This window comes from Reichenbachiella sp. MALMAid0571 (assembly GCF_040151475.1).
In the GTDB taxonomy this organism is placed as follows: Bacteria; Bacteroidota; Bacteroidia; order Cytophagales; family Cyclobacteriaceae; genus CAXBNB01.
Genome location: NZ_JBDKWG010000087.1, coordinates 1 through 41,993, shown reverse-complemented (window position 1 = coordinate 41,993; position 41,993 = coordinate 1). Strand labels below are relative to the sequence as shown.

Here is a 41,993-nt window from a genome sequence, read left to right as displayed (position 1 = left end):
TCAAAGACCTACTTAAATCTACAGGTCAACCAAATCCACAGACCGAAAAACCCATAAGACTATCTGCCAAATACCAACTACGGTTCGTTCAACACTACATTCATGCTTGGCCTATCGGCCGCACGAATGCTTAGTTATTGTGCCTTGTTCATCATGTTTTCTTGTACAGAAAAAGATGAAATCCAGATTTTCCTCTGCATCGGACAGTCTAATATGGCTGGAAGAGCTGATGTTGAGCCTATAGACACGACCAGCCTCCAAAATGTGTATGTTTTCAACAACGAAGGTGAATGGGAAAATGCAAAGAACCCTATGAACCAATATTCCACCATTCGGAAAAACATGTCCATGCAAAGGTTGAGTCCATCATGGTCTTTTTCTCAGATGCTCGCAAAGGAGTATCCGAATAAAAAAATCGGTTTGGTAGTGAATGCCAAAGGAGGGAGCTCAATAAATGAATGGAAAAAGGGCAGTAACTTTTACAACGAATCACTGATAAGAGCCTTGCAGGCTCAGAAGACTGGTTCACTCAAAGCGATCATTTGGCATCAGGGAGAATCTGATCAGGGGCAATGGGAGGACTATGCGGATAAATTTGATAGCCTGGTTTATTATTTTAGAAAAGACTTAGACGAACCCGATCTTAAGGTAATAGTAGGAGAGATCGGCAAATGGAGAGAATCCGCTGTACAGATCAATGAGGTACTCCGATCACTACCACAACGGTTAACCAATGTCCAGACAGTTTCCGCAGAAGGACTCACCCACAAGGGGGATAATGCCCACTTTGATTCCAGGTCACAACGACTCCTGGGAGAAAGATATGCTGAAAAGTATATTGAAATGAGTCGGGAGTAAAAGCAAGAATTTGGTATTCCTCTACAATGACGTAGGTTGAGCCAAAAAGGCTAAACGCATGACAATTTCACTTGAGGTAATGAAGGAATGAAAATAATAATTCATTAGATTTGAGAAACTTAGAGGATATATATGCACATGCTCAAATGACGTTATGAACCACCAGCCAGAAATAAATGAAAATCTTTATATCTCACTCTTCTAGAAACAAAAACTATGGGGATTTAATTGTTCAGCTTCTCAGGGATCTTGGAATCAAGGAAGATGAAATAATATTTACAAGTAATGTAGTTTATGGCATTCCCGTCGGAGAGAATATATTTAATTGGCTAAAATCTCAAATTGAAGAAAAACCATTCGTTATCTATTTGCTTTCTGCGCAATACTATGACAGCATAGCTTGCTTGAATGAAATGGGTGCAGCTTGGGTAATAGAAAGTGCACACGCTGCAATCTTTACGCCCAATTTCAATTTGGCTAGCAAAAAGTTTCAAAGCGGAGTTCTTGACCCAAGAGAAATAGGATTTTATGTTAACGATGAAGAAAGAATATTCTCTTTTATTCAATTGCTATCTAAGAATTTTGATATTTCAAAAAATCCAATGTCAATTTCTCAGAATGTGAAAAAATTCATTTCTGAAATTGGAAAAATCGACCCACAATCCAAAATAAAAGAAGTCCCTAGACAGGTTGAAGAATTAAATGAATTAGAAGCCATATCTGAACCTATTGAAGTTCAGGTCAAGACTGAGAAGAGAAACAATAATGCTGTAAAAGTTGAAAAGGGAGATTTATATTCAAAGTTCATAGACTTGGCACTTAACAGGATGAAGGAAGATGAACTTCTTCTAATTCATTATATGGTAGATACCAGTAAAACCAAATTAATGACGGGTTGGCAAGAAGAACATGAAATTTCTTACATTAGGGAATGGGAGAAGATTAATGACATTGCCAATAGCCTATCAAAGAATTACACAGCAACTCTCAGGAGATTCGAATTAAGAGGATTATTGGAAATATCCGCCGTTACAGGTTCAGGAAATACTAAAGAGTTCCAATTAAAGGATGAAATCGCTTCGAATATATTGGATTTTCCAGATGAACTCCTTTCCAAAACAGAGGAAGTTGTTAGCAAGAATTTTTTTGAACACAAGGAAGAAGATGCAGCAAATGATGATTTTCCATTCTAAAGTTAGGTTATTTGTAACAAAAGAACTTATGAACAAAACCCTGTTTTTTCCCCCACTGGTCTTTATGTCTCGTTGAGACCTTTTTTTACAAACAATGACTGAGTCTTAGTGAGACACTAAGACTAGAAGGATTCAGTGGTAGATTTCGCTAAATAGCAGCCGAAACGCTATCTTCACCAAAACGCAGAATTCATTATGCGGCGTATGGTGAAGGTATTTCATTATTTCACTTACTTTTGGCGACTAATGTTAAGAAAACATCATGATGATAGTGCAAAGGACATTGTTTCGGACTTTAGAGCCGGGCATGTTGCGGCTTTTGAGAGTATTTTTCACAAGCTATATGCCAGATTGTGTTCGTTTTCACTTTCGTACACAAGAGACAATGCAGCAACCGAGGAAATTGTGGGGGATTCTTTTCTTATTGTCTGGAACAAACGGGAACAGTTTAAGGACATCAATGGTCTTAAGTCCTACCTTTATACCACTGTCAAAAATGCCTCTCTGGATTACCTGAAGAAAAGCGGAGAAGCAATTCCCATCGACATAAACACCCCGGATTCTACCAAGAACATGGAGTTTCGCATGATTGAAGAAGAAACACACAGCATGTTGTACAGTGCGCTTGATTCACTTCCTGCTAAGTGCAGGCGTGTATTTGAATTGTCTTGCCTAGATGGTGTCAAATACCAGGATATTGCCGATGAGATGCAGATCAGCCTGAATACAGTCAAATCACAAAGAGCAAGAGCCATACAATTACTCAAAGATCATTTTAAAGGCCAGTCCTTTTATACACTTTTTTTGAGTACATTATAATTTTGTGCACAATGGGCAAGTATTCCCTTCATGTGCTCGCCTTTATATACTAAGGCTATAGAATTAGGAAAACGCATTTAAAAGCAAGCCCAATCCAGTTGCGGTTCTTTTATGGACATAGTCAACTCTAAGGGACCCCAGAACAACTTGCCTGACGGCAGTCAGGAATCTGGGGATAGTCAGAATTTTTAAATGCGTATGCCCTGCCTGAAACATCGATTTTGGATTATAAAAAAAAAGAAAAAAACTTTTCCACCCGATTTCATGCTTTTGCAGTTATAGAGGTGAGCCAACAAAAGAAGGCCTGCTATATTGAATAATAACTTTTTTTAAAACCATCACAATGGAATACTATATTTCAAAATTGATTTACAAATCCCTGTCGGGAGAACTCACTAAAAACGAGCAGGAAGAATTTGATAGTTGGATGTCCGAAAAAGAGAATAAGAAATTTTATCAGGAAATAATCAATTCAAATTCTATTGACCAGAAAGTGAAGTTGTATGACAGTTTTGATAGTCAAAAGGCATACAGTAAGCTTGATTTGGGTAATCCGGTGGATAGAAGTAAAACCATAAAGGTGGATTTTACTAAAATCATGAGATACGCCGCAGTGGCTATTATTGCAATAGGTTTGGGTTATACTTCTTACAAATTGACGCAACAGCCTCAAGAAGAGGTGGTCGAAATGGCTACATTGGAAAAAAGCAATCCCAACGGGCGAAAGTCCACCTTCGAATTACCTGATGGCACCAGAGTCAATCTAAATTCTGCCAGCAAGTTGAGGTATATTGATGATACTGAAAAAAACAGAAGGATAGTTCAATTGGAAGGAGAAGCTTTTTTTGATGTGGCTAAAGATGCATCGAAACCATTTATTGTACAATCCGGATCAATATCGACCAAAGCCATTGGTACTTCTTTCAATGTAAAGTCTTATCCCAACGAAAAGGAGTATAAAGTCATATTACTTACCGGAAAGGTAGAAGTGAGTAAAAAAGGGGTTTCTGATGGTGGAGACAGAGTTTATTTAAGCCCGGGTTTTGGGGTTTCATACAGCACAGAAACTCGCAATTTAGTCAAATACAATTATGATGAGGAAATGGAACTGGCCTGGAAAAACAGCATCCTATATTTTGATGAGTCCAACATTGATGAAGTGATAAAACTTCTGGAAAGATGGTACGGAGTGGAGATTATCATAGAAAACAAAGCCAAAGTAAAACAATGGAAATACAGTTCAAAGTTTGAAAATGAATCTTTGGAAAATGTATTGAAAGGGATTTCTTATATACAGGAGTTTACTTTCAAGATAGATAACAAAAATGTGACCTTAATATTCTAAAATCAAAAATATGATCTATCAGAATAGTACGTAACAAAAAGAAACAGCCGACAACAAGGTTGCCGGCCGAAAATTCTTTTGGGTGTTAGAGCATCGGGAAAATGACAAACCACCCAAAAAGTTAAAACATGTTTAACTATTAATTATACAAAAGTATGAAATTAAAAGTACTACAAATCATTATTATGCTTACTAAATACTTTGCATATGGAATCTTTGTACAGGTTCTGCTTATGAATTTACTCCTGGCGGAGAATTCAAGTGCGCAAAAAGCAGTAAGTGCCAAAGAGGTAAACATTACTATTTGGCAGGAAAACATATCTGTCAAAGAATTGTTTAAAGTTGTTGAAGAGTTGACCGATTTCACTGTGTCTTATGACAATATCGAACTTGGAAACAAGCTTAAGAAGTCCATTACAGTGTCTTCTGGTGATATGAAGGTTAGCGACTTGTTATTGCAGGTTTCTAAGCAAGCTGACCTTAAATTCAAGCAGGTGAATAAAGTGATTCACGCAAAAAACCTGGGTAAACTATTCAGAAATGAAGCTCCACTTGTGGTAGAGTTTGTTGAAGAAGACGTTAGCATTTCCGGAAAAATTACCGATGAAAATGGAGAAGGGTTGCCGGGCGCAAGTGTGGTAGTAAAGGGAACTACCAATGGTACCACTACAGATTTGGACGGCAATTATAAAATGAACATTCCTGAAGACGGAGTATTGGTAGTTTCTTACGTGGGATATGTGAGTCAGGAAATTATTCCAGGCACAAGAAATATAGTCGATTTGCAATTGGAGCTTGACGCAGCTCAATTGGAAGAGATCGTAGTGGTAGGCTATGGTCAGGTGAAAAGGAGTGACCTGACGGGTTCAGTTGCACAGGTAGAGCTTGAAGAATTAAAGGATATTCCAGCCAATTCTATTGAAGGCCTGCTACAGGGAAGAGTGGCAGGTTTGCAAATTATCAATAACTCCCAAGATCCTAATTCTTCAGCCATAGTGCGGATACGGGGTTCAAGTTCCTTGCGTGGATCCCAATCTCCACTTATTGTTGTTGATGGGTTTCCTTTAGGAGGAGCAAGCAATTTGAATCAAATTAACCCTGCTGATATCGAATCTATAGATGTGCTAAAAGATGCTTCAGCATCGGCTATATATGGTTCAAGGGGTGCCAATGGAGTTATTATCGTTACTACAAAAAAGGCAAAGACGGGTAAAACCAATGTAAGTGTTAGACAGCAATCCACCTTTTCTCAGTTCACTTCAGAAATGAATCTTTGGCGAAATCCGGTTCTAATGGCTCAACTAAGCAATGAGTCAGACATAAATGGTGGTTTTACGCCAAAATATGTTGGTGCTAATTTTTCAGGTCGTTATTATCCTTCCATACAAGAAATATCAGACGGAACCTGGCCTCATAATGTAAGGTGGGACGACATAGTATTTAGGGATTTACCAATTTCCAATAGTACTACTGTGGGAATTTCAAGTTCGAATGAAAGAACAGGTTTTAACCTGAGTGCCAACTATTTTACGGACAAAGGCATGAACATTCAGGACGATTATAAAAAACTGAATTATAATTTGAATGTCAGCCACAAGGTTTATGACAACCTCAAGGTTACATTTTCCAACATATTAACCAGGGGAGTAAGAAATAATAATACAGGTTTGGCATTTTGGAGGTCTCCTCTTATCCCGGTTTACGACGAAGAAGGCAACTACTACAGGACTCATACTGCTGACTATGATCATCCACTGGGAGTTACAGACAACAGGCTGAATGATAAGAAAGAACTGAACGTATTGTCTTTATTGGATGTGGAATGGAAAATCATCCCTTCCTTAACCATAAACTCACGCTTGAACTATCGGATAGCTAGTTCTGTGCAGGATGAATACCTGCCTAAACTATACTCTCAAAAAGGAGAGGAAAATAGTGGGCAGGCTTACATAAGAAACTGGCAGGCAGAGACATTGGTGTCAGAGACTTTTGCTACATACAACAAGTTGTTTAATGATAAACACGAAGTGGGCGTTACTGCTGGTTATTCTTACCAGAATGACAATTCAAGATGGTCTGATCTTGGAGCGGTTGGTTTTGTAAATGAGATTCTTAAAAACGAAAACCTGGCTACAGGTGACCCTGAGTTAAATATTGTTGGGAATGGATTGCAAACATCAAAGCTGGTATCTGGAATTTTCCGAATTAACTATAGCTATGATAACAAGTACCTGCTGACATTTACTTCCAGAACAGATGGTTCTTCCAAGTTTGGAGAAAACAACAAATGGGCATTTTTTCCCTCTGTTGCAGCCAGTTGGAAACTACACGAAGAAGAATTCATAAAGGGAGCAGATGTTTTTGATCAATTGAAAGTGAGAGCCAGTTATGGTATTTCAGGAAATCAGGGAATCAATCCTTATGAGACTTTGAGCAAGTTTGGAATTAGCAAATATTACAATGATGGTGCATGGGTGACAAGCATAGGCCCTGGAATTGAGGTAGGTCGAACTGGTCAGGACGGAATAGAAGTAGTTTGGGGTGGAATACCAACTCCTGATTTGAGATGGGAGACAACTTCTCAGGTAAATGTGGGGCTTGATATGGCATTTTTGAATAATCGAATGAATGTAACTTTTGATTATTATAGTAAAAATACAGACGACCTTCTTAGGCAAAGAAATTTACCGAATTCCTCTGGTTATAATAGAATGTTAATCAATGATGGATCAATTGCAAATAAAGGATTTGAATTGACACTTGGAGGGGATTTGGTAAGATCTCAGGATTTAAATGTCAACGCTACCTTGATTTACTCTCGAAACAGAAATGAGGTGACTAGTCTGGGAGATGCTACACAATCAGGACTAATTGAAGATCCAAATACAGGAGTATTGTTCGAATTTTATGGCAACAATATAGAGCAATTCAGAGCTTTTCCAAACATACTGGCCATTGGCCAACCTGTTAATGTATTCTATGGTTACAAGACGGATGGCATAGTTCAGACTCTGGAAGAAGGGATAGAAGCTGGTTTGGAAGGTGATTTTGCCAGGCCTGGAGAGTTTAAATATGTAGATATAGATGGGGATGGAGAGATATCAGATAATGATCGAACCATTATTGGAGATCCTAACCCTGATTTTCTGGCCAGTTTAAATTTAAGTGCAAGTTACAAGAACTTTGATATCAGCATATTTCTGAATGGTGTATTTGGAAATGATGTACTAAATACCAAAGCCTTTGATCAACCAAGTAACACGCCTCTAAGATGGACTTTGGACAATCCTACCAATGAATATCCCAGCTTGAGAAGTGGCCGTCAAAACAGGTTTTCTGATTGGTGGATTGAGGATGGTTCATTCATTCGCATCCAAAACCTCAACTTGGGTTATACATTGAATTTACCAAGTGAAATAACAGCACGATTGTTTATGAATGCATCCAACCTGTTCACATTTAGTGATTTTGAAGGATATGATCCTGAAGTAGGAGTAGATGGAAGGTATTATGGAGGCTACCCTCGGTTGAGAAGGGTTACACTCGGGTTTAATTTGACATTCTAAATAAGAAGATGATGAAGAAACAATATAATATATTAATGCTTTTGGGTCTTTTATTTGCCGGCTCATGTGAACTAAATGAAGAACCTTATGGGTTTTATTCTGAGGGAAATTTTTTAACTACCCCGGAAGAAGCTGAAGCTGCCATTACTTATGCTTATGATGCGCTTACTTTTTTAGAGTATTCCAGAACAGTTTTTTATCTTGGAGATTTACCCTCAGAAACGCTGCAACCAAAAGAAGATCAGGGTGGAGGAGCTCAGGAATTGAATTTTTGGAAAACAGAGACTTTTTCTAACAATGCCAATTTGAATAACTTTTTTAAGTATGCTTACATAGCCATCAACAGAGCCAATCTATTGATTGAAAAAGTACCACAAGCGAGCTTTGACGAGGATGATCAAAACAAATATCTGGGAGAAGCTTATTTTCTAAGGGCATGGAATTATTTCAATTTGGTTAGAAACTTCGGATTGGTACCGTTGCAAAAAGGGTTAGTGTCTTCTATAGAGGAAACAAGCTCTCCCCGTGCAAGCAATCTTGACGAAGTATATGACCTTATACTGGGAGATGTTAGAAAAGCAGCCGAGCTACTTACCATCAATCAGGCTACAGGCAGAGCTGACAAAGTAGCAGCTCAGGCACTTGCTGCCAAAGCATATCTTTATATAGCTTCAGCCAAAGAGCACAATGTGCTGTTGTACGATGCAGTATCCAGAGATGTTACTACTATGTATGATAGTGCTGAATATTATTCAGGATTGGTCATTAATGGTCAATCTACTTATGGATTGGAGCCAAATTTATTGGACATCTATGACGTGGATAAGGCTAAGGGGTCTGAGCATATTTTCATTATGTCTATGGACAGAACGGGCCTTATTGAAGGGGATTATTCTAAAATATCAAAGTTGTTCATTCCTTATGTAAATGGTGGAACTATTTACCTGGATGAATCAGCGGATGCTTCTTCGAGATCTCATGACGGATGGAATAGTATGATTACAGTAAACGATTTTTACGATACCTATGAAACTGGAGATAAAAGAGCAGAACAATTATTTGTTTCCAGTATCTATGACGAGAATCAAAACCTGATTGCAGAATTTCCTGATTATCCTATGACTTCACATTTCTGTCGAAAATACATAGATCCCAATTTTATAGGAGATAAGACAAGTACTAAGCCATTTTTAATTCGCTATTCAGAAGTTGCATTGATATATGCAGAAGCTGCCGGCCCTACAGCGCAAGGATATGCACAAATAAATGCCATTCGTGATAGAGCTGGATTGGAAGATTTAGAAGCTGGTTTGTCGGTAGAGGATTTTAGAATGAAAGTTTTCGAAGAGCGTGCTTTTGAATTGGCTTACGAAGGAAATAGAATGTATGATTTACGAAGGTTTAAAATGGTAAAAGCCATTGTACCGAATGCTGCAAACATATCAGATGAGGATGCTGCTTATTACCCACTTCCTCAAATTGAAGTGGATTTGAACCAGAATTTGTAAAACAACCCATTTTAGAAAATTTATTATGAAAAAGATAATATATATACTAGCAATCACATTAATACAAGTTGGTTGTGTAACCGATCCGCTGAAAGAAATCAATGAAGGCAAATGGAACCATGAAAAGACAGTTCTTGACATTGGATTTGAGTTTCAGATAGGTCAAGGCGATATTGTGGTTTTAGATGATAAAACCGGAGCAATAGAATTAAAAGTGGCGGTTGGTCTTGTTCCTGATCTCAGCAAGACTGAAATGAAGTCATTACAGCTTCCATTTGGTGCTAAGTCATCAATATCTGTAGGAGAGACACTAGATTTTGACAATGCTACTAATTCTGCGAGCATTATGGTGACTTCCGCAACTGGACAATCCAGGGAATATACAATTACCATGATTCCATTTATTGAAACCCTTGAAGGGTCTTATGAAATAGATGATTTGGTAGTTTATGGTGGTACTGGGCCTGAGTATGGTGGTGCATCTGTTATTCCAATGATGAACAAATCTTGGTTATGGTCTGACTCAGATGGTCCGGGCAAAGAGTTGGATAATTCATTGACATTCACATTTGAAGGGCTAACCGAAGAAGGTAACACTTTTGGTACAGTTACCAACGATGCAGGTGATGATGGTAAATATGCCGATTTTATTTATACCAGAGATCCAGTTACGGATGTCAATAATTTCTATAGAGCCATCCCTAAAGGAGAATCAAAATGGCTTAGAGACTATCAGCAAGGGAAAATCATTTTCACTTTTTCAGACGGATCTACGCATTTAGCAGAATTGATCGGTGCTGGGACAGAGGATATGGGCAATGGTAAATCTAAGACTACCGAAAACCAAGCTTTGGTATTCAACCTCAGCGGTCAGGACGATTGGAATAAGATCTATTCTGACTATGATAAATTTGTAAAACGTCCAAGGAGGTATTGGATTGACATTACAAAGCAATAGTATTTATAAATCGGGGATAGCCTTTTTGGTTGTCCCTGATTTACTTTTTCAATTTCTACTAGACAATAAGGTGTTCCCTTTGTCTAGGTACAACAAAATTTTACTCAAGCTCAATGAAAATAATAGTATTTGTTTTGGCTGTTCTATGCTGCATGTTTAGTGCTTGTTCTACATCTGAACCCAATATCATAACCGATCCTCCTGAAGAAAAGGAAGAAATTACACTTGAGATAGTGGATAAAAATGCTACGCACGAGACTAAAGCTCTTTTATCTAATTTATGGGATATACAATCACAATCAGGCTTAATGTTTGGTCACCATGATGATTTAATTTATGGTAGGGATTGGAAATCCATTCAGGACAGGTCAGATACCAAGGAAGTGTGTGGAGATTATCCTGCTGTGTTTAGTTTAGATTTTGCTCAAATTATGGGTGCTCGTTCTGTTAATGTAGAGTTTAATGCAGATCGGAGACGTACAATTTTGGAAGCAAGAGAAAGGGGTGAAGTTATTACAGCTTGTGTTCATTTGGATAACCCATTGACTGGAGGTGATGCCTGGGACAATTCAGATAATACTGTAGTACAGCAAATATTGATAGAGGGTTCTGATACCAACATTAAATTTAAATCATGGCTGGATAATTTAGCAACTTTCTTGAGTGACTTAAAAGATTCTGAAGGCGCATTGATTCCAATTATTTTCAGGCCATTTCATGAGCATACACAAACATGGTCCTGGTGGGGGCAGAGCATGACTACCGCAGACGAATTTATTGGTTTATGGAAATTCACTATTCATTATTTAAGAGATGAAAAGGGAGTTCATAATTTGATTTATGCGATTTCACCACAGCTGGATTTCGCTTCAAACAAGGAAAAAATATTGTTTCGATGGCCGGGGGATGACTATGTGGATTTTATAGGAATGGATAGCTACCATGGCAGAAACACTGACGCACTTAATGCGAATGCCAAAATTTTGGAGGAACTTTCTATTGAAAAAAAGAAACCTTGTGGCATAACCGAAACAGGAATCGAAGGAGTGAGAAATAGTGATGGATCCAATTACGCCAACTACTGGACTAAGGAAATCTTAACGCCACTTATTGGAAAAGAGATAAGTATGGTAGTCTTATGGAGAAATAAGTATGATCCTACACATGAGGGGCATCACTTCTATGGTCCTTGGAAGGGACACAATTCGGCTCAAGACTTTGTGACTTTTTACAAGAGTTCCTTTACACGTTTTAGTTCAGACTTACCCGATATGTACGAAATGGCTGAAGGCATTACAATTCAGTAGAATACTTTCAAATATCTTTTTTACTTTTTGGGGCTCTGCTCACAGGATAACTATATACATTTTTAAATACACTAACAGATGAATTACATATACAAAACAGATAAAACCACCAGGTATAATTTCCCTACGCACATCAATGACTTGGTGATGGACAGGTCAGAAGCCAGTTTTTCAGAGGTATTTGTGGTGATAGTAGAGCCGGAAAAAGCACCGCCTATTCACAAGCACGATGATACCGAGCAGATTTTCCACATGCTGGAAGGAGTAGGTACGCTTAGGATAGGTCAAAATGGAGAAGAGTCCTATAAGGTAACTCCTGGAGATGTGGTGAGAATACCCGTATCTACCTGGCATTCTATAAAGGCTGACAATGGAGAGCCATTAAAATACCTTGCCATTGATTGTTTTGGCAACAGCCGAAATGAGGATGAACCTACTTGGGAATCTCATGTAAAGGTTGTTTGTAAGCTTCAAAATTGGGATTTCGATGCTGTAAAGCAGTAGTATTTATGGAGTTAAAGGAATAGGTATCGGTTGATTCATATACCATTCTGGCAGCAGACACAAAAGCACTATGGATTAGTTAAAAGATGTAAGAATATGTGGAAAAAAATGAAATGGATACTATGCTTATTTACAGTCGTATTGATAGTAAATAATCAGTCAATTGCTCAGGTAGAAATGCCTGAAACTATAGTATATGGGACGGTATATAATATTTTTCATGACAGATTTGATACCAACGAAGCTTTTTACAAAGCGGTGGACAAAGACATGAAAAACATCAAAGATGCAAACTTTAATTTGGTGATGCCCTTCCCATTTGGGCAGTGGGATACTAGCATCAAACAGCAGAGCTGGGAAAGGACAGACTATTTGGTGGATCAATTGGAAAAGAATCAATTGATGCTCATGCCAATCATGCTAAAATCTACCCATAGGGCTTTTTTGCCCACTTGGAAATGGTTGGAAATGGAAGATGCTGTTAGGGAATTTCCAGAAGTAAGTCGTGTAAGTGAAGATGTGAAATACATGCATCCTCAGGTGCTTGAGTCCATTGAAAATTACTTTGAAAGTATCGCAAACAGGTATGGAAACCGCACTTCATTGGTTGGTTATAATCTTTGGAATGAAGCGCATTACAACTCCATTGATGAAATAACAATTCCTAAATTTCAAGTTTGGTTGAAAGAAAAGTACGGTTCGTTGCAGGAGCTCAACAGAGTGTGGGCAGAAGACTACAGCGAATGGGTGCAAATCACACCGCTGATGAGCCGCAACTGGGAGTCATCAATGGCTGCAATAGATTGGGATTTGTTTCGATTTGCCAACAATGGTGACATTGCGAAATGGGCTTATCAAACCATTCGAAAATACGATAAGACCAATTTTGTAACCATCAATACAGTAGGAACAGTGGTTAATAACCCAGAATACAGTCAATGGACTGTAGATGGTCGTCAAATAGCACCATACACCGATATTTTCGGGATATCCTTTTACCCTGATAAAGATATGAACCGAAACAAGGTGGCCATGCCCTATTGGAAATACAGCTGCATGTATGATGTGACCAGATGCGATGCAGGAGATAAGCCGTATTATTTGGTGGAGGCTCAAACCAATCATCAAAATGGTATGGGATTGTTTCAGTATATGAGCTACGCAGACATTCATTTACTTTCATGGATGGCTTTTGCCGACGATTGTAAGGGGATAGTCTTTTGGAAGTGGAAGCCATTCTATAGGGGGCAACAAGCCTTCGGAAGAGGATTGACATTGGCCAATGGAGATTTAGCCCCAAGAGGACAAGCCGCTAAAGACGTAGGTGCTGTATTAAAAAAACATGGGAAATTGATTTTTGATGCTAAGATAAAGCAAGCAGAGGCAGGCATTTTCTATGATATTGTAGCCTTGCAAAAATCAATGGAAGGCATCAACAGGCCTACAGGTAAAGGTACTACGGGGTTTTTCGTACATGACAGCTTCGAAGGAACCTACAAAGCGCTTTTTGATCACAATATTTCTACTGACATCATACGTACCGATATGCCTCTGAACCTGGAAGAATTAAAGAAGTATAAAATTCTTTTCCTTCCATATCAACTGGTAATTCGACAAGAAATCGCAGAAATACTGAAGCAATATGTATCTCAAGGCGGCTATGTAGTAGCAGATGCCAGATCTGCGATAATGGATCAGTTCGACTTTGGATTCGAAACCAATCCCGGATATGGTCTTGATGAAGTCTTTGCTGTCAGACGCCAGGATCAATATGGCAAAGATGGAACTTTCGAATTCTCTATCTCCGATCCACAAGCCATATCCAATAATATGGAGAAGGGCTACAAAGCCAAAGGCCTGTATTTTAAAGAACAGCTTGAAATACTGGATGGTGGTAGGGTAGTATCCCGTTTTGAGGATGGTCAACCAGCCATAGTGGTCAATTCATTTGGGAAAGGAACGGCTGTTCTATGTGCAACCCCACTTGGTGGTAGTTATTTTCAAGGCATAGAAAGTACAGGTGCGATCATAGCTGGATTGGCAGAAAAAGCAGGAGTAACACCTACGGCTGAAATGTCGAAAGATGATTCAGGAGTGATGGTCAAGCTACATGAAAAGGCCAATGGTGAAAAACTTGTGTACCTCAATAATATTTCAGAACAGGATTATGAAGGTAAGGTAAGCGTAGCTACCGGAAAAGGTAAAGTGTTGGAGGTAATGGAAATTACTTCAGAGCAAAAGGTGAGTTTTTCGAAAGAGAAAAACAACCTGATTGTTGACTTGGAAATTCCGGCAAGGCAGGCGAAGGTTTTGTGGGTGAAATAGGAGTGAAAAACTGATGACTTTTTGAGTACAATAAAAATGAATAAAATCAAATCGTTTATTGCGACTATTCTACCTGGTTTGTTTTTGATCGGGCTGAATATAGGAACAGGAAGTGTAACTGCCATGGCAAAGGCTGGAGCCAATTACGGTCTCAGTCTTACCTGGACAATAGCTATATCCTGCTATATCACTTATTTTCTCATAAATGTATTTGGAAAATATACTCTTGTGACCGGTGAGACAGCTCTATATGCTTTTAGAAAGCACATCCATCAGGTAGTTGGTTTGTTCTTTATAGTTGCCCTAGGCATCAATGTGTGTGGAAGCGTAGTGGGAGTTATGGGCATTATAGCGGATGTATGCTGCGAATGGTCCAAAAATTATATAGATGGGGGGATTTCAGGTGTCTGGTTTGCGGTGTTCTTTATCGGTTTTGTTTACCTGCTTTTCTGGGTGGGTAAAACCAAATCATTCGAGAAAATATTAGCTGCAATAGTGGCATTGCTTTCTTTGTGCTTCCTACTCAATTTTTTCATCCTTATGCCACCTTTAGGTGAATTGTTCATTGGATTGGTTCCGTCTATACCAGATACTTTAAATGGCACTAATGACACTCCATATTTGGTCATAGCTTCTATGGTTGGTACTACTGTTTTCTCAGGACTGTTTATCGTGCGTACTATTTTGGTGAAAGAATCAGGTTGGTCGATCAAGGATCTGAAAATACAAAAGCGAGATGCTGTAATAGCCTCTATTATGATGTTTGTCATTAGCATATCAATTATGACTTCAGCTTCTGGTACTTTGTTTAAAGCGGGTATTACTTTGAACAGTGCTTCTCAAATGCTTACCTTGTTAGAGCCACTGGCAGGTACTTTTGCCACTACTATTTTCGCTGTGGGTATTATAGCTGCAGGCATATCTTCACAATTTCCCAATGTGATATTACTCCCAATGCTACAGAGTGATTACAACCAAGCAACTTTAAATTTTAAAAGTAAACAAGTGCGATTGATAGTGTTGGTGATATCTTCATTGGGGCTGGTTGTGCCACTGACACATGCACCACCAATTTTGTTGATGATAGCATCCCAGGCATTTGGTGCTTTGCTTTTGCCTTTTACAGTAGGCTGTATGCTCTATCTGGGTAATAAAAAGGATTTGATGAAAACTCATTTGTTTGGAATGACTACCAATATTACGATGGTCTTGATCCTTCTCTTTGCCATTTTTATGTCATTCAATGGGCTGAAAGGTGTTTTTCCATTGATATCCGTACATTTTTAGATTTTTTTAAAGTAATAAAATACAAAACGAATGAAACTATACACAACAATTGTTTTTTTATACAGCATCTTGTTTCTGGGATTTACAAGCTGCACTACCGATTCTAAAAATTATGAACAACTTACAGGTACTGTGCAGCAATACGAAAAAGCTGAATTTAGAATCACACTCAACGAGCCTTTTACGAATCCTTATGATTCTCGGGAGATTGCGCTTGATATGCTACTGAAAAGCCCTACTGGAGATTCTGTACTATTGCCTTGTTTTTTTCTGAAAGGTGATAACAAAACGTCAGTTTGGATGGCCAGATTTGCCCCTAGACAAACTGGAAAATACAATTATACCTTTCGTTTAACAAGGCCGGGAGTAGTAAAACAATTTACCGATGATACATTCATAGCAACTTCTTCGAATGAAGATGGTTTTTTACATATTCATGATTTTTGGACATTAAAATTTGATTCAGGAAAGCCTTTTAGGGGAATAGGAGAAAATGTAGGATGGGAGTCCAGGTCGTATGAAGATGCTAAGTATGATTACGATTACCTTTTGCCAACTTTATCAAATAATGGAGCAAATTTCTTTCGCTCATGGATGGCACCCAACAATTTCCCTTTGGAATGGAAAAAGGTATCTAAAACTGATCGCTATAAAGATACGGATGAATATTTTAATATGGGAGGAGTAAATCGCCTCGATGAGGTGGTCGAATTGGCGGATTCCCTTGGGTTGTATATGATGTTAGCTTTCGATTCTCATAATACTCTGATGGAAGACAGACAATGGGGGATTCATAATTATAACAAAGCAAACGGAGGGCCTGCTGCTAATCCAACAGAGTTTTTTACGCTGAAAGAATCCAAAGATAAGTACAAAAATAGGTTAAGGTATCTGGTGGCTCGTTGGGGATATAGCACAAGTATTGGTGCCTGGGAGTTTTTTAATGAAATTGACAATGCTGCATTTACCAAAAAAGATAGTGTTCGAATCTCTCACCAAGCAATTACTAGCTGGCACAAAGAGATGGCAACTTATCTCAAAAGTATAGATCCATACGATCACATTGTTACCACGAGTGTTTCTCATCGGGAAATTGAAGGGCTTTACGCACTGGATGAAATGGATTTGAATCAAATGCATATATATAAACGTACCACGCAGATTCCTAAAGAGATTTTGATGTATAATAAAAGGTACAGCAAACCATTCAGTTGGGGTGAGTTTGGGTATGAATGGGATTGGAATATTGATTTTTCTACAATAACAGAAGAAAAAGATTACGATTATAAGAGAGGATTATGGTATGGGCTATTTAATCCAACGCCTATTCTCCCAATGACATGGTGGTGGGAGTTTTTTGATGAAAGAAATATGACACCCTATTTCAACAGTGTAAGCCAAATCAACGATATGATGTTGAGGGCAGGTAACGGGAAATTCGGGAAAATTCCTGTTCAATCAGAAGGGTTGGAAGCATTTTCCGTAAAATGTGGCGAACAGTATTTTGTTTGCGTTTTAAACAATGGATATGACACTCAAAAATCTGATTTAGTTATGGAAGTGCATGATGGTAAATACAAAATGGAATTGTATGATCCTGATAACAGATCAATTAGAACAATTGGGATTGCTGCTGGTGGTAGTACAGGATTGCAATTGCCTGAATTATCAATGAAAGGCATGGATGAGATGCTGTATATTTTAACTCCGACTACTAATTGATTGCCCGGAAAACCTTATAAATATTTGCTGGAAACAATTAATGGTACTAAAACAGCGAAAACATGTACATAATAGGTATATGCCTGAATTGATTTGATTTACCAGTTGGTGTTAAGGACAAAAAAAGTAAATTAGCTTATTCACTATATCAAACACTTTAGTATTGGAAAAGACTACAAGAAGGAATTTCGTTAAAAAAACAGCAATGGCTGGCATGCTTCCATTTGTTTTTCCTTATGAAAGCACATGGAATGGAGTACCAAAAAAGAATGATTTAGATATCAATATTTTTTCCAAACATCTTCAGTTTCTGGAGTTTGAAGCTGTGGGAGCAAAAGCAGCAGAAATAGGTTTTTCGGGAGTGGATTTAACAGTTCGTCCCAAAGGACATGTATTACCTGAAACAGTAGAAAAGGTGCTCCCTAAAGCTATAGAAGACATAAAACGTGGAGGTTCTTTATGCAAAATGATGACCACTGCTGTTGGAAATTCGCAAGATACTTTAGACAAGTCTGTGTTAAAAACTGCCTCTGAACAGGGAATAAAATATTATCGTTCCAATTGGTTCAGGTATGAAGAGAATCAGCCGATGCAGGACACCTTGGATCAATACAAAGATCAGATAGCGGCTTTGAGTTTGCTCAACAAGCAATTAGGATTGGTTGGGTGCTATCAGAACCACTCAGGATTGTTGATTGGTGCATCTGTATGGGAACTCATGAAATTGATAGAATCTGCAGATAATAATTACTTTGGTTTGCAATATGATATACGCCATGCTACGGTAGAAGGTGGATTGTCATGGAAAAATGGCCTTAGGTTGGTGCATAATAATATTAAGACTATAGTACTTAAAGATTTTCGATGGGAAATAGTAAATGGAAAGTGGAAGACCGTAGATACACCTATTGGGGAAGGAATGGTTGATTTTAAAACATATTTTGGATTACTTAAAAAATATGAAATCAATGTGCCGGTTTCCCTTCATTTTGAATACCCGTTGGGTGGGGCGGAACATGGTAAATCTACTATAACAGTCAATGAAAGTGTTGTCTTTGATGCCATGAGAAGAGACCTGAAGAAAGTTAGAGAACTATGGGATGAAGCCTAGGATTCTAATCGAACCTCATGTGTTTAACAGAATCTCCGGAGTTGTACAACTCCAATAGTGAGTCGATACCTATATCCAGGTGTTTTTGGACATAACCGGAAGTTACTTTTTTGTCACTTGTATCGGTTTTTACACCTTGTGGGATCATAGGATTGTCAGATACCAGCAGAAGGGCACCTCTTGGAATTTCATTCACAAACCCGACAGTGAAGAGTGTGGCGGTTTCCATATCCACACCGATTGCTCTGATTTTTCTCAGGTATTTTTTGAAATTTTTATCATGTTCCCATACCCGTCTGTTGGTGGTCATGATGGTTCCTGTCCAGTAGTCCATCTCATGTTTTTTGATCATGGAAGAAACCGCACGTTGGAGGCGGAAGGAGGGAAGAGCAGGGATTTCAATGGGCAGGTAATCGTTGCTGGTTCCTTCTCCCCGGATAGCAGCAATAGGCAGTATAAGGTCGCCGAGTTGAGTTTTTTTCTTAATACCTCCACATTTGCCCAGAAACAAGACTGCCTTAGGATGAATGGCTGACAATAGATCCATAATGGTAGCAGCTACAGCACTGCCCATTCCGAAATTGATAATGGTGATGTTATTGGCAGTAGCGGAAGTCATGGGTTTGTCCAATCCTTTGATTTCTACATTGAATTTTTCCGCAAACATTTCCACATAGTTGGCAAAATTTGTCAATAGTATGTAGTCTGCAAATCCCTCTAAAGGAACACCGGTATATCTTGGAAGCCAGTTTTCTACAATTTCTTTTTTTGTTTTCATAAGATGGATCAGTTGTGATAGCTTTAGCAGCTAATGTACGGAAATTAATTTTATTCGGTTTGTAAATTGCGCTAATTTGCATCCGATGAAACAGCTCAATTTACCCCGGTTTGAATTTAGGTTAAGCGAGGATAAAACTGCCATATTTGATACTATTCGAAAGAAATACATAGTACTGTTACCAGAAGAATGGGTAAGGCAACATTTCATCCATTACATGGTATCTCATTTGGGTTACCCTGCATCATTGATCAAAGTTGAGTTTGGAATCAAATACAATAAACTCCCCAAAAGACCTGACATTCTTTCGTTTGATAGAAAAGGGGATCCACTGTTGCTGATCGAATGCAAGTCCTATGATGTAAGTATTTCCAAAACGGTTTTTAATCAGGTTTCAGTGTACAATAAAGTACTCAAAGCTCCTTATGTGGTAGTGACCAACGGACTTCAGCACTTTTGCTGGCATCAAAATCCTGAAACGGGTGAGGTGACATTTCTTGATTCCGTTCCGGAGTTTCAAGTGTTGATTAATAAATAAAAGACGCTTTCTTTTCAAATTTGACAAGTGCTTTTATTTGTGAAATAAATAACATCTGTTTCATAAATTCATAGAAAGTTAATAAGCAATCAGATTTTATTATATATTTGGTTCACCAGCAATGTATTGGAAAGAATGAAACTAATCTATCTATTGAGTTATTTAGGGTTATTCTGCATATCGTATTTTTCGTACGGACAGAAAAACTTAAATAACAATGGTTTTAACCTGACTTCCTTATGTTCAGGAGAGTCTTGTAAGTATATTTCGTATTCCACTCCCATGCATTATCCTAATGCCAATCAGATAGACTGGTTGATGGAAAACTTCGAATTGGTTGTGAAGGAAAACGGATTTTTTTTAGCTTCCGGCGATTTGCATGTGACCGGAGTAGATATGGCTGCAAAAATCCAGTTGGAATTTTTGTTCGTAGATGAGTCAAACAATAACATATTTCGATTCGAAACTGACAAATTTGAATTCTTTAACGAACCCGACTATTCTGAGCCTATTAGTTTTACCTCCCAAATTCCGGAAGAGTTGGTGTCTGCCATCAGTAACGTGGATGTAGAAATAAGATATTCAGAAAAAATCCCATATTATCAGGTAAATTCGAATTGCTTTTTGCCTTGCAAGGAATTGAAATTGAAGGATGCTGTCAAGGCTTTTAAAAAAGCTAAATAAATGAGCATTTAAACTCATTGTTTTATCTATTGATCGCTGGCTATTTTTAAGCTAGTTTTAACGCTGAATAGCCTTATATAAGTTTTATATGCAAAGAAAGTTATTAGTTTGTGCCATTTTGATCTTGCTTGGAGCATGTAGAGAAAGAATATTTTATTCGGTCGATGAGGGCGTGTCCAAAGAATTGGCTGGCAGTAGAAAACAGAATATTTCATTCTTGTCTTATGATCTCAGTTTTTCTATCCCGATACAAAGGGATATGCCTGTTACTGGTAGTTCTATAATAGGAGTGAAGCTCAAGTCAATAGAATCCCCATTGGTATTGGATTTTAACCCTCAACTTGAAAATGCAGTAAAAGCCTTAAAAGTAAATGGAGAAACGGAGCAATATGAGATTGAAAATGGCCATATAATTATTGCTCCTTCTGCTTTGATAACCGGCTACAACGAAATAGAGATTGATTTTGTCTCTGGCGATCAATCTTTGAATAGAAGTGAAGATTTTTTGTACACACTATTTGTGCCGGATAGAGCATCTACGGCTTTTCCATGTTTTGACCAACCAGATTTGAAAGCCAAATATAAATTACAGTTGGATATTCCAAATAAATGGCTGGCAATGTCAAATGCTCCTGTAGTATCCGAAAAAATAAAAGACAATGTGAAATCAATAATTTTTGAGGAGTCAGATATTATTAGTACATACTTATTCTCATTTGTGGCAGGGAAGTTTGAATCAATTACAAAAAACTTTGATGACATTACTATGACCATGTTTCACAGAGAAACAGATCAATTGAAAGTAGCAAAGAATAAAGAGGATATCTTCAAACTCCACTATCAGTCATTAAAGTGGCTTGAGAAGTACACAAGTGTAGCTTATCCGTTTAAGAAATTCGATTTTGTGCTTATTCCCGGTTTTCAATATGGTGGTATGGAGCATGTAGGTGCCATTCAATACAGAGATTCCAAATTGCTATTGGACGAGTCTGCCACATTGAATGACAAAATATCCAGGTCAATGCTCATAGCTCATGAAACCGCACATACCTGGTTTGGTAACCTGGTGACAATGGAATGGTTTGACGATGTGTGGATGAAGGAAGTTTTTGCCAACTTTATGGCTTCAAAGATTACTGAGCCTAATTTTCCTGACATCAATCATGAGCTTAATTTTTTATTCAATCATTATCCACCGGCTTATACTATAGACAGGACAGAAGGTGCAAATGCTATTCGTCAGAACCTGGACAACCTGAAAAATGCCGGAACCATGTACGGAGATATCATTTACCATAAAGCTCCGATAGTCATGAGACAACTGGAGGAACTGATGGGTGAGTTTGCATTCCGGGATGCTTTAAGAGAATACCTTGAAAATTTCAAGGAAAAAAATGCCACCTGGAACGATTTGGTAGAAATCATGGATGTGAAAACAGAAGTTGATTTGAAAAAATGGAGTCAGGTGTGGATCAATGAAGCTGGAATGCCTTTTATAGACATAGAATTTATTGATCAGAATGGATTGGGACAATTTGAGATTATTCAATATGACCTGTTTGGTAAGAACAGGGTTTGGCCTCAGAAATTCAATATATCATTTTCATATACTGATGGAGACATTAGATATCCGGTTTATTCAGAAAATTCACATTTCACGATTAAGAAAAACGAAGGAACTGAGATGCCCCAGTTTGTTCAGATGAATACCAACGCCTTTGGGTATGGAATTTTTGCCTACGGTTTAGACTATTTCAAAGATGAATTTCAGTTCAATATGGCACGAATAGATATTCCATCCATGTTAAATGACCTTGATCGTGGGGCTGCCTACCTGGTTTTACATGAATACCTGCTTCATGAGGGCATGAATCCATTGAAATACTTTCGTTTTTTGGAGGAGTATATATATGTCGAAGATAATGAGTTGATACTCACATACCTTTTGGATAATTTGGAGATGGTATATTGGAAGTTTCTCACTGTTGAGCAGACAAAAGAATTGGCCGCTGAAGTAGAGTCTTTGCTTACACAAAAATTGAGTCGGGTGTCAGATCCTAAAGTGAAGCATTTGGTGTTCAAGAAGTATATAAGCATGGCACATACCGAAGGAGGGGTTCGTAACCTTATGAATTTCTGGAACAAAACAAGTGCACCTGAGGACATGGAATTAAGTGAGAATGAGTTTATTTCTTTGGCTTATAATATTCAATTGAAATCAAATCAGATAACAGGAGTAATAGAAGATCAGATTAAAAGGATGAGCAATCCGGACAGGCAGGCTGAAGTACGTTTTGTAAGCCAGTCTTTATCCCTGGATCCGGAAAGACGAAAAGCCTTTTTTCTTTCTTTGCTTGAGCCTGAAAACAGAGAGCATGAGGCTTGGGTGAATCAGGCTCTGTATTTCCTTAATCATCCTCTCCGAGCAGACACTTCCATTGATTACCTTGAGCTGGCATTGGAAGAGGTGAAGGAAATTCAAAAAACCGGGGATATCTTCTTTCCTAAAAGGTGGCTTGACAACACATTGTGGGGGCACAACTCTGGAAAAGCAGTTGAAATCATAAATCGGTTTCTTGAAAACAATGAAGATTTAGATGAAAAATTGAAGCAGAAGGTGCTTCAGTCTGTGGATATGGTTTTTAGAGCCGAGACTGATATTTCTCAATATGCTCAAAGTAATTAATTGAACCTGTTGAACATTTCGATGTATAATATGATCTGTAAAAGTAAACCAGACTTATTCTTATAGTTCCCAAATAATATTTCAAATCTGAATATTGACTGAAAACGAAAAACTTGAGAAGTATGCCCGTACCGGGGATTTGGAATTACTTGGACAAGTATATGCTGACTATATGCATTTGGTTTTTGGTGTCTGCCTCAAGTACTTTAAAAACAAAGAGGATGCACAAGATGGTGTGATTCAGGTTTTTGAAAAACTCGTGGTAGATTTAAAAAAGCATTCGGTCACTAATTTTAAAAGTTGGCTGTATGTAACATCCAGGAATTTTTGTCTGATGGAATTACGGAAAAAGAATAAAATTCAAAATACTTCATTGGAAAATATGGAATATACACTTCCGGTGCATCATGAACAAGAAGAACCGGTTGATGAGGAAGGTTTGGATGAATGCATTGAGAAGTTACCGGAGAATCAAAGAAAGTGTATTCGGTTGTTTTACCTGAAAGAACTTTGCTACAAAGAGATAACAGAAATATTAGACACTAATTTGAATCAGGTGAAAAGTGCGATCCAAAATGGCAAACGAAATTTAAAATTATGCTTGGAAAGAAAGCGTGAACATATTCAATAACGATATCGACCATTTATCCATTGAGGAAATTAGGGCTTATCTTGACAATCAAATGTCAAATAAGGAAATGCATGATTTTGAGCGTCACCTGCTTGATTGTGAATTGTGCAATGATGCTTTTGAGGGATATCAGGCTTCCGGTATTTCTTTTGAAAATGAAACCAGAGAGCATTTACGATCTATTGTAACCAGTCATTCAAAAACTAAAAAATATCCTAATATGGCAATAGCAGCATCCGTCGTGATTTTGCTATGTGCTTCTATTGTATTTCTTTTTTCTTATTTCGAAAAAGATAGTACGAAAGTTTCTATGGCAGAAAAAGAGAAGGAAGAGTCAATAACAGCTCCACTGGAATTAGAAGATTCCGTTGAGTCGATAAAAAATGAGGTAATAGAAGAAGAACCTGAAAAAACTCAAAAGAAACATAAAGTGAGTAAAGTTCTTCCCCGAACCGAACCAAAAATAGTAATACCTCAAAAAGTGACGAAAGAGGAACTATCTGATGAAACTGCACTCCTTGATAATAGCGACTCCTTCCTTGAAGAAACCGTGAATGAAGAGATTGTGTCAGATGATAAAAAAAACGTAGTATCTTTTTCAGATAGTCAACCGGAGAAACTTACAGGTGAGACTGAAAGATTTGAAATCACCTCTGCCAAAAGTCGCATCAAAAAGGAGACTTTTGCACAGCGTTCTCTTGCTGCTCCATTGTCAATGAAGAAAAGTGAAAGTAGTTTGTTAGCTCAAAATGCCCTACCCGTTGTGGGAATTGATTCCTATAAGTTATATTTAAAGGATAGTTTGAGGTATCCGGAATCAGCAAAAAGGAATCAATTAACAGGTCAGGTTGTGTTGAGGTTTGAGGTAAAAGAGGAAGGTGAAATAAATGATTTGACAGTGGAAAAAGGGCTTTCAACAGAATGTGATTTAGAGGCAAAAAGGCTGGTGTTGGAAGGTTCAAAATGGGTATTGATCGATAAAAATTTACCTGCTGAAAAAAATGTTGTAAACTTGACTGTAGAGTTTACTTTGAAATAAAAGAGTAATAAACTTAAACTTAACCATAGAACAATATATAGATGTCGAAGTATTTTAGCCGTAGAAACTTGGATTTTTTCCTTTATGAAGTGTTTGACATTATGTCTTTATCAAAATTTGATTACTTCAAAAAACATAAAAAAGATACTTATAATTTGATCGTTGATTCGGCTGTTCAATTGGCTGATAAAGAGCTACGCCCCTTTTTCGTTGAAATGGATCGCAAAGAGCCTAAATATGAAGGGGGGCATGTGAAAGTACACCCTCAAATTCGCAAGTTGATGAAAGAATTTGGAGAGGGTGGATGGATTTCTGCCGATGGGTCTGAAGAATTTGGAGGGCAAGAGTTGCCCCTGACACTTACTTCATGTGCTCAATTCGTATTTGGCGCAGCTAATTATTCAGCCAGCGTTTTTCCGTTTTTGTCGGCTGGTGCGGCCAGATTGATAGAAAAATTTGGGACAGATAAGCTGAAGGATGAATATATACCTAAATTGTATAACGGAGAATGGCAGGGAACAATGGCAATGACCGAAGCGCATGCAGGAAGCTCACTTGCAGACATTACATCTTCGGCTGAGGCCATAGACGAAGAGGGAACGGTATTTAGCATTAAAGGTCAAAAAATATTCATTTCTGCAGGTGATCACGATGGGGTGGACAATGTAGTACACCTGATGCTTGCCCGGATTAAAGGTGCACCAGAAGGGACAAAAGGCATATCACTTTTTGTAGTGCCACAAAAGAGGTATGATGAAAAGGAAAAAGAAGTGAATAACGATGTTGTGACCTCTGGTTTGTTTCATAAAATGGGATACAAAGGAGCTCCAATTGTGCAACTTGATTTTGGTGGAAGCAATGGTTGTATTGGTTTTTTGGTAGGAGAGCCAAACAAAGGACTGAGTTATATGTTTCAAATGATGAATGAAGCCAGAATAGCCGTAGGTTTAAGTGCCGCTTCTATTGCTTCTGCTGCTTATTATGCATCGTTGGAATATGCCAATGAAAGGCCTCAAGGGCGTCCTGTTGGAAATAAAGACATATCACTGCCTCAATCTATGATAATTGAGCATGCGGATGTAAAACGCATGTTGCTTTTTCAAAAAGCAATTGTAGAAGGCTCCCAGTCTCTGCTGTTGCAATGTGCATACTATGCTGATATGGCTAAAGCTGAGAAGGAAGAATCAAAGGAAATATTTAAGCTGGTACTTGAGCTACTTACACCAGTAGCCAAATCTTTTCCCAGTGAAATGGGAATCCTTTCTACAAGTGCAGCCATTCAGATTTTTGGAGGAGCAGGATATTGTCAGGATTTTCCTGTTGAACAATATTTTAGAGAAATGAGAATCCACACTATTCATGAAGGTACCACAGGTATCCATGCTTTGGATTTGCTTGGTAGAAAAATAATAATGGGAGGTGGGATTGCTTTTCGTGCTTTTACTGAAGAGGTTTCCAAGACCATTAAAAAATCAAAACTGGAAATTACAGCTATGGCAAAGTATGGCGGTCAGTTGGATGATGTCCTTTTTAGACTTCAAAATATTACCATGAAATTGTCAACAAAGGCAATGAATGACAAAAAGGAGGTGTTCCTTGCAGATGCTACGGTTTATTTGGAGTTGTTTGGGATAGTCGCCATAGGTTGGCAATGGTTGCTACAAGCCAATACAGCTCAGAAAGTGCTTGAAGCAAATCCTGATGATAAATTTTACCTGAGTAAAATTCACACTATGAGGTATTACTTTGAATACGAACTGCCTAAATCAGAAGGACTCATTACCAAATTAAACAATTCAGATTGTGTAACTCTGGAAGCAGATAAGAGCACTATCATTTAAGGTTTTTGAATTAATCTGAGCCATGTTCAATTCTAACTAGTGTCTGTCTATAATGTGCTTTGAAGAAGCCTTTCAGGATTCTTAAAGCTTACTGTTTTAACAGCTTTACCAATCTTTAAAAGCTTAGTAAAGCGTGGATCGTACTTTATAGACAGGCTCTAATTATACATCAGGTTTCAAAAATAGAGATTTATCACTTTTCAATCTTACAAAACAGTTCTTCGTGTCTTCATCCTTTTACCCATTAATTCCATTAAATTCGCTTCAAGTCCGATACATTCAAAACCAATGAAAATGAAGAAAACGATCATCAATTCAATCCTGTTAACTGTGCCTTTGGTAGTCTTTGTGTTATTTGTTGCCATGAAAGCTGCCAAGAAGGAAAAAGTGGGAGTCGGTGTGAAAGCATCCAAGAAATCAGAAGTGCTTTTTGATGGATCCAGGGAAATGCTGGATGAAAAATGGACATATTGGGAAGGGCCAAGGTTTTCTTCAGAGTTACCTTTGAAATGGGAAATCGTGAAAGATCCTGTTGACGGTGGTACAGTTGTCAACAGTAATGATCCTGCGGCAGCTGGTGGAAAATACGGTGCGGCAGATATGGTGACTAAGAAGAAATACAGAGATTTTAGACTTCACGTAGAATTTTTGGTCGAAAATGAGGGAGGCAACAGTGGCGTTTACCTTCAAAATAGGTATGAGATTCAGATATTGGATGGAGACAAGACCAAGCACGGCATGGGAGCAGTGATCAATGAATCGGAATCTCCATATCAGTTTTATAATGGGATTGGAAAATGGAATGCTTACGATATTAAATTTCGAGCCGCCCGGTTCGAAAACGGTGAACTAACAGAGAGGGCTTTGGTTACAGCCTATTTCAACGGACAAAAAGCTCATACCAATGTTAAAATCCAGCAAGTGTGGGGTGGAGTAAACTCAGGTCTCGATGGGGGTAGAGAAGTAACAGACACTCCCGGAGGAATAAAACTTCAGGCAGAAGGACATGACGTGCTTTACAGAAACATCTGGATCAAAGAGTTGGATTTAAAAGAAGCCGATACAGATTTCTGAATTTGATTAGTAGTTGCCAGCTATTTTTAATGGCGTTGCTTAGAGAATAATCTTAATAAAAATCCTGATACATCTGAATTGAAGTATTGATTATAACTTACATTTTCAGTTGAATGTATAGTATATAACTAATCCATTAGTTATATTTGAGTACGCATAAACTGACTGTCATGAAAAATTCTACGATACCAATTTTAATCTCATTTCTTTTCTACTCATTCCATATTTCTGCTCAGGACAATGAAGCCAGAACGGCCGCTATGGATATGGAGCAGGCCCGACGTGACATGAAGGACAAAATGAATAATATATTTTCTAAATATGGTAAAGACTCTGCCATGAGCTACATGCAGGCACAAAGAACCATAGAAGCAGAAAATAAAGCCAGAGAAAGACTGGAACAGTATGCCGGGATTACTTTTACCGATGATGTAAAAGAGTTGGATTTAAGCCATAGCAGATTGACGGAATTACCTGATTTTGTATTCAGGTTTAGAAACTTGGAAAAACTCAATCTTTCCAACAATCAAATTTCGAAGCTTCCAAAAAAGCTTAATGGGCTGGCCAAATTGAAATACATTGACCTATCTTCAAATGGATTAGACAAAGCGAAATTAAAAACTGTGAAGTTGAAGGGAGTCAAGACCATCAATTTTTCATCGAACAACCTTGTGAAGCTTCCAAGGTCGGTTAAGAAAATTAGGAACCTAACCACACTGACTTTAACTCATAATCAATTCACAAGTATTCCGAAAAACCTACGTAAGTTGAAATCTTTGAAAACATTGGAAATTAACCGCAATAATCTGGTTTCTTTTGGAGTGAACTTTAAATATGTAGCTAAACTCACCTCTATGGAAGCCATCTGGGCCGGAAATTCAAATATCACTAAGCTTCCAGATCAGATAGTGTTCTTGCCTCATTTGAAAAAGCTGTATTTGCAGGAAAATAAAGTAGCTTCTGTTTCAGCAGAGATAGGAAAATTAACTCAATTGGAAGAGCTATCATTGTATAAAAACGAAGTGACAGAGCTACCCGGAGAGCTATTCAACTGTACCAATTTGGTTGAGTTGGATTTGTTTTATAACAAATTGAAGAGATTACCTGATGGGATTTCCAAGCTTCAAAAGCTTCCAAATTTGTATTTGGCTTACAATGAGCTGGAATACCTCCCTGAGGAAATAGGAAATACCAATCTTTCAAGGATTTATGTCCACGACAATAAGCTTACCAGTTTACCCGAATCGATTAAAAATTTGTCTGAACTGGAGATTATTCGGTTTGACAATAACTATATCGCTGAGTTTCCAGGTCAGTTGTTTGATCTCAATAATATCAAGTACATCGATTTTTCCAATACGGATGTTACCATTTTGCCCAATCAGATTGAAAAATTCGATCATCTGGAGCTGTTGGTATTCGATGGGTTCAGGATAGATATGAACAATCCTCTTAATAAGGACTATAATCTGTTGATGAAAACTCTTTCTAATAAAGGAGTGACATTGAATGTAAGTTCAAGCGAACAACAAGCATCGACAGAATGATTTGACAGATATGCTTACTCCTTAAAAAGGCAATTAATAGATTAGCTAACTATTTGACATTCTCATGTTTTGCAGTAAGGATATTCTTTATACACAGGAATAATATATTCGTATTCTTTATTAAATTATTTAGATTAATTCTAAACAAGATTTGTATTGTTTGAAATGGTGTATAGTTTTGCGCAGCTATCTATAATCAGTCCAAATAAATATAATGAGTCAAATTAAGAAGAGTTTATTATCAGGTTTACTTTTTGTTTTTATAGCCTTTCATTTAAGTGCACAAGTGACAGGTACAGATTCATTGACAAATGAACCTTTAAACACAGCCAGCAATATTATTGCAGGAAATGGCAATGGAGACATCACTATCAGTGGGTATGCACAGATTGATTATAACGAGCCTGTTGGCGGGCCTGTAAGAGAGAATGGAACACTTGATGTGCATCGGTTGATCATGTTTATTGGTTATAAATTTAATGACAGAACGCATTTTGTTACAGAAATTGAATTTGAACATATAACGGAGGCTGCTATTGAACAGGCATTTATCAACTACAGAATAAATCAGGCTTTGAATTTTAGAGCAGGTTTGATGTTGATACCTATGGGTATTGTAAACGAATATCACGAACCTACAACTTTCAATGGTGTAGAAAGGCCCAATATGGATAAATATATAATACCTTCGACCTGGAGAGAGTTGGGTGTGGGATTGTCGGGAAACTTTCCTAATGCGGCGTTGAGGTATCAATTGTATGTCATTAATGGGTTCAATGGTTATGATGGATTGGGAACGTTTACTGGCAGAGACGGGCTTAGAGCTGGTAAACAAAAAGGTGCAGAATCTTACATTAGCTCTCCTAACCTGTCGGGTAAAGTGGATTATTACGGTTTACCCGGTTTGAAAGTGGGGTTGGCAGGTTATTTTGGTAAATCACAATCAACACTCTACAATGGGTTGAATGTAAGCGATGCTTTGGCTGTGGCACAGGCAGATTCATCTGTGGTTAATATTTCTATGGTTGGGATAGATTTCAGGTATCAAAAACAAGGTTTTCAAGCCAGAGGACAATTGGTGAACACTGCCATAGGAAATTCGATAGAATACAATTCGTTTACAGGAAATGATATGGGATCAGGGATTTTTGGTTACTATCTTGAGGCTGGATATGATATATTAAAGTTCACAAATGTGAACAATGATAAAGGTTTGGTTTTGTTTTGCAGGTACGAGAATTACAATACCCATAAAAACACTGCCGGGGAGTTGACCATAAATGATGCTTATAATCGTACAGACATTACTATTGGAGCCACTTTCAAGCTGGCCAATGGTGCAGTCCTGAAAACAGATTACCAAATATTAAAGAATGCAATAGCCAATTCGAAAAGTGACAGACAGCTTAACTTTGGTGTGGGTGTGTGGTTCTAAATGGAATTGTATATCAATTTGTGATGATCAACTGTTAACAAATTTTATGAAGTATCTATTTTTCTGCGTAGGGATTTTGTTTATCAGTGCATTTGCAATGCAGGATGTAAAGTTTCCTAAAAGTGCCCTGAAGAAAATAGATAGGTCAATAACCAATACCTGGGGAGTCGAAGAGTATAACAAGTCTCCTATATCTTTGAGTGGTATTGATTTCGAACTTACAGGATTGGAAAATGTCAATGTTATTGAAGGAACCGATTCGGAACCGCTTGGCTATATGGTGCTGTCGAAAGGAAGGGGAAAGTATGATTATTTTGATCTTATGGTTCTTTATGACAAGGAATTGAAGATAGTTGCTTCAGAGGTATTGGTATATCGCGAAGATTATGGGGGAGAAATAGGCAGTGGCAGGTGGCTGAAGCAATTTGTAGGGAAGAATATCACAAGTGAGTTTAAACTGAGTAATGATGTGCAGGGTATTAGTGGAGCGACCATTTCTGTCAGGTCGGCTACTCAGGAATTTAAAAGGCTCACAAGGCTTATGGAGCAATTGAAAAATCAAAATAAACTCAATATTTAACTTGTCTTGAGCTACCTCAACAATATTCAAAATTTCCCTTCTTATGTAAAAAGAATGATTTTCTTTTTTACACTTTCTATGACAGTTGGTTATTTTACAGGGTTCAATTTTATTTACCGTACCACAGAGCTAAAACCACAGGGAATAGAAGAAAATTACAATGGAAACGAAGAGGATGAAAATGCTGAAGTCATGCTGTTTAAAAAGCCTGAAAATGAAATTCTTACCACAATTCACACACATATACTGTCTTTTTCCTTGATTTTTATTGCATTGTGTGGCGTTTTACTGGCTGTACCAATGCCTCAGAAACTAAAATCCTTCTTGCTTATTGAACCTTTTGTTTCTACCATATTAACCTTTGGAGGTATCTGGTTTTTATGGAAAGGATTCATTTGGGTAAAATATATAGTAATGCTGTCAGGCATCTTGCTTACCCTAAGCTTCGTGCTGATAGTATTTTTTGTTTTTAAAAGTCTTTTGATTTCACCTAAACAAGTATAGATATATGTTTTGAAAATTTTGGAAAGTTTACTTTGATTGTTTTAGTTATGCTTTTTCATCAAAAATAAATACCAAAGGAGATATTTAGACCAAATGAATCAGAATATGAAGAATCGCTAAAGTTTAGATAATTTAAGGTTGGTTCAATTGAAACGTGATCATTAAAAAAAAATGCATAACCACCCTCTAAACCTAAAATGTTTACTCCTTGATTTTCAGAAAAGTGTGAATATGAAACACCTAAAATCCCTTTTCCTCCAGGGTAGTATCTTCCAAAGACACCTAGTATACTTTGATCAGTTTTAAAAGTGTCACCAAAACCTTTATAACTTACCTCACTATACTCAAGCCCAATTCCAAAAGCTAGATTATCTACCACAAAATAACCAGGACTGAGAGATAAATTGAATGTTGTGGTTTCATCTCCAGATAAAAAACTTAGGTCTGATGCTGCTGCGACCAACCAAGATCCTTTTTTTGTTTGTGCAGCAGAGATAAATGAGATTGAAATAAATAAAGTGAATAATAAGATTACTTTTTTCATGAGATTCGTATTTTAGTTTATTTAACAAAACAGAGAAGTAATTTATATTTAGACATGATAAAACTTATAGTATTTAATGAGTATTTTTTTGATATAAAAGTCAGCTTTTAATTTTATTTAGTCCGCAGGTACCAGAATGATTTATTTGTGGTAATGTGTACGACTCGTACAATACGATATAAACAAATCTTTTTTAGTATAGAATAGACATTATCACGGTTGATTGTGCATAGAGAGATTACAAGATTTTTTTCTCCAAAATTAGCAATGAATTGGCGGTTTTTTTTAAGAGCAAAATTCTCCATAATAAATCAACCGTGATAATGTCTAATCTAATGAGAAAACTTGTCAATTATTACAATTGCTGTGAGTGAGAGTTGCTTTTTGTGTAACTATCTCATGTATTCCATGTAAATTCGCATTCGAAACGGATAATAAGTCACATTGAATAAGAAAGTATTAATCATATTGGTTGCGATGTTGTGTTCTTTGGGAGTAGCGGCTCAGGATAGTTTGTTTCATAACCACACATATATTGGTATTAAAGCAGGATACAATTATGGCACAGCTTCTTTTGGACATGCCTTGCAGCGGATAAATATTGAGGAGGGCTATAATTCTGGTATCCATGTTGGTTTGATAGGTATCAATTACATGGAGAAAAACATCGGACTTCAGGTGGAGTTGAATTACACTCAGAAAGGATGGACGCAGCTATTTGACAACAATGCACCAAAATTTGTTACAGATTTGAATTATATCGAGATGCCCATGTACATGAACGTTTACATAGGGCGTAAGAAAACAAGGATGTATTTCAATTTGGGAATTTATGCTGAATATTTGGTGGGCGTGAAAGCGAGCACCATTCCTACTGATAAGCAAGGGTATGATTTTTATCCTTATGACACATCCAGAGACAGAAAGTTTGGCTATGGAATGATAGCAGGTGGAGGATTTTATCGTGATTTTAGTTTTGGTACAATTCTAATTCAAGGCGCATTTTCTTATGGAATAAGCAATGTGCTCGATCCTGTAACTGAAGATTCAGGCATTCCGGATTTATCCAATCTGCTAACTTCTTCCGTTTCGATTGGTTACCTGATCAAATTGGGGAAGTGAGGATAGTTTTAAAAAAATAACAAAGACATGGTTTTACAACCAAAACATCTAGAATGATGTTAAATTTGTTACATGGAAAAGATTATTCTGACAATAAAAGATAATAGCAAACTCAATTTTTTTCTGGAATTGATTAAGCAGTTTGATTTTATTGAAGTCCAAAAATCTACTTCAAAAAAAAACGATACAAAAGAATATGATTTTTTTGCTTCTGCTGGATTATGGAAAAACAGGGAAATTGATGCTCAGGAGCTTCGCAAAAAAGCATGGAAAAGAACCAATTAGTCCTCTGTGATACCAATATTCTTATTGAATTTTACAGAGAAAACCCCGAAATTCTAAAATCATTAAAGCTTATTGGTCAAGAGAACATTGCTATAAGCATTGTTTCTTCTGCCGAATTGATTTATGGAGCAATAAATAAAAGAGAGCTTAACCAAATCAAAAAAGACATATCACATTTGATAGAGATTGATATCGACAAAGGTATCTGCGAAGTATTTATTGAATTGATCAAGGTATTCTTTAAGTCACAACCTTACATTGCCGGATGGATTAATTGCAGCTACAGCTCTAGTTCAACGTTTGCCATTATATACTTTAAACAAGAAGGATTTCAAATTCATAGATAATCTGGAACTATGGTAATGCAGGTGATAAATCAATTTAAAAAATCTTGAACAAACTCATAAGCCCTTACATCCATCCAGGAATGTTCTTTTCCTTTGAGGGAAAAACCCACGTGTCCGCCATGTTTTGGAATTTCCAGATATAAAAAAGGATGTGTTGTTGCAATATCAGCAGGATAACATTTATTCCCAAGCATCGGGTCATTTTTGGCGTTTACTATTAAAGAAGGGACTTTAATGTTATCGTAAAATTGATCAGAAGTGGAACTTGTATAAAAATCCTGAGCATCTTTGAAATCATGCAAAGGAGCTGTATAACGTTCATCAAATTCGTCGAATGTAGTAATATTATCCACACCTTCAATATTGATTTGATCAGGGTAAACCTCTGCTTTCAGTTTTATTTTTGTCAACATTTTTTTCAAAAACCTCCTGCGATAAAACCTGTTTTCAGACTTTTTCAATTGCAAGGCACTATCCCATAAATTGCATGGAACAGAAAAAACAGCAGAAGCTAAGATTCTTGGATCAACATTCGAACCTTTTTCACCCAGATATTTTAAGGTAGTGCTGCCACCCATAGAAAATCCTGACAGGACAACTTTCTTGTATGTATTGGATATTAATGCGTGTTGTATCATTGTATCATAATCATCTGTAACCCCGTGATGGTACATGCGCAACGCCCGGTTTATTTCTCCACTACACGATCTGTAGTTCCAGGCCAACACATCCCAGCCCAGTTGATGAAAGTACTTTGCCATACTTTTGACGTAGTGACGGTCAGAACTTCCTTCCAGCCCATGAGACAGTATGATGAGCTTATCATTTCCATCCTTCAACCAATCCAGATCAATAAAGTCATCGTCAGGAGTCTCTATTCTTTCACGTGTGTATTTTATCCCTTTTATTTCCCTGAATAAACTGGGTATTATGGTTTCAAAATGACCATTATGGATATAAAAGGAGTGGTTGTTGTAACTTGAATTTGAGATCAATGGCATTGGGCATTATAATTATTCGGATTAAAGTTATGTTCTGTCTTTTGCTTTTATATTTTTGTCGCTAAAATAAGACATTATGAAGGAATTTGTATTAGGAATAGACATTGGTGGAACAAGTGCCAAATTCGGGTTAGTCAATAGAGATGGAGATGTGTTTAATGAAGGATCTGTTCCGACTGTTGATACCACCAGTGTGGATGAAGTGCTCAAGCCTATATATGAAAAGATTACCACTATATTAGGGCAAAACCCTGAATACAAATTGATTGGAGCAGGAGTAGGAGCTCCCAATAGCAATTACTACAAAGGCACTATTGAATTTGCACCCAACCTGGATTGGGGAGAAATGGTGGATTTTAAATCTGAATTTAAAAAATACTTTGATTTCCCCATGGTACTGACCAATGATGCCAATGCTGCTGCAATTGGAGAAAAAGTATTTGGTGGAGCTAAAGATATGAATGACTTTGTCATTTTTACATTGGGAACCGGGTTAGGTAGTGGAATAGTAGTTAATGGCAATGTGGTTTATGGATACAGCGGATTTGCCGGAGAATTAGGACACGTAACCGTTAACCCCAAAGGAAGGTACTGTGCCTGTGGCAGGCGTGGATGTTTGGAGACCTATGTATCCGCAACTGGAATCAAAAGGACGGTGTATAAAATGCTGGCTGACTATACAGATCCAAGTGTTTTAAGAGAAGTCAGTTATGATGACCTCAACGCAAAAATGATTACTGATGCAGCCATAGATAATGATTTCATTGCGATCAAAGCTTTCGAATACACAGGTAAAATTTTAGGAATAAAACTGGCTGATACCGTAGTTCACACAAGCCCTCAAGCTATATTTTTATTTGGTGGCCTGGTCAATGCAGGAAAATACCTTTTCGAACCTACCATGAAACATATGGAGAAAAATATGTTTAAGGCATTTAGAGGAACGGTGCAGTTATTGCCCTCCGCACTGATGGATAAAAATGCTGCTGTACTTGGTGCTGCTGCTTTGGCCTGGGACGAGGCAGACAAACATTCCAGGTTAATAAACCTTATTTGATGGCGTAATATTTGCTTCAACGGCAGTATTAATTTGTTACATGAGCCAATCAACTATACAACGTCTCATTTTTGTCATTTCACTACTTTTTCCCTTAATCTCATTTGGACAAAAGGTACGTGTGGTTGATAAAAATACAATGAATCCGGTTTATAATGCAGCAGTGATTGATGGACAAACCAATGATGTTGTTTTTAGCGATGAAGATGGTTATTTGGAATTAAAAGCCACCACTGATCCTAAGAGAAAACTTTACGTTCGACATCCATCATACAAAAGGCAGGAGCTCACGTACAAAGACCTTTCCAAACAGAACAATGTTATTTACCTGTCCGAAGGAGTACTCAACATAGATGAGATTGTGGTCTCTGCCAACAAATGGGAGCAGGAGAAGTCTGAAGTTCCTAATGAAATATTGTCTATTTCTCCCAGAGAAGTAGCTTTTAAAAATCCGCAAACTGCTGCTGACATGCTGGAAAACACCGGACAGGTATTTATGCAAAGAAGTCAGATGGGAGGAGGAAGTCCCATGATCCGGGGCTTTGCTGCCAATTCGGTATTGATAATGGTGGATGGAGTGCGCATGAACAATGCCATCTATAGGGAAGGAAATTTGCAAAACGTAATAATGCTTGATCCTAATTTACTGGAAAGATCGGAAGTGATTTATGGGCCAGGGTCTGTCTTGTATGGTAGTGATGCATTGGGTGGGGTGATGGATTTTAACACATTGAGACCCAGGTATTCAACCGGGGATAAGCTGAGAATCTATCCCACAGCTTTTGTGCGATATGCCTCTGCCAACAATGAAAATACAGGACATGTTAATTTACGATACGGCAATAAGAATTGGGGATTTATTACCGGATTGTCTTACAGCGATTTTGGTGATTTACGATCCGGAGCGAATAGAAATTCTAAGTATCCGGATTTTGGAAAACGATATGAATATGTAACCCGAGTTAACGGAGCAGATCAAATCATCCAAAATGATGATCAAAATATCCAACGGTTTTCAGGGTACAATCAAACCAATTTCCTGCAAAAAACAGGTTATACAAAAGATACATTCGAATTGCTCTATGGCTTTTATTATACCACTTCATCCAACATTCCCAGATATGACCGATTAACAGAAAGAAGTGAAGGACAACTCAAAAGCGCTGAGTGGTATTATGGGCCTCAGGAATTTATGATGCATTCACTGACGCTTTCTGATTATAAGCAATCCAAAATGTACGATGCAGTGAAATTGGTATTGGCACATCAAAATGTGACTGAAAGCCGCAACGATAGAAAGTTGTACGGTGATGATTTGAGGAAAAGGAATGAAAATGTAAAAACATATTCTCTTAACCTTGATTTGGATAAAAAGTTGAATGAAAAGACCGAACTTTTTTATGGTGCAGAGGTATTGCATAATACAGTAACTTCTACTGCATTTTCAGTGGATATAACTAATCCACAAAGTGTGTCAGCAGCGTCCACACGCTACCCTGACGGTGGTAGCAGCTATGGATCGTTGGCAACCTATTTCAGCCTGAAAAGAAGGATGTGGTCTGATGTAATTGTGACTGGAGGTATAAGGTATTCCAATGTATATATGACTTCAAAATTTGAAGATAAAACATTTTATGATTTTCAATTTGATCGGATCAAATTGAACAATGATGCCATCAGTGGTAGTCTGGGACTGGTTTATTTGAAAGATGACAAATGGAAACTAAGTGGGTTGCTGTCATCAGGATTCAGGTCTCCTAATATTGATGACATAGGAAAGGTGTTTGATTCTGAACCGGGCAATGTGGTAGTACCCAACGAAAATCTGCAACCGGAATTTTCCTACAATAGCGAAATAAGCTTGACAAGAAATATTGCCAATGTAGTTGAAGTAGAAATGGTAGGCTATTATTCTTTTTTGAAAGAAACGATTGCACGTCGGGATTTTACTTTTAACAATTCTTCGACGATTACCTATGACGGAGTGGAAAGTAATGTACAGGCATTGGTAAATGTTGGGGATGCTTATATTTTTGGCTATTCCCTGAATGTGCGTGCGGATATTACTCATTACCTTTCCCTGTATTCTACCTTAAGTAACAATAGCGGAAAAGACAAAATAGAAAATGTTCCTTTGAGGCATACCACACCATTGTTTGGACAGACATCTTTTATATTTAATTTGAAAAAAGTAAAAGCAGAGTTGTTTGCCCGGTATAATGGAAGCAAATCAAAAAAAGATTTTGTTCCTTCCGAACTTAATAAAGATTACCTCTATACAGTAGATGGTTCACCATCATGGACAACCCTGAATTTCAGGTCTTCTTATCAATTGACTTCCAACCTGAGTATGAGTGCTGCTATAGAAAACATGTTTGATGTACACTATCGTCCATATTCTTCTGGTATCAGTGCTCCAGGTAGAAATGTGATTTTATCGGTAAAAGCTCAGTTTTAGTATTCTTGACTATAGTTTTGTCTCTGAAAATCCGATCCGTTTTTTCTATTTATAAACAGAATAAAATTTGGTGATGCAGAAAAGTAAAATGGTGATGCAAAGAATTTTTGTTTGCTCTCTGATTGTAGGTTTGGTTTATAGTTGTAGTCCTGTAGGTAAGGACAACAGGATTAAATTATTGTTTGAAAAAGCCAACAAAAAATTGGCACAAGAATCCTATAATGACGCCATTGCTATCTATGATCAAATTCTTGAAATGAATCACGACCTTCCTCAGGTATATCAGAATAGGGGAGTGGCCTATTTCGAAACAGGACATTTGGTGTTGGCTTTAGCGGATTATAACCATGTACTCAAAAACGATCCGGAGAATTACCCTATTTACTTCAACCGGGCACGAACCTATCTTGACTTAGGGCGAAACGAAAGTTGCAGATCGGATGTTGATTTTCTTAAAAAGCAATTTCCTGATACTGCCTTGGTGTATTTTATTGAGGGATTGCTTTATCATCAAATGGATGAAAACGAAAATGCTTTGACTTCATTCGACCAGTCTTTAGCAATGGATGAAGGAAATGCAGAGACACTTGCCAACAGAGGGATGGTACATTATGCTATGGAAAATTATGAAAATGCCGATCAGGACTTGATGGCTTCATTGATGATTGATCCGAATAATGTGCTGGCGGTTAATGCGCTGGCACTTGTGAAAGCAGAACAAGGAGGGTTGAAACTCGCAGATTCGTTGATCAATCTGGCACTCACAGCCCAACCAGATCAACCTATTTTTCTCAACAACAGAGGATACATCAATATCCTTAAAAATAATCTTAAACAGGCCGAAACGGACATTTATGGTAGTTTGAAGCTAGACAACAAAAATGCATGGGCACACCAAAATCTTGGAATCTTGCAGGCAGCAAAAGGAGACAACAAAGAAGCCATCATTAGCTTGCAAGAGGCTTTGACACTAAATTCAAAACTGAAGAAAGCAAAATATTATTTGGCTAAAGCTTATATCGATATCAATAATTTGGAAGCGGCGTGTAAATTGGCATCCAATAATTCTTTCTTACAAGAGCAGTTTGCTGATTTGAAAGATTGTAAATAGAAACTCGAATGGGATAATTATGGAAGTTTTACAAACAGACGGTGAAGAGAATGGTAAATTCTACATAAAAATGAATGGAGAGGTGATGGCTGAAATGACCTATAACTGGAGGGGTACAGACAGGATAATCATAAATCATACTGCGGTGGATGAACGCTTGAAAGGACAAGGAGCAGGCAAGCAAATGGTGATAGCGGTTGTAAAATTTGCCAGAGCTAAAGGAATCTCCATTATTCCACAATGCCAGTTTGCAAAAAGTGTATTTGACAAAGTAGGAGAATTGAGAGATGTTTTATAGATTTATAGTATGGACAAAAATAACATCACTAAAGAATACACGAATGGCGAAGTAACCATAGTGTGGCAATCAGGCAAATGCATCCACTCAGGCATGTGCGTAAAAAACAACCCCGCTGTTTTTCATCCCAGAGAAAAGCCCTGGATCAAACCGGAAGCCTCAACCTCCGAGGAAATTATGTCTGCCATAGACAAATGCCCTTCAGGTGCTTTGAGTTATTATAAGAATGAGGGGTGAGGGAAACCCTTATATGGCATAACAGATTAAAATGATATCAAGAGTGGTTTATATTACTTCGTTGTATGCCATTAAAAAAGCAAGCCTCCAACAAACATGCAAGAAGATAGAAACCAATTAATAGAGAAAACTAGAAAAGAGGACGAACGTTCTGATTTGAAACAGCATGCAGATGGGATGCTACGTGATTTTGAAAAGTTCAATAAAAACTCTTCTAACCGAGCTATCTGGGAATTGGTACAAAACGCTTGTGATTTAACTACGCATTGCAGAATCGAAATTGATTATCGTGATAATAAATTTTCTTTCTCACATAACGGCAAAGCATTTACCACAAAAACCTTAATATCTCTAGTTAAGCAGGTAAGTGGTAAATATGGTGATGAAGATATTCCTGAAGTAGGTAAATACGGTACAGGTTTTTTAACTACTCACACTTTTGGCAGGAAGTTCAAGCTAAACTCCTTTCTAGATGCAGGTGGATATTATTTACCGATTAAAGATTTTGAAATTGACAGAACGCCTAAAATTTGGCAAGACCTAAGCGATAATATTTCGGATCAGAAAAAGCGTGTTTACGACTTATTAAAGGAAGAAAGTGCAGTAGAAGTATCTGATTTAAAAACCACTTTCACATATCTACCTCAATCAGACAAAGAACTTGAATATATCAAAGAATCTTCCAAATATTTAGATGATTACATTCCTCTAGTTTTTACCATAAATAATAGGTTGAAAGAAGTTGTAATTCGTCAAGAAAATGGAGTAACGGATACTTATCGATTCCATAATAAGAAGAAAATAGAAAACGATAAAGGAATTGACTTACATCAATCAATTCTTTTAAAGAATGATGAAGAAATACATCTATACAGTATAAGAGATGAGGAAGAAGAAATTGAAATTATCCTTCCTATAAATAAGAATAATGAGGTTATTCAGTTTAATGAGAAAATAGCCCGTTTATTCTATTACTATCCTTTAATTGGTTCAGAAGATTTTGGATTAAACTTTATCATTAATTGCAATAAGTTTCTACCCACAGAACCCAGAGACACCATTCATCTAAAAAGTGATAAAGACCAGGTAAAAGCAGATGAAGAAGCAAATAGGCTTATTATTGAGAAATGCTCCAACCTTATTTTTTCATTTTTAGAAAGCAACATCATTGAGGTTAATAACCCATTATTATATACTAATGTCAACCTTAAAACAGTCAGTGATGATAACTTTTTGAACGAGTATTTTAAAGAGCTCAGTATTAAATGGAACTCTAAATTAAGTGAACTACCCTTTGTTAAAACAAATGATGGCTATAAGCCTATAAGTAGTGTAAGTTATCTATCAGACGATTTTTTAAATCCGGAAGGAGATCTTTTCGATTGTTTCTATGAACTCATCTCAAAGTTTTATTCCAATATCCCAGTTAAAGAGGATATTACCAAATGGAGTGAACACGCTATTAACTGGAACAATGAAACTACAGTTTTTATAACCCATAATGATTTACTTGAGAAAATAAGCGAGTGTAGTCTTCAAGATTTTGATGAGGCTTTGGAACTGCTACATTTGACAGGACAGTAAGTTAAGCTCGTTAAGCTAAATTTACATAAGATGAAACAAGAAAGAAGACACTTCGATAAGGAGTTCAAAATGATGGCAGTAAATCTGTGTTTGACAGGGAAGTCAACCA

At 37.4% G+C, this 41,993-nt stretch carries 36 protein-coding genes; 33 read left to right on the top strand and 3 right to left on the bottom strand.

Annotated elements, in window-relative coordinates; genetic code table 11:
• Nucleotides 1-102: 102 nt before the first annotated feature.
• The 13 genes from AAOP42_RS02665 to AAOP42_RS02605 all read left to right on the top strand — a co-directional run bounded on the left by AAOP42_RS02665 (nt 103) and on the right by AAOP42_RS02605 (nt 18,503).
• The gene (locus AAOP42_RS02665) at nt 103-858 is read left to right on the top strand and encodes a sialate O-acetylesterase (RefSeq protein ID WP_349526912.1); all 756 of its coding nucleotides are present in this window, start codon (nt 103-105) and stop codon (nt 856-858) included.
• Between the two features lie 176 nt (nt 859-1,034).
• Nucleotides 1,035-2,051: a toll/interleukin-1 receptor domain-containing protein gene (locus AAOP42_RS02660; RefSeq protein ID WP_349526911.1), complete on the top strand. Its 1,017-nt coding sequence runs from the start codon at nt 1,035-1,037 to the stop codon at nt 2,049-2,051.
• 246 nt (nt 2,052-2,297) lie between these two features.
• Nucleotides 2,298-2,870, top strand: a complete 573-nt coding sequence (locus tag AAOP42_RS02655; protein WP_349526910.1) for an RNA polymerase sigma factor — start codon at nt 2,298-2,300, stop codon at nt 2,868-2,870.
• A 343-nt stretch (nt 2,871-3,213) separates the two neighbouring features.
• A complete protein-coding gene (locus tag AAOP42_RS02650; RefSeq protein ID WP_349526909.1) occupies nt 3,214-4,215 on the top strand; it encodes a FecR family protein in 1,002 nt (333 codons plus the stop codon).
• A 155-nt stretch (nt 4,216-4,370) separates the two neighbouring features.
• Nucleotides 4,371-7,781, top strand: a complete 3,411-nt coding sequence (locus AAOP42_RS02645) for a SusC/RagA family TonB-linked outer membrane protein (protein WP_349526908.1) — start codon at nt 4,371-4,373, stop codon at nt 7,779-7,781.
• 8 nt (nt 7,782-7,789) lie between these two features.
• A complete protein-coding gene (locus tag AAOP42_RS02640) occupies nt 7,790-9,289 on the top strand; it encodes a RagB/SusD family nutrient uptake outer membrane protein (RefSeq protein WP_349526907.1) in 1,500 nt (499 codons plus the stop codon).
• Between the two features lie 25 nt (nt 9,290-9,314).
• Entirely contained in the window at nt 9,315-10,247 is a 933-nt protein-coding gene (locus AAOP42_RS02635) for a hypothetical protein (RefSeq protein ID WP_349526906.1), read from the top strand.
• A gap of 113 nt (nt 10,248-10,360) precedes the next feature.
• A complete protein-coding gene (locus AAOP42_RS02630) occupies nt 10,361-11,554 on the top strand; it encodes a glycoside hydrolase family 26 protein (RefSeq protein WP_349526905.1) in 1,194 nt (397 codons plus the stop codon).
• Nucleotides 11,555-11,632: 78 nt separating this feature from the next.
• Complete coding sequence (locus AAOP42_RS02625; protein ID WP_349526904.1) at nt 11,633-12,058, top strand: cupin domain-containing protein; 426 nt, start codon at nt 11,633-11,635, stop codon at nt 12,056-12,058.
• A gap of 108 nt (nt 12,059-12,166) precedes the next feature.
• Nucleotides 12,167-14,383, top strand: coding sequence for a beta-galactosidase (locus tag AAOP42_RS02620; RefSeq protein WP_349526903.1), 2,217 nt, complete (start codon nt 12,167-12,169; stop codon nt 14,381-14,383).
• Nucleotides 14,384-14,419: 36 nt separating this feature from the next.
• The gene (locus tag AAOP42_RS02615; RefSeq protein ID WP_349526902.1) at nt 14,420-15,670 is read left to right on the top strand and encodes an Nramp family divalent metal transporter; all 1,251 of its coding nucleotides are present in this window, start codon (nt 14,420-14,422) and stop codon (nt 15,668-15,670) included.
• 30 nt (nt 15,671-15,700) lie between these two features.
• Complete coding sequence (locus tag AAOP42_RS02610) at nt 15,701-17,392, top strand: DUF5060 domain-containing protein (RefSeq protein ID WP_349526901.1); 1,692 nt, start codon at nt 15,701-15,703, stop codon at nt 17,390-17,392.
• 163 nt (nt 17,393-17,555) lie between these two features.
• On the top strand, nt 17,556-18,503 hold the full coding sequence (locus AAOP42_RS02605; RefSeq protein WP_349526900.1) for a sugar phosphate isomerase/epimerase family protein: 948 nt from the start codon (nt 17,556-17,558) through the stop codon (nt 18,501-18,503).
• Nucleotides 18,504-18,507: 4 nt separating this feature from the next.
• Here the strand turns inward: AAOP42_RS02605 and AAOP42_RS02600 are convergent, their stop codons facing one another.
• Nucleotides 18,508-19,281 (bottom strand): AMP nucleosidase, encoded by a 774-nt coding sequence (locus tag AAOP42_RS02600; protein ID WP_349526899.1) that lies wholly within the window; start codon nt 19,279-19,281, stop codon nt 18,508-18,510.
• A gap of 85 nt (nt 19,282-19,366) precedes the next feature.
• Here AAOP42_RS02600 and AAOP42_RS02595 point away from each other — a divergent pair, with 85 nt between their 5' ends.
• The 11 genes from AAOP42_RS02595 to AAOP42_RS02545 all read left to right on the top strand — a co-directional run bounded on the left by AAOP42_RS02595 (nt 19,367) and on the right by AAOP42_RS02545 (nt 31,840).
• Nucleotides 19,367-19,819 (top strand): type I restriction enzyme HsdR N-terminal domain-containing protein, encoded by a 453-nt coding sequence (locus AAOP42_RS02595; RefSeq protein WP_349526898.1) that lies wholly within the window; start codon nt 19,367-19,369, stop codon nt 19,817-19,819.
• A gap of 135 nt (nt 19,820-19,954) precedes the next feature.
• Nucleotides 19,955-20,503 (top strand): hypothetical protein, encoded by a 549-nt coding sequence (locus AAOP42_RS02590; protein ID WP_349526897.1) that lies wholly within the window; start codon nt 19,955-19,957, stop codon nt 20,501-20,503.
• 88 nt (nt 20,504-20,591) lie between these two features.
• A complete protein-coding gene (locus AAOP42_RS02585) occupies nt 20,592-23,189 on the top strand; it encodes a M1 family metallopeptidase (protein ID WP_349526896.1) in 2,598 nt (865 codons plus the stop codon).
• A gap of 94 nt (nt 23,190-23,283) precedes the next feature.
• Nucleotides 23,284-23,820: an RNA polymerase sigma factor gene (locus AAOP42_RS02580; protein WP_349526895.1), complete on the top strand. Its 537-nt coding sequence runs from the start codon at nt 23,284-23,286 to the stop codon at nt 23,818-23,820.
• Complete coding sequence (locus AAOP42_RS02575) at nt 23,804-24,859, top strand: TonB family protein (RefSeq protein WP_349526894.1); 1,056 nt, start codon at nt 23,804-23,806, stop codon at nt 24,857-24,859. Before AAOP42_RS02580 ends, AAOP42_RS02575 begins: the two co-directional genes overlap by 17 nt.
• A gap of 41 nt (nt 24,860-24,900) precedes the next feature.
• On the top strand, nt 24,901-26,700 hold the full coding sequence (locus AAOP42_RS02570) for an acyl-CoA dehydrogenase family protein (RefSeq protein WP_349526893.1): 1,800 nt from the start codon (nt 24,901-24,903) through the stop codon (nt 26,698-26,700).
• A gap of 288 nt (nt 26,701-26,988) precedes the next feature.
• Complete coding sequence (locus AAOP42_RS02565) at nt 26,989-27,774, top strand: 3-keto-disaccharide hydrolase (RefSeq protein ID WP_349526892.1); 786 nt, start codon at nt 26,989-26,991, stop codon at nt 27,772-27,774.
• Between the two features lie 170 nt (nt 27,775-27,944).
• Nucleotides 27,945-29,321 (top strand): leucine-rich repeat domain-containing protein, encoded by a 1,377-nt coding sequence (locus tag AAOP42_RS02560; protein ID WP_349526891.1) that lies wholly within the window; start codon nt 27,945-27,947, stop codon nt 29,319-29,321.
• A gap of 214 nt (nt 29,322-29,535) precedes the next feature.
• A complete protein-coding gene (locus AAOP42_RS02555) occupies nt 29,536-30,756 on the top strand; it encodes a putative porin (RefSeq protein WP_349526890.1) in 1,221 nt (406 codons plus the stop codon).
• 46 nt (nt 30,757-30,802) lie between these two features.
• A complete protein-coding gene (locus AAOP42_RS02550) occupies nt 30,803-31,336 on the top strand; it encodes an FMN-binding protein (protein ID WP_349526889.1) in 534 nt (177 codons plus the stop codon).
• A 6-nt stretch (nt 31,337-31,342) separates the two neighbouring features.
• Nucleotides 31,343-31,840, top strand: a complete 498-nt coding sequence (locus AAOP42_RS02545) for an Aq_1264-related membrane protein (RefSeq protein WP_349526888.1) — start codon at nt 31,343-31,345, stop codon at nt 31,838-31,840.
• A gap of 58 nt (nt 31,841-31,898) precedes the next feature.
• On the opposite strand, the gene AAOP42_RS02540 is transcribed toward AAOP42_RS02545, so the two are convergent.
• Nucleotides 31,899-32,384, bottom strand: coding sequence for a hypothetical protein (locus tag AAOP42_RS02540; RefSeq protein WP_349526887.1), 486 nt, complete (start codon nt 32,382-32,384; stop codon nt 31,899-31,901).
• A gap of 444 nt (nt 32,385-32,828) precedes the next feature.
• Here AAOP42_RS02540 and AAOP42_RS02535 point away from each other — a divergent pair, with 444 nt between their 5' ends.
• From AAOP42_RS02535 to AAOP42_RS02525, 3 genes are all read left to right on the top strand, one after another.
• Nucleotides 32,829-33,506, top strand: coding sequence for a porin family protein (locus AAOP42_RS02535; protein ID WP_349526886.1), 678 nt, complete (start codon nt 32,829-32,831; stop codon nt 33,504-33,506).
• A gap of 72 nt (nt 33,507-33,578) precedes the next feature.
• A complete protein-coding gene (locus tag AAOP42_RS02530) occupies nt 33,579-33,791 on the top strand; it encodes a hypothetical protein (protein WP_349526885.1) in 213 nt (70 codons plus the stop codon).
• Nucleotides 33,773-34,138: a PIN domain-containing protein gene (locus AAOP42_RS02525; protein ID WP_349526884.1), complete on the top strand. Its 366-nt coding sequence runs from the start codon at nt 33,773-33,775 to the stop codon at nt 34,136-34,138. The genes AAOP42_RS02530 and AAOP42_RS02525 overlap by 19 nt, the downstream gene beginning before the upstream one ends.
• Before the next feature lie 29 nt (nt 34,139-34,167).
• On the opposite strand, the gene AAOP42_RS02520 is transcribed toward AAOP42_RS02525, so the two are convergent.
• Entirely contained in the window at nt 34,168-35,139 is a 972-nt protein-coding gene (locus tag AAOP42_RS02520; RefSeq protein WP_349526883.1) for a YheT family hydrolase, read from the bottom strand.
• Between the two features lie 76 nt (nt 35,140-35,215).
• Between AAOP42_RS02520 and AAOP42_RS02515 the strand changes: the two genes are divergently transcribed.
• The 6 genes from AAOP42_RS02515 to AAOP42_RS02490 all read left to right on the top strand — a co-directional run bounded on the left by AAOP42_RS02515 (nt 35,216) and on the right by AAOP42_RS02490 (nt 41,884).
• The gene (locus AAOP42_RS02515) at nt 35,216-36,196 is read left to right on the top strand and encodes an ROK family protein (protein ID WP_349526882.1); all 981 of its coding nucleotides are present in this window, start codon (nt 35,216-35,218) and stop codon (nt 36,194-36,196) included.
• A 40-nt stretch (nt 36,197-36,236) separates the two neighbouring features.
• A complete protein-coding gene (locus AAOP42_RS02510) occupies nt 36,237-38,654 on the top strand; it encodes a TonB-dependent receptor (RefSeq protein WP_349526881.1) in 2,418 nt (805 codons plus the stop codon).
• Between the two features lie 73 nt (nt 38,655-38,727).
• Nucleotides 38,728-39,765, top strand: a complete 1,038-nt coding sequence (locus tag AAOP42_RS02505) for a tetratricopeptide repeat protein (RefSeq protein ID WP_349526880.1) — start codon at nt 38,728-38,730, stop codon at nt 39,763-39,765.
• Nucleotides 39,766-39,784: 19 nt separating this feature from the next.
• The gene (locus AAOP42_RS02500; RefSeq protein WP_349526879.1) at nt 39,785-40,063 is read left to right on the top strand and encodes a GNAT family N-acetyltransferase; all 279 of its coding nucleotides are present in this window, start codon (nt 39,785-39,787) and stop codon (nt 40,061-40,063) included.
• 9 nt (nt 40,064-40,072) lie between these two features.
• Nucleotides 40,073-40,300: a (4Fe-4S)-binding protein gene (locus AAOP42_RS02495; protein WP_349526878.1), complete on the top strand. Its 228-nt coding sequence runs from the start codon at nt 40,073-40,075 to the stop codon at nt 40,298-40,300.
• Nucleotides 40,301-40,396: 96 nt separating this feature from the next.
• Nucleotides 40,397-41,884, top strand: a complete 1,488-nt coding sequence (locus AAOP42_RS02490) for a sacsin N-terminal ATP-binding-like domain-containing protein (RefSeq protein ID WP_349526877.1) — start codon at nt 40,397-40,399, stop codon at nt 41,882-41,884.
• Nucleotides 41,885-41,993 lie beyond the last annotated feature (109 nt).

Bases quoted from the DNA above. Each gene is read 5' to 3' on its own strand.
- AAOP42_RS02665 (WP_349526912.1), top strand. From the start codon at position 103: ATGCTTGGCCTATCGGCCGCACGAATGCTTAGTTATTGTGCCTTGTTC.
- AAOP42_RS02660 (WP_349526911.1), top strand. From the start codon at position 1,035: ATGAAAATCTTTATATCTCACTCTTCTAGAAACAAAAACTATGGGGAT.
- AAOP42_RS02655 (WP_349526910.1), top strand. From the start codon at position 2,298: ATGTTAAGAAAACATCATGATGATAGTGCAAAGGACATTGTTTCGGAC.
- AAOP42_RS02650 (WP_349526909.1), top strand. From the start codon at position 3,214: ATGGAATACTATATTTCAAAATTGATTTACAAATCCCTGTCGGGAGAA.
- AAOP42_RS02645 (WP_349526908.1), top strand. From the start codon at position 4,371: ATGAAATTAAAAGTACTACAAATCATTATTATGCTTACTAAATACTTT.
- AAOP42_RS02640 (WP_349526907.1), top strand. From the start codon at position 7,790: ATGATGAAGAAACAATATAATATATTAATGCTTTTGGGTCTTTTATTT.
- AAOP42_RS02635 (WP_349526906.1), top strand. From the start codon at position 9,315: ATGAAAAAGATAATATATATACTAGCAATCACATTAATACAAGTTGGT.
- AAOP42_RS02630 (WP_349526905.1), top strand. From the start codon at position 10,361: ATGAAAATAATAGTATTTGTTTTGGCTGTTCTATGCTGCATGTTTAGT.
- AAOP42_RS02625 (WP_349526904.1), top strand. From the start codon at position 11,633: ATGAATTACATATACAAAACAGATAAAACCACCAGGTATAATTTCCCT.
- AAOP42_RS02620 (WP_349526903.1), top strand. From the start codon at position 12,167: ATGAAATGGATACTATGCTTATTTACAGTCGTATTGATAGTAAATAAT.
- AAOP42_RS02615 (WP_349526902.1), top strand. From the start codon at position 14,420: ATGAATAAAATCAAATCGTTTATTGCGACTATTCTACCTGGTTTGTTT.
- AAOP42_RS02610 (WP_349526901.1), top strand. From the start codon at position 15,701: ATGAAACTATACACAACAATTGTTTTTTTATACAGCATCTTGTTTCTG.
- AAOP42_RS02600 (WP_349526899.1), bottom strand. From the start codon at position 19,281: ATGAAAACAAAAAAAGAAATTGTAGAAAACTGGCTTCCAAGATATACC.
- AAOP42_RS02595 (WP_349526898.1), top strand. From the start codon at position 19,367: ATGAAACAGCTCAATTTACCCCGGTTTGAATTTAGGTTAAGCGAGGAT.
- AAOP42_RS02590 (WP_349526897.1), top strand. From the start codon at position 19,955: ATGAAACTAATCTATCTATTGAGTTATTTAGGGTTATTCTGCATATCG.
- AAOP42_RS02585 (WP_349526896.1), top strand. From the start codon at position 20,592: ATGCAAAGAAAGTTATTAGTTTGTGCCATTTTGATCTTGCTTGGAGCA.
- AAOP42_RS02570 (WP_349526893.1), top strand. From the start codon at position 24,901: ATGTCGAAGTATTTTAGCCGTAGAAACTTGGATTTTTTCCTTTATGAA.
- AAOP42_RS02565 (WP_349526892.1), top strand. From the start codon at position 26,989: ATGAAAATGAAGAAAACGATCATCAATTCAATCCTGTTAACTGTGCCT.
- AAOP42_RS02560 (WP_349526891.1), top strand. From the start codon at position 27,945: ATGAAAAATTCTACGATACCAATTTTAATCTCATTTCTTTTCTACTCA.
- AAOP42_RS02555 (WP_349526890.1), top strand. From the start codon at position 29,536: ATGAGTCAAATTAAGAAGAGTTTATTATCAGGTTTACTTTTTGTTTTT.
- AAOP42_RS02550 (WP_349526889.1), top strand. From the start codon at position 30,803: ATGAAGTATCTATTTTTCTGCGTAGGGATTTTGTTTATCAGTGCATTT.
- AAOP42_RS02540 (WP_349526887.1), bottom strand. From the start codon at position 32,384: ATGAAAAAAGTAATCTTATTATTCACTTTATTTATTTCAATCTCATTT.
- AAOP42_RS02530 (WP_349526885.1), top strand. From the start codon at position 33,579: ATGGAAAAGATTATTCTGACAATAAAAGATAATAGCAAACTCAATTTT.
- AAOP42_RS02525 (WP_349526884.1), top strand. From the start codon at position 33,773: ATGGAAAAGAACCAATTAGTCCTCTGTGATACCAATATTCTTATTGAA.
- AAOP42_RS02520 (WP_349526883.1), bottom strand. From the start codon at position 35,139: ATGCCATTGATCTCAAATTCAAGTTACAACAACCACTCCTTTTATATC.
- AAOP42_RS02515 (WP_349526882.1), top strand. From the start codon at position 35,216: ATGAAGGAATTTGTATTAGGAATAGACATTGGTGGAACAAGTGCCAAA.
- AAOP42_RS02510 (WP_349526881.1), top strand. From the start codon at position 36,237: ATGAGCCAATCAACTATACAACGTCTCATTTTTGTCATTTCACTACTT.
- AAOP42_RS02505 (WP_349526880.1), top strand. From the start codon at position 38,728: ATGCAGAAAAGTAAAATGGTGATGCAAAGAATTTTTGTTTGCTCTCTG.
- AAOP42_RS02500 (WP_349526879.1), top strand. From the start codon at position 39,785: ATGGAAGTTTTACAAACAGACGGTGAAGAGAATGGTAAATTCTACATA.
- AAOP42_RS02495 (WP_349526878.1), top strand. From the start codon at position 40,073: ATGGACAAAAATAACATCACTAAAGAATACACGAATGGCGAAGTAACC.
- AAOP42_RS02490 (WP_349526877.1), top strand. From the start codon at position 40,397: ATGCAAGAAGATAGAAACCAATTAATAGAGAAAACTAGAAAAGAGGAC.